This is a genomic window from Chromobacterium sp. CV08 (assembly GCF_051129845.1).
In the GTDB taxonomy this organism is placed as follows: domain Bacteria; phylum Pseudomonadota; class Gammaproteobacteria; order Burkholderiales; family Chromobacteriaceae; genus Chromobacterium.
Window position 1 is genome coordinate 505,217 of the sequence record NZ_CP150453.1, and the last position, 57,146, is coordinate 562,362.

Below are 57,146 nucleotides of genomic sequence, written 5' to 3' on the forward strand. Positions count from 1 at the left end.
CCAAGGACTGGATCGCGCCGCAGGACGTCATCCTGGAACGCGACGCCAAGGGTAAGATCGTCGCCGCCAAGCATCGCGTCGACGGCCTGCCGGTGGTGGTGGGCGGCATCGAGAAGATGTCCAAATCCAAGAACAACGGCGTCGATCCGCAGGAATTCATCGAGAAATACGGCGCCGACACCGCGCGCCTGTTCATGATGTTCGCCGCGCCGCCCGAGCAGAGCCTGGAGTGGTCCGACGCCGGCGTCGAGGGCGCCTTCCGCTTCCTGAAGCGCCTGTGGAAAACCGCGCGCGAGCACGTCGAGGCCGGCGTGGTGGCACCGTACGCCGCGGGCGAGCTGAACGCCAGCCAGAAGGAGCTGCGCTTCAAGCTGCACGGCACCATCCAGAAGGTCGCCGACGACTACGGCCGCCGCCAGCAGTTCAACACCGCCATCGCCGCGGTGATGGAGCTGCTGAACGCCTACGACAAGGCCGACACCTCCGGCGAGACCGGCCGCGCCGTGGCGCAGGAAGTGCTGGAGGCCGCGACCCTGCTGCTGTCGCCCATCGTGCCTCACGTCTGCGACGGCATCTGGAGCGAGCTGAAGCCGGGCACCGAGCTGCTGGCCCAGTCCTGGCCGAAGGTGGACGAGGCCGCGCTGGTGAAGAGCGAGATCGAGCTGATGGTACAGGTCTGCGGCAAGCTGCGCGGCAGCGTGACCGTGGCCGCCGACGCCGCCAAGGACGCGATCGAGGCCGCCGCGCTGGCGCACGAGAACGTGATCAAGTTCATGGAAGGCAAGCCGGCGAAGAAGATCATCGTCGTGCCGGGCCGCCTCGTGAACATCGTAGTCTGATCCTGACCACCATCGCGGCGCGGCGGGACGAGAGTCTTGCCGCGCCGTTTTGCCTGGCGGTCCGTCCGCCACGGGGGATGCAATGAAACACTCTCTGAGATTCGCGCTGCTGGCTGGTTTCGCCTTGTTGCTGACCGCCTGCGGCTTCCATCTGCGCGGCCTGGGCGGAGCGATCAAGCCGTTGCCGTTCTCCACCTTGTATCTGGAGGCCGGCAACAATGCCATCGCTCCCGATCTGAGCACCGTGCTGGCGCGTCAGCCCAAGTTGACGCTGACCGATTCGCCGAAGAGCGCGCAGGCGGTGCTCAGCGTGGTCAATGAAAACCAGGCCAAGGACATCCTGACCATCAATGTCGGCGGCAAGATCAACGAGTACCAGCTGACCTACACCGCCTTGGTGAGGGTGGTGATAGGCGGCGTGCCGATCGAGCCGGACATGACGGTGACCGTGCGCCGCACGATGAACTACTCCGACAACGCCATTCTCGGCAAGCAGCAGGAAGAGGATCTGCTGTGGGCCGACGCCCGCCGCGACGCCGCCGAGCAGATCGTGCGCCGTCTGGCCTATCTGCCGGTGCCGTCCGCGTCGCCGGCCGGACCGCAGAGCGTGAAGCCCGCCAATGCCGACCTCAAGCCCTGACGCGCTGGGCGCGGCGCTGGCCAGGGAGCTGGCGCCGCTCTATGTGGTGCACGGCGAGGAGGCGCTGCTGGCGCTGGAGGCGGCCGACGCCATCCGCGCGGCGGCCCGCGGCGCCGGTTACCTGGAGCGCGAAGTGCTGACGGTGGAGGCCGGCTTCGACTGGTCGCAGCTCAGCGATTCGATGAGCAGCGTGTCGCTGTTCGCCTCGCTGAAACTGCTGGAGATCCGCATTCCCGGCGGCAAGCCCGGCGCCGAAGGCGGCGAGGCGCTGCAGCGGCTGGCGGCCGCGCCGCCGCAGGACACGGTGACGCTGATCACGCTGCCCAAGCTGGACAGGACCCAGCAGCAGAGCAAGTGGTTCACCGCGCTGGACAAGGCGGCGACGGTGGTCGAGGCGCGCCCGGTCGGCAGGGCCGAGCTGCCGGCCTGGATCGCGCGCCGGCTGAAGGCGCAGGGCCAGCAGCTGGGGCAGGAGGCGCTGGTGTTCTTCGCCGAGCGGGTCGAGGGCAATCTGCTGGCCGCGCGCCAGGAGGTGGACAAGCTGGCCTTGCTGTATCCGAAGGGCGAGCTGAGCCTGGCCGATCTGCAGGCCGCCGTGGCCAATGTCGCCCGCTTCGACGTGTTCCAGCTGTCCGAGTCCTGGCTGGCCGGCGACACGCCGCGGCTGACGCGGATGCTGGACGGCCTGATGGCCGAGGGCGAGGCGCCGGTGCTGGTGCTGTGGTCGCTGGCCGAGGACGTGCGCATGCTGTTGAAGCTCAGGCAGGGCTTGAAGGATGGCCGCCAGCTGCGCGACATGGCGCGAGAGCTGAAGCTGTGGGGCGAGAAGCAGAAGCTGGCCGAGCCGGCGCTGCGCCGCATCGGTCCGCGCAAGCTGATGGCCGCGCTGTCCGAGTGCGCCCGCGTAGACCGTCAGATCAAGGGCGTGGAGCCGGGCGAGCCTTGGCAGACGATGCGGGCGCTGGCCGTGTCGCTTGCCGCCTGACAGACCTGACCGTTCCGACGGGCCGCGCAAGCGGCCCGTTTGCATTTCGCATGCTCCGCGGCGGCGGGTACACTCGTCGTTTTGACTTCCGGGGCGAGACATGGCGGATGGCTGTGGATATGTCCTGCACGATCTGGCCGGGCTGCCGGCCGAGATGTTGCCGCAGGCGGCGCGACTGTACGCCGGCCACGGTTGGGGCGAGGCGGACGCGTTCGATCTGTCGGCGATGGCCGCGGCTTTTCGCTCTGGCCTGGGCGTATGCGCGATGGCCGATGGCCAGTTGCTAGGGTGGGCGCGCGGTTTCAGCGACGGCTGGCAGTACGGCTGGCTGGCTGAAATCATCGTCCGCCGCGACTGCGAGGGCGCCGGCATCGGCGGCGCGCTGGCGCGCGAGTTCATCGCCCGTTGCGGCGCCGGCCATGTCTATTGCGAGGCGCTGGCCGGCCGCGAGCCGTTCTTTGAAAGGCTGGGATTCCAGCTCCGGCCGCGCTTGAGCGCGATGTCCTGGCGCCGGTAGCGGTGCGCTGTGGATAATTGTGGAAATCCATCCTTCCTGTGGATAAGCGGCGGCCGATGGAAACAGGCCGTAGATTGCCGTATTTCTTGCTAGGCTGAGAAAAGCGTTTCCGGCGAAGGCGAGGTGGAGCATGGACGGTTTGAGCGCGTGGGTCCGCGGCCGCGTCCATTACGGCTGGATCGTCGTCGCCGTCACTTTCCTGGTGATGCTGATCACCGCGGCGATCCGGTCGGCGCCCAGCGTGATGATGGTGCCGCTGGAGCGCGAGTTCGGCTGGAGCCGCTCCGTCATCTCGCTGGCCCTGGCCATCAATCTGGCCTTGTTCGGCCTGATGGGGCCGTTCGCCGCGGCGGCGATGCTGCGTTTCGGCCTGAGGCGCACGGTCATTTCGGCGCTGGCCTTGCTGGCCGGCGGCGTCGCCCTGTCCGGCCTGATGCGCAGCAACTGGCAGCTGCAGCTGTTGTGGGGATGGCTGGTCGGTTGCGCCACCGGCGCCACCGCGATGACGCTGGGCGCCTCGGTGGTCAACCGCTGGTTCGTCCGCCACCGAGGCCTGGCGATGGGCGTGCTGACCGCCAGCTCGGCCACCGGCCAGCTGGTGTTCCTGCCGCTGATGGCCTGGCTGACCGAGCATCACGGCTGGCGCGGCACGGTATGGCTGCTGGCCGGCTGCGCCGCCGTCATCGCGCCGCTGGTGTGGCTGCTGCTGCCGGAGCGGCCGGCCAGCATAGGCCTGAAGCCATTGGGCGAGCCCGACGACGCGCCGGCGGCCGTCCCGCCGCGTCATCATCCGGTGCGCATCGCCTGGGACGCGCTACAGCAGGCCTCGCGTTCGCGCGACTTCTGGCTGCTGTTCGCCAGCTTCTTCATCTGCGGGGCCAGCACCAACGGCTATATCGGCACCCACTTCATCGCCATGTGCGGCGACTACGGCCTGACACCGGTGCGCGGCGCCGGCCTGCTGGCGGTGATGGGCATGTTCGACCTGCTGGGAACCACGTTGTCGGGCTGGCTGTCCGACCGCTTTTCTGCGCAGGCCCTGCTTTTTTGCTATTACGGTTTGCGGGGCCTGGCCTTGCTTTACTTGCCGCAGGCTTTCGGTTTCGCCTATTTTTACGGTCTGCCGCTGTTCGCGCTGTTCTACGGCCTGGACTGGGTGGCGACGGTGCCGCCGACCTTGAAGTTGACGGCCGAAGCCTTCGGCAGCGAGCGGGCCGCGGTGGTGTTCGGCTGGATCGTGGCCGGGCACCAGCTGGGCGCGGCGTTCGCGGCGCTGGGGGCCGGCCTGCTGCGCAACAGCCTGGGCAGCTATGTCGCCGCGACGATGAGCGCCGGCGCCTTGTGTCTGCTGGCCTCGGTCCTGGTGCTGCGCATCCGGCGGCAGCGCGCCCAACTGGTTTGAAAACAAGATGGAGAGACGGGTTTTCCGGTAGCAAGTATCTGATGTGGGATCCGATCCGCCGGACGGCGCTCGGAGAAAGGCAGTCTGGCTTCACGTGGCAAGGGGGGCGTCGGCGCGCCGGCGCAGCGTGTGCTTGGATGTAAAAACATCGGGAGGGGCTATGGGTTCCTGGTATGTCAGGGCGTGGGCGTTCGCGGCCATCGCCGGCGGCATCGGACATTTGCTGGCGCCGCAGTGGATGGCGGCCGGCACGGTCTGGGCGCTGTCGGCGGGCTGGCAGGCTGAAATCGCGATTTTCGATCTGGTGCTGGCGACGTATCTATTGTGTCGTCTGCATGCCGAGCCTGCCTCGGAGCGCCAGTTGGTGGCCTTGTTGTGCGGCCTGTCCCTATTGTTGGGCCTCAACCATCTGCAAGGCGGCCTGCAGGGGGGCTGGGGCTTTCTGCATGTGGCCGGCGTGCTGGTCAACGGCGTATCGGTGCTGGCCGGCGCCAGCCTGCTGTGGCCGTTGCGCCGGGCCAATCTGGAACCGGAGCTGCGCAAGCGTCTGCAGTAGGCGGCCGCGGCGCGGGATGACGATCGCCCGGCGCGTTTGCGCCGGGCGATCGTTTTGGGATCGGGACTCGGACCTGCGGCCGAGGCCGGTTATTCGCGGTGGTAGGGGTGGTTGTTCAGTATCGAGTAGGCGCGGTAGATCTGTTCGGCCAGCATCACCCGCACCATGCCGTGCGGCAGCGTCATCGCCGACAGTTGCAGCAGCACGTCGGCGCGCTGTTTCAGCTCGGGCGCCAGGCCGTCGGCGCCGCCGATGACGAAGACAACGTCGTCGCCGCCGGCCATCCATTCCTTCAGGCCTTCGGCCAGCTTGACCGAGGTCCAGTTCTTGCCGCGCTCGTCCATCACCACCAGGCGCGCGCGCGGCGGGATGGCGGCGATCAGCCGCTCGTGCTCGGCGGCGATGCCTTTCTCGGCGGTGACGCCGCCGCCGCGCTTCTCCGGCTTGATCTCCTTGAGCTCGAGCGCGATGTCGCGGCCGAAGCGCTTGGCGTAGTCGGAATAGGCTTCGTCGACCCAGCGCGGCATCTTGGTGCCGACGGCGAGGATGGTGATCTTCATCGGGAGGGGCTCTGCAGAGGGGGAAAAACGAAAGGGCGGGAGAACCCGCCCTTTTTCGGTCAGCTTATACCGCCGACCACGGCTTGGCGGCGCCGAGCGCGAAGCTGGGCTTCTGGCCGCCCCACAGCGCCTCGATGTCGTAGTAGTCGCGGACGGCCGGCAGCATCACGTGCACCACCACGTCGCCGGCGTCCACCAGCACCCATTCGCCGCTTTCGTGGCCTTCGCTGCCGACGATGTCCACGCCGGCTTCCTTCAGTTTGACCTGCACGCTGTTGGCCAGCGCCTTAACCTGGCGGTTGGAGTCGCCGGTGGCGACGATCATGCGCTGGAACAGCGAGGTCAGATTGCTGGTGTCCAGCTCGATGATGTCCTTGCCCTTGACGTCTTCCAGGGCCTCGACAGCCAGTTTGCTGATTTCTTGAATTTCCATGGTTCCTTTTCCTGTGCCGGTACATAGCAGGCACAGGCGCCGGCAAGAGGTACCAAAAGAGCGGGTAGGGCGGTGCCCTACCGGTATAGCCGTTGCCGGCGGATATAGGCCAGCACGGCGGGGGCGATCAGGCCGTCCACCGGCTCGCCGGCGGCCAGCAGCGCCCTCAGGCGGGTGGCGGACAGGTCGAGCGGCGGCAGGGCCAGGGGGCGGATTGTACCGGAAGCCGTTCGATTTGAAAAATCAGAGACTTGGCGGGCGCGCCATTCCTGCCGCACCGCAGGCGGCAAGGCGGCGGGATCGAAGCCCGGGCGCAGCGCGACGGCGAGGTTGGCCAGCGCGAACAGCCGGCGCCAGTCCTTCCACGACGCCAGCCCGGCGAGCGCGTCTCCGCCGACCAGGAACCACAGCTCGGCGCTTGCGCCGAGCTCGGCGCGCAACTCGCCCAGCGTGTCCACGGTATAGGCCGGCCGGTCGCGCAGGACCTCGCGCGCGTCCACCGTCAGTGCGGCGTCGCCGGCGACGGCCAAGCGGGCCATCTCCAGCCTTTGGGCGGCGCTGGCGGCAGGCCCCTGGTCGCGGTGGTACGGCTGTCCGGCCGGTATCAGCCTCACCTCGTCCAGCGCCAGTTCGGCGGCGAAGGCGCGCGCCATTCTCAGATGGGCGTGGTGTATCGGGTCGAAGGTGCCGCCGAACACGCCGACGCGGACGCTCATGCGTTCTGGGCGTCGTCGCCGTAGCCGTTGACGATCACCTCCAGGCGACCGGTGGACGGATGGATGACCAGGCCGTGCACCGGAATGTCCTTCGGCATCAGCGGGTGGTTGCGTATGGTCTGCACCGAATGGCGCACGCTGTCGGCGACGTTGTCGAAGCCCTTCAGCCAGGTGTCCAGATCGATGCCGGCCGCGCGCAGCGTGGCGATGGTGTCTTCGCTGACGCCGCGCTCCTGGGCGTGGCTCAGCACCTTGTTCGGGTCGATCGCGCGCATGCCGCAATCGTGGTGGGCCACGACGCAGATTTCCTCGGCGCGCAATTCGTATACGGCGATGATCAGGCTGCGCATCACCGAGCCCCATGGATGGGTGATCAGCGCGCCGGCGTTCTTGATCAGCTTGGCGTCGCCGTTCTTCAGGCCCATGGCCTTCGGCAGCAGCTCCACCAGGCGCGCGTCCATGCAGGCGAGGATGGCCAGGCCCTTGCCGGGAAACTTGTCGGTCTTGAACTGCTCGTACTCGCGGTTTTCGACGAAGGCGCGGTTGTGGTCGAGCAGGGTATTCAGTCGGTCCATGTGGGCGGTTTCCTATGCGGATATCGGGACGGATTCACCTGTGCGTCCGGCGGGCGCACAGGTGAATTCGCTCTGGGGACCGGTTCAAGGTCTGTCGCGGCGCGGGGCGCTCGCAAAAGGATTCTGAACAGGATGTGGGGCTTTTGCTCTATTCCGGGCGGCATGCTACCACCAGTCGCTGGGCGAAGAACAGCCGCCGACAGCCGCATGGACGATGCAGTTTGGGGCGGAGCGGTATTTTTCAATCTTACCGCAGTCCGCTGCGGGCCGGGTGCATGGCCCTGTTCCGTTCAGTGGCGGCCGCGCCACATCACCGCCAGTTGCACCAGCACCGCCAGCAACAGCGCCGCCGCGAAGGCCGCGGCCGTCGGCAGCGTCGCCAGCGTCCAGGCCAGGCAAAGACAGAAGGCGACGAAGGAATAGAAGCCGCGCACCATGCCGCGCAGCAGCCGTATCGCGGCGGCGCTGCCGGAGCCGGTGTGGGTGAATACCGCCATCACGCTGCCCAGTACCGGAAACACCGCCAGCAAGCCGCTGAGCGCCGGGCCCAGACGCTGCGAGACGCTGGTGATGGCCAGCACCAGCAGGGCGCCGGCCAGCATTCTTGGCGCCAGGCCGGCCGGGCGCGGCGGCGCGGTTTCCGATTCAGGCGGCGGCCGCGGAAACAGGCGGCCGGCCACGCTCAGGAAGGCCAGGCCGAAGGCGGCGCCCAGCCATGGGGCCGGCGCCGCGGCATGGCCCAGCGCCACCGCGGCGGCATAGCCGGCCAGGCCGAAGGCCAGGCAGGCCGGCCAGCGCCAGCGCAGCGTCGCCCAGCCGTAGGCGATGCCGAAGGCGATATTGGCGCTGGTGCCCAGCGCCGACCCCAGCGCCGCCTGGCGCGTGAAGGCCGGTCCCTGCTCCAGCGCCAGGATCAGCAGGATGGACCCGGTGATGACCGGAAAGCCGGCCAGCGCGCCGGCTACGCCCGGCCCCCATTTTTTGGCGGCGGCGCTGATCAGCCAGATCAGCGCCGGCACCAGCAGCAACTTCAATAAGAACATCTTTCCATCCTACCAGCGCGACAAATGGTCCTCGGCGACGCCGGCCAGCGCCTCCACCCGGTGGCGCGCGCCGTCGGCCGGATCGGTCAGCGCGCCGTCGAAGCGGCCTATCGGCTGCACGTAGCGGCTGGCGGCGACGATCAGATTCTTGTCCTCGCGCCGGGCGCCCTCAGGCGTGAACACCAGGTCGACCAGGCCGTCGGCGCTGCGAATGCGCCACGGCTTCAGCGGGGCGCCGGCGTCGTAGTCGAAGACGACCGGACCGACGGCGAACAGCCGGCCGTCCAGCCAGACGGCATTCTCGGCGTCGCCCATATAGCCCTGTTGCAGATTGAAGCCCAGGCCGCGGCCATGGGCGCTGGCCCATAGCCAGCGGGTCTCGCGCGCCAGCAGGCCGTTGGAATGGTCGAGCGAGGCCACCGCGCCGGCGAGGTCGAAGCGGCCGGCCGCGCAGCGGGCCTCGCCGCGGACCGGCAGCCCGCCGCTCTTGTGGGTGCTGTGCGCCAGGTAGTTGGCCGGCGCGATCGCCGCCAGCACCGGCGGCATCGCCGCCAGGTCCATGGTCGCGTCCAGCTGCAGTTCGCGGCTGGTCAGCGTCAGCCGCAGCGCGTCGCCGCCGCGCGCGAAGCGCAGATCGACGCCGCCGAAGCGGAAGCGGGCGTCGCCGAAGGCCTGCTCGGCCACCGAGACGCCGAAGCCCGGCATGCCGTTGGCGCTGGCGGCGGCGGCCACCCGGCCGGCGCGGCGGTCGAACAGATAGGCGAAGGCGGTACCGTTCCAGCCGACGTCGACGGCGGCCGCGCCTATCAGGAAATCGGCGGCTGCGATGGCGACGTACTGCCAGCGCTTGTGGTGCAGCCGGCGGGTCAGCCGCTGCAGCGGCGTCAGCGCCAGCGCGCGCCAGTCTGCTTCGGGCACGATGCCCTGGTAGGCGCCGAAGGCGGCGGCGCCGGCGGCGGTGGTCAGGCGAAGCGGGGCGGGAGGCAGGCTGTGCATGGCGGCGTCGTGTTCCGTGTTCCGGGCATCGACGAGTCTAGCCGGAATCCCCTCGTCATGACAGCCGGCAACAAACGTTTAGCGATGGGGGCGGCGGCGCGCATGCAACTTTGCCGGGAAGGCGGCTATCATAAGCCCCATGATGAAACGCCGCCTGTTGTCCGTGCTGCTGGCCGCCATGCTGGCGCAGCCCTTGTCCGTCCGCGCCGATCTGCCCGACCTCGGCGAGATTTCCGACGCCTCGCTGTCTCCGTCCGACGAGGCCCGCATCGGCCGCGACGCGCTGCGCGCGATGCGCGAGGCCGGCGACGTGCTGGACGACGCCGAGATCAACGCCTACCTGAACAGCATCGGCGGCCGGCTGGCCGCCGCCGCCGCGGTGCCCGGCGTCCATTTCACCTATTTCTGCGTCGGCGACACCGGCATCAACGCCTTCGCGATGCCGGGCGGCTATGTCGGCGTCAACATCGGCCTGATCCTGGCCACCCAGAACGAGGGCGAGCTGGCCGCGGTGCTCGGCCACGAAACCGCCCACGTCGCCCAGCGCCACATCGCGCGGATGCAGGCCGCCAACAGCGCCACCAGTCCCTTGCTGCTGTTGGGCACCATCGTCGCCGCCGCGCTGGCGGCCAAGGCCGGCAGCGGCGAAGGCGCGATGGGCGCGGTGTCGGCCGGCATGGGCCTGTCGATCTCGCGCCAGCTGGCGTTCTCTCGCGATTTCGAGCGCGAGGCCGACCGCGTCGGCATGCAGTACATGGCCGCGGCCGGCTTCGACGTCCGCTACATGTCCTCCTTCTTCCAGCGGCTGGAGCAGGCCGGCCGCTACAGCGACACCATGGCCTATGCCTTCCTGCGCACGCACCCGGTGACGCTGGAGCGGATCAGCGAGGCGCAGAACCGCTCGCTGGACTATCCGGTGCGGATGCGCGCCGACAGCGTCGACTACCTGCTGGTGCGCGAGAAGCTGCGCGTCTTGACGATGACGCCGGAGGAGGCGGTCTCCTATTACGACAGCACGCTGGCGCGCGGCTTGTATCTGAACGAGGGCGCGCACTGGTACGGCCTGGCGCGCGCCAAGCTGGCGCGGCATGATCGCGTCGGCGCCGCAGAGGCGCTGGCCAAGGCCCGCGCCAAGCTGCCGGACGACGCGATGCTGTACGGCCTGGACGTGGAGATCGCCCGCGACGGACGCGACTGGGCCGCCGCCGCGCGCGCCGCCCGCGCCGGCCTGGCCGCCTTCCCGCGCAACGCGGCGCTGCAGCTGGCCCGGATAGACGTGGCGCTGGACAGCGACGACCGCAAGGAGGCGCAGGCGCTGCTGCGCCAACTGCTGAACGACAGGCAGGACGATCCGGCGCTGTACCGGCGCGAGGCCAGGTTGTACGCCGACGCCGACCCGCTGCGCTACCACGCGGCGCTGGGCAATGCGTTCTATTACGAACAGCGCTATTCGTCGGCATTGGAGCAGTACCAGCTGGCCGGCAAGGCCAAGGGCGACGATTTCTATCTGCGCTCGATGCTGGAGGCCAGATTGCGCGAGGTGGAACGGCTGGCCAAGGACGAACGCAAGGCTGCGCGGAATTGAAACAATTGTTTCAAGTTCGCACTTTTTATCGCAAAAAAACAACATGACGCGGCGCAGCATCCGTTTTTTTCGCGCCTTCCCGCTGTCTTAGGCCCAGACGGCTATTCCTTTGCGAATCCTTCCAGTCGTACACTGGCTGGGTCACATTGCGCTTATTCGAAAATGAACATTTTTATTTGCGAATCTGTTCGTTTATAATCGCAAATCAAATAATTGGCTCGCATTCGAGTCAATAGAGCATAAACGCGGGGCCGGCCAAGCAGATGCGGTCCCCGATGTCACCCGCTGTGAGGACCAGAGATGGCTGCAACTTTCCCTGACGATATCGATCCGTTGGAAACCCAGGAGTGGACTGAAGCGCTGGAATCGGTGCTGGACAACGAAGGCGCGGAGCGCGCGCACTTCCTGCTGGAAACCATGGTCGAGCGCACCCGTCGTCGCGGTGCCCACCTGCCGTTTGACGCCACCACCGCGTACCAGAACACCATCCCCGTCGGCAAGGAAGCCAAGTCGCCGGGCAACCACGAGATGGAACACCGCATCCGCTCGATCAACCGCTGGAACGCCGCCGCCATGGTGCTGCGCGCCGGCAAGAAGGATCTGGAACTGGGCGGCCACATCGCGTCCTTCCAGTCCTCCGCCACGCTGTACGACGTCGGTTTCAACCATTTCTGGCGCGCCCAGAACGAAAACCAGGACGGCGACCTGATCTACTTCCAGGGCCACATCGCCCCGGGCGTGTACGCCCGCGCCTTCATGGAAGGCCGCCTGACCGCCGAGCAGATGGACAACTTCCGCCAGGAAGTGGACGGCCAGGGCCTGTCCTCCTATCCGCACCCGTGGCTGATGAAGGATTTCTGGCAATTCCCGACCGTATCGATGGGCCTGGGCCCGCTGATGGCCATCTACCAGGCCCGCTTCCTGAAGTACCTGGAAAGCCGCGGCCTGGCCAAGACCATGGGCCGCAAGGTGTGGTGCTTCTGCGGCGACGGCGAGATGGACGAGCCGGAATCGCTGGGCGCGATCGCCATGGCCGCCCGCGAAGGCCTGGACAACCTGGTGTTCGTGATCAACTGCAATCTGCAGCGCCTGGACGGTCCGGTGCGCGGCAACGGCAAGATCATCCAGGAACTGGAAGGCGACTTCCGCGGTTCCGGCTGGAACGTGCTGAAAGTGATCTGGGGCTCCCGTTGGGACCCGCTGCTGGCCATGGACACCAAGGGCCTGCTGAAGAAGCGCATGGACGAGTGCGTGGACGGCGACTACCAGACCTTCAAGTCCAAGGACGGCGGCTATGTTCGCGAGCACTTCTTCGGCAAGTATCCGGAGCTGCGCGAGATGGTGGCCAATATGTCCGACGAAGAGATCTGGAATCTCAATCGCGGCGGCCATGACCCGCACAAGGTGTACGCGGCCTACCACGAAGCCACCCACAACGCCAACGGCCGTCCGACCGTGATCCTGGCCAAGACCATCAAGGGTTACGGCATGGGCGCGTCCGGCGAAGCCAAGAACATCGCGCACCAGGCCAAGAAGATGGACCTGGACAGCCTGCGCAACTTCCGCGACCGCTTCGGCATCCCGGTGTCCGACGAGGACCTGCCGAAGGTGCCGTACTACCTGCCGGCCGAAGACAGCCCGGAAATGAAGTACATGCGCGAACGCCGCGCGGCGCTGGGCGGCTACCTGCCGGCCCGCAAGCCGGTCAACCACCCGCTGGCGGTGCCGGAACTGTCCGCCTTCGACGCGCAGCTGCAATCGTCGGGCGACCGCGAGTTCTCCACCACGATGGCCTTCGTCCGTATGCTGGGCACCATCATGAAGGACAAGAACATCGGCAAGCGCGTGGTGCCCATCGTGCCGGACGAGTCCCGCACCTTCGGCATGGAAGGCATGTTCCGCCAATACGGCATCTGGTCCACCCAGGGTCAGAACTACGTGCCGCAGGACCATGACCAGCTGATGTTCTACAAGGAATCGAAGGACGGCCAGATCCTGCAGGAAGGCATCAACGAGCCGGGCGCGATGGCCGACTGGATCGCCGCGGCGACCAGCTACGCCAACAGCAGCCAGCCGATGATTCCGTTCTACATCTACTATTCGATGTTCGGCTTCCAGCGCATCGGCGACCTGGCCTGGGCTGCCGGCGACATGCGCGCCCGCGGCTTCCTGCTGGGCGGCACCGCCGGCCGCACCACGCTGAACGGCGAAGGCCTGCAGCACGAAGACGGCCACAGCCACATCCAGGCCGGCCTGATCCCGAACTGCATCAGCTACGATCCGACCTTCGCCTACGAGCTGGCCGTGATTGTCCAGGACGGCATGCGCCGCATGTACGCCGAGCAGGAAGACGTCTTCTACTACCTGACCCTGATGAACGAAAACTACGTTCACCCGGCGATGCCGGCGGGCGCGGAAGAGGGCATCCTGAAGGGCATGTATTTGCTGCAGGACGGCGGCGACGCCAAGCTCAAGGTGCAGCTGATGGGCTCCGGCACCATCCTGCGCGAAGTGATGGCCGCGGCCGATCTGCTGAAGAACGATTTCGGCATCGGCGCCGACATCTGGAGCGTGACCTCCTTCAACCAGCTGCGCCGCGACGGCATGGAAGCCGAGCGCCACAATCTGCTGAACCCGACCGCCGAGGCCCGCTCCTCCTACGTCGAGCAGCAGCTGGCCGGCCGCAACGGCCCGGTGATCGCCGCGACCGACTACATCCGCAACTACGCCGACCAGATCCGCGCCTACGTGCCGGGCCGCTACGTCGTGCTGGGCACCGACGGCTTCGGCCGCTCGGACAGCCGCGCCAATCTGCGCTCCTTCTTCGAGGTGGATCGCTACCACGTGGCGCTGGCGGCCCTGTCCGCCCTGGCCCGCGACGGCAAGATCGACGGCGCCAAGGTGGCCGAGGCCATTGCCAAGTACGGCATCAAGACCGACAAGCTGCCGAGCTGGAAGGTGTAATCGCAGGACGGAAGCCCCGGCCCAGGCCGGGGCCTTCCGTCTTTGCAAGGCAAGCGAATCTGTAGCGGATATCCGGCGGAAGGCCCCGACAGGGGATTCCGCCTTACGAATGGAAAGCTCATGAGCAATCTGATCGAACTGAAAGTGCCCGACATCGGCGGCCACAGCAATGTAGACATCATCGAAGTATTCATCGCCCCGGGCCAGACCGTGTCCGTGGACGACTCCCTGATCACGCTGGAAACCGACAAGGCCACGATGGAAGTGCCGGCCGAAGCCGCCGGCGTGGTCAAGGAAGTCAAAGCCGTCGTCGGCGGCAAGATTTCCGAAGGCGACGTGATCGCCATCATCGAAGTGGGCGCCGCCGCGTCCGCTCCGGCCCCGGCAGCCACGCCGGCGCCGGCGCCCGCAGCCGCTCCGGCCGCAGCCCCGGCTCCGGTGGCCGCCGCGCCCGCCGCCGCGCCTGCTGCCCCGGCCGCTTCCGGCCGCAGCGAAATCCGCGTGCCGGATATCGGCGGGCACAACGGCGTCGACGTGATCGAAGTGACGGTCAAAGTGGGCGACCAAATCGCCGTCGACGACAGCCTGATCACGCTGGAAACCGACAAGGCCACGATGGAAGTGCCGGCCACCGCCGCCGGCAAGGTGGTGGAAGTGAAGATCAAGGTGGGCGACAAGGTCAGCGAAGGCGACCTGATCGTCGTGGTGGAAGGCGCTGTCGCCGCTTCCGCTCCGGTTGCAGCCGCTGCGCCGGCTCCGGCAGCCACCCCTGCCGCTCCGGCCCCGGTCGCCGCCGCGCCTGCAGCCGCGCCCGCCGTGGCGCCGGTCGCCGCCGCCGTGTCCGCCGCCATCGACGAAATCGCCTTCTCCAAGGCCCACGCCGGTCCGTCCGTGCGCCGCCTGGCGCGCGAACTGGGCGTGGACCTGGGCAAGGTCAAGGGCAACGGCCGCAAGGGCCGTATCACCGAGGACGACGTCAAGGCCTTCGTCAAGGGCGTGATGCAGAACCCGGCCGTGCTGGCCCCGGCCGCCGCGTCGGCGGGCTCCGGCGTGGGTCTGGATCTCTTGCCGTGGCCGAAGGTGGACTTCGCCAAGTTCGGCCCGATCGAGACCAAGCCGCTGTCCCGCATCCAGAAGATTTCCGGCGCGAACCTGTCGCGCAACTGGGTGATGATTCCGCACGTCACGTTCAACGACGAGTGCGACATCACCGAACTGGAAGACTTCCGCAAGACCGTGGGCAAGGAATGGGAAAAGTCCGGCCTGAAGATCAGCCCGCTGGCCTTCATCATCAAGGCCGCCGCCGAGGCGCTGAAGGCCTTCCCGACCTTCAACAGCTCGCTGGACGGCGACAACCTGGTGCTGAAACAGTACTACCACATCGGCTTCGCCGCCGACACGCCTAACGGCCTGGTGGTGCCGGTGATCAAGGACGCGGACAAGAAGGGCCTGCGCCAGATCGCCCAGGAACTGACCGACCTGTCCAAGCTGGCCCGCGAAGGCAAGCTGAAGCCGACCGACATGCAGGGCGCGACCTTCACCATCTCGTCCCTGGGCGGCATCGGCGGCACCAGCTTCACGCCTATCGTGAACGCGCCGGAAGTGGCCATCCTCGGCGTCTGCAAGTCGCAGATCAAGCCGGTGTGGAACGGTTCGGAATTCCAGCCGCGCCTGATGTGCCCGCTCTCCCTGTCCTTCGATCACCGCGTGATCGACGGCGCGGCCGCTGCGCGCTTCACCGTGCACCTGGGCAAGCTGCTGACCGACGTGCGCCGTCTGATCCTGTAATCGGGCGTCCGTAGGGCGGGATCGCGGCGCCGGCGCCGCCTCCCGCCGTTCCATATTTCCGGTGGGTGGCCGCTAAGGCGGCGAACCCGCCCTACATGGATTGAATGGATCACCATGAGCAATCTGATCGAATTGAAAGTCCCGGACATCGGCGGCCACAGCAACGTGGACGTGATCGAAGTGTTCGTCAAACCGGGCGACGTGATTGAAAAAGAAGCCAGCCTGATCACGCTGGAAACCGACAAGGCCACGATGGAAGTGCCGGCCGAAGCCGCCGGCACCGTCAAGGAAGTGCGCGTCGCCGTGGGCGGCAAAGTCTCCGAAGGCGACGTGGTCGTCATCCTGGAAGCCGCCGGCGCAGCCGCGGCTCCGGCCGCCCCGAAGCCGGTGGAAACCGTCGGCGTCGCCTCCGCCACCACCCAGGCCGGCTTCGCGCCGCAGTCCGCTCCGGTCGCCGCCTCCCATAGCGGCGGCGCGGACATCGAATGCGATGTGATGGTGCTGGGCGGCGGCCCCGGCGGTTACTCCGCCGCCTTCCGCGCGGCCGACCTGGGCCTGAAGGTGGTCATCGTCGAGCGTTACGCCACCCTCGGCGGCGTGTGCCTGAACGTGGGCTGCATTCCGTCCAAGGCGCTGCTGCACAATGCCGCGGTGATAGACGAAGTCAGCCACCTGGCCGCCAACGGCATCAAGTTCGGCAAGCCGGAAGTGGACATCGACATGCTGCGCGGCTACAAGGAAAAGGTCATCGCCAAGCTGACCGGCGGCCTCGCCGGCATGGCCAAGGCGCGCAAGGTGGAGATCGTGCGCGGCAACGGCCACTTCATCGATCCGCACCACATCGAAGTCTCGCTGACCACCGGCCAGGGCCGCGAAGCGTCCGGCGAGAAGAAGATCGTCAAGTTCAAGAACGCCATCATCGCCGCCGGCTCCCGCGTGGTGAAGCTGCCCTTCATCCCGAACGACCCGCGCGTGGTGGACTCCACCGGCGCGCTGGAACTGAAGGGCGTGGCCAAGCGCATGCTGATCATCGGCGGCGGCATCATCGGCCTGGAAATGGGCACCGTCTACTCGACGCTGGGCGCGCGCCTGGACGTGGTGGAAATGATGGACGGCCTGATGCAGGGCGCCGACCGCGACCTGGTCAAGGTATGGCAGAAGTGGAACGCCCACCGCTTCGACAACATCATGCTGAACACCAAGACCGTGGCCGTGGAGCCGAAGGATGACGGCGTGTGGGTGACCTTCGAGGGCGAGCAGGCTCCGAAGGAGGCGCAACGCTACGACCTGGTGCTGTACGCGACCGGCCGCGCGCCGAATGGCAAGCTGATCGGCGCGGAAAACGCCGGCATCGCGGTGACTGACCGCGGCTTCATCCAGGTGGACAAGCAGCAGCGCACCAATGTGCCGCACATCTTCGCCATCGGCGACATCGTCGGCCAGCCTATGCTGGCGCACAAGGGCGTGCATGAAGGCCACGTGGCGGCGGAAAACTGCGCGGGCCAGAAGTCCTACTTCGACGCCCGCGTGATCCCGGGCGTGGCCTACACCGATCCGGAAGTGGCCTGGGTGGGCGTGACCGAGGACGAAGCCAAGAAGCAGGGCCTGAAGATCGAGAAAGGCGTGTTCCCGTGGGCCGCCTCCGGCCGCGCCATCGCCAACGGCCGCGACGAAGGCTTCACCAAGCTGATCTTCGACGCCGAGACCCACCAGATCATCGGCGGCGGCATCGTCGGCCCGCACGCCGGCGACATGATAGGCGAGGTCTGCCTGGCGATCGAGATGGGTTGCGACGCGACCGACATCGGCAAGACCATCCACCCGCACCCGACGATGGGCGAATCCATCGGCATGGCGGCGGAAGTGGCGCACGGCACCTGCACGGACCTGCCGCCGCAACGCAAGAAGTAAGTTTGATCGGCGGTTGATTGATCGCCATCTGATGGAAAAAGGGCAAGCCTTGGGCTTGTCCTTTTTGTTTTTGCTGGGTGATATGATGATTGGGTTTGGTGGAGGAGGGTCTCCAAGCGGGTGGTCCGACTCCAAGGGTAGAGTGTGACCCCGAAGGGGCGACGCACCGATTATGGTGTTGCGGTTTGGTGCCCGCTTTGCGGACGGATGATTTTGGTGCCGGTTTCCGCCCGGCGAACGGGCCAGGGGCTGTGCGGGTAGGGTGCGTCACCCCGTAGGGGCGACGCACCGATTATGGTATTGCGGTTTGGTGTCCGCTTCGCGGACGATGATTTTCATGGCGGGGCTGCCCGCCGGGCAGGTCAGGGAGCTGTCTCGCCAGCTCCCCGACACCCCTAGGCGACCCCAGCAGCGCGGCGAAACCCCGGCTCCAAAGCCATTTCCAAGGAGCCGCCGGAACTAGCGGGGCACTAACGTCGCCCCGCGTCGAACAGCCGGCGGCTTAAAACCTTGGAAATGGCTTCGGAGCCGGCTTGCGCTGATGGGGAGATGGGGCAGGTCGGTTCGGTTCCCGCTGTAAAGTGCGTCACCTCAAAGGGGAGGCGTACTTTACGCGCTACGATGAAACCAGCTTACCGGGTTGGTTACGTTATGGATCACAAAATGTGAATACGTGACGACGTGAGGAATGTTGTAAGTTTGCAAAGTGGTTGCCTGCGGAGCGATAGCTTGTGAGGAATCATTGACTCCGAAGTTTGCCTGACGGTATCATTCGGAATATGGAACATTCTTATGCAACTCTCATCGACCAAGAACGTGCGAAAATCGCGCTGCTCAAGACAAAAATTGTTGAGTGCGAACGACGCATCGCTGTTCTTCAATCGTTGGCAAATGCCGATGATCTTGACAATGTCTTGTCGAAAACTGTTGCGCATGAGGTAAGGCCGCAAGTAGTGCCGCAGCCAAGTGAGAATGTGGCTGTCCCGATTACTCCGCCGTCTGCGCAATACTCTTCACAGAATTCCAGCAATCAAAGCTTCGAAATGCCAAAGAAAAAGCTTTCTACTAGCGTTATTTCGTTGCTGAATTTTATTGGTGTTGAGGGCAAGAGCCTAGATGAGCTGGAGAATTTTTCTAATGAAGAACAATTGGGTGTAGACCGTGGGGCAATCCGATCGTTTGCAAGTGCATACAGACGGAAGTTTGGCTTTCTACATAGCCCCCGTCTAGGGTTTGTTCAGTTGACTCAGCGTGGCTTGGCCTATATGGAGACACACGGCCACTTGCTAAATGGAGAAACGCCCTCTGTTGGCGCAGAGAGCGTTTCTGGTACATCAATCCAAGCTGCTGTGACTGGTAGCAACGAATCAGACGATTTGATCTGATAAGGAGGGCTCGGATGTGGTTAGAACCTGCATGACCTTATTAGTCAGCTAGCGTTACCACGGCGCCGGTGGTGGAGGGTAACCCACGCCACCTACGGCGACCTCCTCCAGTATAGGAGGTTCAGTTGTCGTAGGCAAGAAGCGCCCTCCGCAGCCCAAGTGGAGGAATAACGTGAGTTATGCCTATTTGAGGCCTAAGGCTGTCCATGTGCGCCCTTACGTGCGTTTCCGATTTGGAAGATTTGAGCACGTATGTGAGCACTGGCGCTCTTACCCTGGTCAGCTTGAGTTGTTCTAAGATTCATTTTGAACACCGCACTAGAAGTAGTGCGGTGTTTGCTTTTGTGCAGCAAATTCCCACTACGGTTGACACGATTAAGTCAGGTTGTTGTGCCACTCTGCTTTTTGAGCAAGATTTCGCGTGCTGCAGGGGCGGTCTGAGGGCTGGTAGCGTCCCACTAGGTGTAACCGTAGTGTAGTAAGGCTGCATGTTTACGTCACGAGTAAACAGACGTGGAAATATCATACAAAGCATTGATTACGCACCAATACTTAGCGCATTGACACGAGGTTGTGGCAAGGCTAGTTTGATGGTTCTCTCAAAGCTCCAGCTGCATCCGCCCAGTTCTGGCGGTATCATTACGCCTTCTTTCTAGGCGTGCGTTCGCACGTCGCAAGAGATCAAGGGGGGTGTCGGGTATCCGTAAGGACCCGGACGGCCTGGAGCCGTTGAGAGCGCCCCCACCCCGATACGGTGGAACCCTCTCTCAAACTCTCCAGGAGGCTATCATGGCCATGATCAATCGTATTGCTGAGGCGCTTCTTGTCCTCGGTCGCTTCCCGTTTCATACCGCTAGTTCCCAAGCATCCAGCCAGCTTGAGGAGGCCTAGCCATGAACCACCACATACCCCTCGACGTAAACGCTCCCCTGCGCCTCGACTACGCCAAAGGCTTCCCCCTGCGCGTCATCCGCCGTGAGGAGGGTTTCTGGTTTGTCGCCGCCGAAATCGCCGCCGCGATGAAGCAGGAGGTGGACGCCCTGCTGCCGCTGCTGGAGCAGCCCGCCGGCCGCCTGCTGCTATTGGCCGGTGAGGATGAGCCGGTGTTGTGCCTGTCCGAAGGCGAGCTCGATGAAGTTGTCCGGCGGGTGAAGAAGCCCGGCGCAAGACGGCTGCGGCGCTGGTGGCAGGAGGAGACGCGGCCGGCTTTGCTGCATGAGGGCGGGGTGGCTTCCACGGTGGAGAGCCTGCTCTGGCGCTGGCCCTTGCCGCCGAGGCGGCGCAGCAGGTGAGCCGCGCGGTGATGGAGGCGGTGCTGCGCGGCCCGGGGCCTTGGCAGCATTCGCGCTGGGTGGTGGCGCTGGATTACGAACGCCACAACAAACAGCGCTGGCCGCACGGCAAGCTGATCGGCCTCACTAGCTCCGTCGCCACGCTGGAGGGCTTGGCCGAGCTGATCGCCGAGCCGGGCCGGATGCCGGTCAACAATACCGACCTGGTCAAACTGGCTGCCGCCTGCCATTTGCGCCTGGCGGAACGGATGGGGCGGATTGCCGGCTGAGGGCAAAGCGGGTTTGATGGTGAGGAGCGGTCCGATGGCTGCCCCTTCTTCTTGGGCGTGCGGTGATTTCCGGGTAGCGGAAAGAAAGGTTGGGCATGGATGAGTCGTGGTGGCAGTTCGAGGCATGGCTGGCTCAGCACAGGCCGGAAGGGGCGGAGAGTCTGAATCCGCCGGCCAGCGACGAGCGGATCGTCAAGCTGGAGCGGAACTTGGGCGTGAAGCTGCCGGCCGATTTCGTGGCCGGCCTGCTGTATGGCCGCTACACGTATTCGGCGGAATATGGCGGATTGGTCGATGTGGCATGACGCTGCCGAGAGCGGTTTTCTTCGATCTGGACAATACCCTGGTGCACCGGAACGACAGCATCGATCTCTACGCCCTCCAGTTCTGGCATGACTTTGGCCATGCCATCGGCTCCGGCGGAGCCGGTCAGGCCGCAGAGATGGTCAAGCGTTGCGACAACGGCGGCTATCTGCCCGCCGGCTCGCCGCATGGTTCGATCAAGCAAGCGGTGTCCCATGGTTTGAAGACGGCGATAGCCTGGCGGCAGCCGGTTACGCAGGAGGCGTTGCTGGCGCATTGGGAACGCTACAACGCCGTCTGTACCGCGGCGATGCCCGGCGCGGCGGAGGCGATTGCCTATTTGCGTGGCAATCGTGTCCGCATCGGTGTGATCTCCAACGGCAGCCATCGCACCCGGCTGGAGAAAGTGGCGCGGCTGCCGTTCGCATCGGCCATTGAACTGACCATCAGCTCCGAGTCGGCTGGGGTGAAAAAGCCGGATGCGGCGATTTTCCGCGCGGCGGCGGAGGCGTTGGGCGTGGCGCCAGGGGAATGCTGCTATGTCGGCGACCATCCGGTCAATGATGTGCAGGGCGGGGAACGCGCCGGGATGACCCCGGTGTGGTTGAGTGGCTTTCATCCCTGGCCGGAGGCGATGGCACGGCCGTCTCTCCCGATATCTTCGTTGTTCCAATTGGCTGAGGTCTTGGTTCGGCCGCTTGTCTAGCGCCCTTCCGTTCCGCGAGCGGGCCGCTCCATGCTCGCCCCCGGTCCCGTTTGCCGTTCTTGGCCAGATACAGCGCCCTGTCCGCTGGCATGCGCACTTGTTCGGAGTGGAAATATCAATGGCATAATGCGGCTTTTGCCCGAGGATCGCCATGCCGTCCTCGGCCTTGCTGAAAAGGCTTGTCGCATGCAGATTCGACAGATTCAAGCCGGCGACTTCGCCGCGCTTTCCGCGCAGATGGACGATTGGTGGGGCGGTCGTCCGGTGCGCCACCTGCTGCACCGCATCTATTTCGAACATTTCTCCGCCACCTGCTTCGCGGCGGTCGAGGGGGCTGTGGTGGTTGGCTTCCTGATCGGCTTCCGCTCCCAATCCCAGCCCGAGCAGGCTTACATCCATCTGGTCGGCGTGTCGCCGCTGGCGCGAGGCCGCGAAGTGGGGCGCAGTCTGTATCGCCGTTTCTTCGAGACGGTCGGCGCCTTCGGTTGTACCGAGGTGCGCGCGATCACCTCGCCAGGCAACGTCGGCTCCATCGCCTTCCATCAGCGGATGGGTTTCGAGTTGTTGCCCGGAGAGGGCGTGGTGGACGGCGTGCCGGTGGAGTACGACTACAGTGGTCCCGGCCAGCACCGGGTGCGGTTCCGCCTGTGGCTGGCGCGGGCGGCTGGCTGAGTTGCGGGGGACAGAACTTCAGGCGATTGCGTTTCGCCTTGCCGCTTGTGCCGGCGACAGCGTCGACACGTTTCTGTCCCATGACGGCCATGCGCTGGCGCTGGAACATCATCCCTGGCGCCGGGCGCTTGTCAGCGCCGAGCCGTGATTTCAATGGCATAATCCCGCTTTTGCCGAGAGCGCCCGATGTCCCGATTCGAGCTGGTGATTTTCGATTGCGACGGCGTGCTGGTGGACAGCGAGCGCATCACCAACGCCGTCTTCGCGCGCATGCTGAACGAGCTGGGCCTGCCGGTGACGCTGGACGACATGTTCGAGCGTTTCGTCGGCCTGGCCATGGCGCAGTGCCTGGCTCTGATCGCAGAAATGCTGGGCAAGGCGCCGCCGCCGGCCTTCGAGGCCGATTACCGCCGGCGCTGCCAGGCGGCGCTGGCGTCTGAGTTGAAGGCGGTGCCGGGCGTGCCGGCGATGTTGGACGCGCTGCCGCTGCCCTACTGCGTCGCCTCCAACGGCGGCCACGACAAGATGCGCGCCACGCTGAGGCTGACCGGCCTGTTGCCGCGCTGCGGGGGCCGGCTGTTCAGCGCGGCGGACGTGGCCGCGCCTAAGCCGGCGCCGGATGTGTTTCTGCACGCGGCGCGCAGCCTGGACGCCGATCCCGCCCGCTGCCTGGTGATAGAGGATACGCCGACCGGTGTGCGCGCCGGCGTCGCCGCCGGCATGACGGTGTGGGGCTATGCCGCGCTGACACCGTCGACCCGCCTGCTGGAGGCCGGGGCGGAGCGGGTGTTCGCCGACATGGCCGATCTGCCGGCGCGGCTGCGCGGGGCGCCTTGCCGATGATCTGTTCGCCGACGGCGAACTATCGCCATGCCGGCCTTGTCACAAGTCCCTTGTGCCACACGCGTTTGCCGTCGCCAGCCCGGGCGACTTCCGTTACCATGCAGCATTCCCCAACGAATCGGATCATGCCAAGCGTTTCCTTCATGCCGCCGCGTCCGTCCGCGCCTTGCCGCCGCTCCGCCCGGAGCCTGCGGCTGCTGGCGCTGGCCGGCTGCCTGCTGGCGGCGCAGGCGCGCGCCGGGCTGGACTACACGGTGGAGATAGACGCGCCGTCCAGGCTGGCGCAGTTGCTGCGCGACAATCTGGAGCTGGTCAGCGAGCAGAACGACCCCGACATCGACCAGGGCTGGCTGGACAGCATGATCAAGAGCGCGCCCGACGACGCGCGCAAGCTGCTGGAGACCGAGGGTTATTTCAAGGCCAAGGTGGAGGCGGCCGAGGATGCCGGCCACCGCGTGCGCATCGTGGTCAAACCCGGCGAGCCGGTGCTGATCGACGATGTCGTGATCCGGCTGAACGGCGACATCCGCCAAGAGAGCGATTACCAGCAAAGGCTGGCCCAGGTGCTGGAGGCGTGGTCGCTGCCTATCGGTGCGCCGTACCGGCAGGAAGATTGGGACGTCAGCAAGCGCGTGATCCTGCGCAAGGTGCAGGCCGACCGCTTTCCCAGGGCGCGCATCGCGAACAGCGAGGCGCGCATCGATCCGGCCAGCGGCCGCGCGACGCTGGAGGTCACGGTGGACAGCGGTCCGCTGATCCGTTTCGGCAAGGTCACCGTCAACGGCCTGAAGCGCTATCCGGAAAAGCTGGCGCTGGGCATGGCCGACTTCAACCCCGGCTCGCCGTACCAGCAGGACAAGCTCTTGGCCTACCAGTCGGCGCTGGACCAGTCGCCGCAATTCTCGTCGGTCATCGTCAGCGCCGATTTCGACCATATCGCCGACAACCGCGTGCCGGTGACGGTGGACGTGGTGGAGCTGCCGAAGAAGAAGCTGGAACTCGGCCTGATCTACGACTCCGAGGTCGGACCCGGCGTGCGCGTCGGCTACGACCACTACAATCTGTTCCGGCAGGGCTGGACCGGCTCGGCGCTGGTGGACTGGAAGCGCGAGCAGCAGACGGTCAGCTTCGGCCTGGGCTTCCCGCGCGGCACCGACGGCTATTCCCACTCGATCACCAGCTCGTTCAAATCGGAAACGGTGCAGGGCCTGAAGACCAATACCGTGGACGCCGGCGTCTGGCGCATCCGCAGCCGCGGCAATATCGAGGCGCGGATGGGGGTGGGGTTCCTGAAGGAAAGCGAGGAGGCCGGCGGCGTCATCTCACGCGACACCCACGTCACCCAGCTGGTCTACGGCTGGACCCAGCGCGCCGTCGACGACGCGATGCGGCCGCGCAACGGCTATCTGCTGGACGGCCAGCTGTCCGGCTCGATGGGCGCGCTGGCCTCGTCGACCTCGATGGTCCGCGCCTACGGCCGCGCGGTCGGCTATTGGTCGCCGTATCCGAAGTACGGCACCTTTGTCGCCCGGCTGGAGCTGGGCCAGGTCTGGGCGCGCGACGGCGCCGAGGTGCCGACCGCGCTGCTGTTCCGCGCCGGCGGCGCCAACAGCGTGCGCGGCTACGACTACCAGAGCCTGGGCTTGCCCGGTCCCAACGGTTCGGTGCTGGGCGGCCGCGTCGTGGCCACAGGCAGCGTCGAGTACCAGATCCCGATCAAGCCGGACTGGTATTTCGCGCTGTTCAGCGACATGGGCAACGCCGCCGACAGCTGGAAGGGTTTCCAGGCCATGCACGGCAACGGCGTCGGCGTGCGCTGGATGAGCCCGGTGGCGCCGTTGTCATTCGATATCGCCAAGGCCGACAGCGACGGCAAGATCCGCTGGAATCTCAGCCTGGGCCTGGCTTTCTAGACCGCTGCCTATCATGAGCGAAGACCTGAAACCGATTCCCGACCACCCGGCGCCAGAACAGGCTCCGCCGCCGCCGCGCCGCCGGGGGCGGCGCGTCCTCGCCGCGCTGGCCCTCGCCTTGGCGCTGCTGCTGGCGGCGCTGGGCTGGCTCGGCGCCAGCTCGGCCGGCTTCGCCTGGGCGCTGCGGACGGCGGCCGAACTGAGCGGCGGCCGGCTGGCCGTCGGCGCGACCGAGGGCTCGCTGTGGCGCGGCTTCGCGCTGCGCGACATCCGCGTCCGCGGCGGCGCCGACGATGTGGACATCGAATCGCTGCGGCTGGCCTGGCGACCGGCGGCGCTGTGGCGCGGCGAACTGGCGATAGACCGCCTGGCCATCGGCCATGTGCGGGTGTTGAGCCGGCCGCAGCCGGAGTCGCCGAGCGCGCCGCCGCAGGCGCCGGCCTCGCTGGCCCTGCCGCTGAAGGTCAGCGTGGCCGAGTTGTCGCTGGCCAGCCTGACGCTGGAGCCGGCCCATATCAGCCTGTACCGGCTCAGCGCCGGCTACCGCTACGACGGCGCCAGCCACCGCGTCGAGCTGCGCCGGCTGGACACGCCGTGGGGCGGCGCGCGCGCCGGCCTGAACCTGGCCGCGGCATCGCCGTTCGCCCTGTCCGGCCAGCTGATGGCCAGCGGCGAGCTGGAGCAGGTGGCGGTGAAGGCGCGGCTGGACCTGAGCGGCAATCTGCTGAAACCGGCCTTCTCCGGCCAGATGGACGGCCAGGGCCTCAGCGTCGACGTGACCGGCGCGCTCAGGCCGTTCGAGGCCAGCGCCTTCAACCGGCTGGCGCGGCTGGACGCCCGCGTCGGCAACATCAATCCGCAGGCCATCCTGCCCGGCTGGCCCAAGGGGCGGCTGAGCTTCGCGGTGTTCGCCGAGCCGGACGCCGGCCAGCGCATCAAGGGCGGTCTGACCCTGGTCAATACCGAGCCGGGACCGTTGTCGGCGCAGAAGCTGCCGTTGTCGCTGCTGGTCGGCCAGTTCCGCAGCGACGGCCAGGCGCTGGAGTTGTACGATAGCCGCGCCGAGCTGGCCGGCGGCCACATCGGCCTTGCCGGCGAGCTGAAGCCGGACCGCGTCAAGCTGGCGCTGGATCTGAGCCAGCTGGCGTTGCGCCAGTTGCACGCCGAGGCGCCGGACGACGTCATCGGCGGCCGCATCGGCATCGACGGATCGCTGGCCGAGCCGCATTTTTCCGCCCAGCTGAAGGGCAAGCTGCTGCAGGCCGACGCGCAGGCCGAGCTGGTCGGCGGCAAGCAGCCGGCGCTGCAGCTGAGGAAGCTGGAGCTGTCGGCCGGCGGCGGCGCGGTCAGCGTCAACGGCAAGCTGGGCCTGTCGGGCCGCCAGTTGTTCGAATTGAACGGCAAGCTCAGCCGCGCCGACCCGTCGCGGCTGCGCGACAGTCTGCCGAAGGGCGATCTGAACGCGACGCTGAAAATGGCCGGCCAGCTGGCCGAGCCCATCGAGGTCGGCGCCAAGCTGCAGTTCGCGCCCAGCCGCCTGTCCGGCGCGCCGCTGTCCGGCAACGCCAATGTGCTGCTGGACGCCAGGCGGCTGAAGCAGCTGATGCTGGACCTGAAGCTGGCCGACAACCGCCTGCAGGCCAGCGGCAGCTACGGCGTCGCCGGCGACAAGCTGAAGCTGGCGATCAGCGCGCCCAATCTTTCCTTGCTGGGACCGGGTTTCGCCGGCGCCGTGCGCGGCCAGGGCGAGCTGGCCGGCGTGCCGGCGGCGCCGTTGCTGGACGCCAGGCTGCAAGCCGACCGCTTGCGGCTGCCGGGCGGCGTGGCCCTGCAGTCCTTGCAATTCGCCGGCAATATCAAGGCCGACCAGGCCAGCCCGTTCCGGCTGAGCCTGGACGTGGCGGCGCTGCAGGCCGGCGGTCTGCGCGCCGAGCAGCTGCACGCCAGCGCCGGCGGGACCCGCGCCCGCCACGATCTGCAGTTGGACGGCCGCTTCCACCTGAACGATCAGGCCTATCGGCTGCAACTGGCCGCCGGCGGCGGCCTGACGCCGAGCAAGGGCTGGCAGGGCAGCGTGCGGCAGCTGGAACTGTCCGGCAAGCCGGCGCTGAGCCTGCTGGCGCCGGCGGCGCTGGCGATAGGCGCCGACGGCCAGCTGAAGCTGGGCGCGACCCGGCTGGCGCTGCTGGGCGGCAATCTGAATCTGGACGATCTGACGCGGCAGACCGGCGGCGCGCTCAGCGGCCGCGGCAACGCCCGCGGCCTGAAGCTGGCCGAGCTGGGCCCGTGGCTGAAGCTGCCGGTCGAGCAGAACCTGCAGTTCGACGCCGACTGGAGCCTGAGCCCGGCCGGCAGCGGGCAGCTGGCGGTGTGGCGCAGCGGCGGCGACGTGCAGCTGCCGTTGGAGAACGGACGCCGCGCGATGCTGGGCCTGAAGACGGCCAGGGTCGAGTTGCGCCTCGACGGCCGGCAACTGGCTTTCGACGTCAATCTGGACAGCCGCTTCGCCCAGGCCCAGGGTCAGGGCAGCCTGCCGTGGAACGGCGGCCATATCGACGGCCGCACGCCGCTGGCCGGCAGCCTGCGCGCCAGCCTGCCGGCGCTGTCCACCTTCGCCGAGCTGGCCGGACCGGGCCTGGAGCTGGGCGGCCAGCTGTCGGCCAGCCTGGAGCTCAGCGGTCCGTTGGCGGCGCCGCAGGCGCTGGGCCAGATACGCGGCGGGCAGCTGAAGCTGGCCGACCGCCGCACCGGCATCACGCTGGCCGACGGCAGCCTGGCGGCGCGGGTAGACGGCCGCCGGCTGACCTTGCAGCAACTGCGTTTCGTCAGCGGCCAGGGCGACGTCAATGCCAGCGGCTCGCTGGATCTCAGCGGCATCCAGCCCGATGCGCGCGTCACGGTGGCCTTGCAGCGCTTCAGCGTGTTCGACAAGCCCAACCGCCGGCTGGTGGTGTCAGGCCAGAGCGAACTCGCCTTCGTCGGCGGCAAGCTGTCGCTGAGCGGACGGATACGCGCGGACCAGGGCCGCGTCGGCCTGCCTAAGCAGGGGGCGCCGGATCTGGGTCCCGACGTCGTCGTCGTCGGCCGCCCGGCGACCGAGCCGTCGGCCTTCGCCAGCATGCCGCTGACGGTGGCGCTGGATCTCGACCTGGGCGAGCGCTTCCGCTTCTCGGGCCAGGGCCTGAACGTCGAGCTGTCCGGCCTGGTCCATGTCAGCGCCAATCCGGGCGAGGCGCCGGCGGCCAAGGGCCAGGTCAAGGTGGATCGCGGCCGCTACAAGGCCTACGGCCAGGACCTGGACATCACTTTCGGCGCCATCACCTTCAACGGCCCGCTCGACAATCCCTTGCTGAACGTGCAGGCCAAGCGGCGGCTGTCCCCGGTCGGCGCCGGCGTCGAGGTCAGCGGCTCGGTGGCCGCGCCCAAGGTCAGGCTGATCACCGACGAGCCGATGTCGGACAAGGACAAGCTGGCCTGGCTGGTGCTGGGCCGGCCGGCCAGCGGCGACCGGGACAACAGCGACCTGGCGGCCTCGGCCGGCATGATGCTGGCCGGCTCGCTGAACGACCACCTCGGCCTGTTCGACGATCTGGGCGTGTCCAGCCGCAAGGAGAGGACGCTGGCCAACGGCACCGTCAGCCCGGCGGAGCAGGTGGTGACGGTGGGGCGCCAGCTGACGCGCGAGCTCTACCTCGGTTACGAATACGGCATCACCAGCGCCGACCAGGCGGTCAAGCTCGCCTACCAGCTGTCCAAGGGCTGGTCGGTGATTCTGCGCGCCGGCACCGCGATGTCGGCCGAGTCGCGCTACACCCTGCGTTTCGATTAAGCGCCGCCGTCCCGGGCGGGACGGCGGCATGACCGGCGCCGCCGCGCCATATTGCTATGTTTATATAGCTATGTAAGAATAGCAAAATGAACGAGACGATTTCCACCGCCGAAGCCACCCGGCTGCGGCAACAGCTGATGACCATGGTGCGCCGGCTGCGCCGCCAGGCCAGCCAGGACACGCTGCCGTTCGGCCTGTTGGCGGTGCTGGGCGCGATAGACCGCGCCGGCGGCGACATCACGCCGACCGAGCTGGCGCGCAAGGAGAATATGCGCTCCTCCAACCTGGCCAGCGCATTGCGCGAGCTGGCCGCCGCCGAGCTGATACGACGCCATTCCGATCCGCGCGACGGCCGCCGCGTCCGCGTCGGCCTGACCGAGGCCGGCCAGGCCGTGTTGCGCCGCAACCGCCAGCTGCGCGACGGCTGGCTGCAACGAGGCCTGCAGCAGCTGAGCGCCGACGAGCGCGCCGCGCTGCTGCTGGCCGGCGACGTGCTGGAGCGGCTGGCCGCGATGGAATGAGTTCCGCCCCCTATCCGCCCGTAAAGGAACAAGCATGAAAACCGCACTGCTGACGCTGGACTACATCAACGACATCGTCGCGCCGCAAGGGCGCATCGCCCGCTGCGCCGGTCACGTCGCCGAGCGCGGCGCGCTGGCCGCCGCCAACCGCGGCATCGCGCTGGCGCGCGAGCGGCAGTGGCTGGTGATACACGTCAAGGTGGGCTTTTCACCGTCCTATGTCGAAATGCCGCAAGGCTCGCCGATATTCAGCCGCGCCGGCCAGTTCCAGGCGCTGAACCTGCAGGGGGACGGCACCGCCTTCCATCCGGAGCTGGACGTGCGCGCCGAGGACGCCGTCGTGGTCAAGCACCGCGTCAGCCCGTTCTACGCCACCGCGCTGGAGGCGGTGCTGCGCGCGCACGGCATAGAACGGCTGGTGGTCGCCGGCGTCAGCAGCACCTGGGCGGTACAGGCGGCGGCGCGCGACGCGCATGACCGCGATTACCGCGTCGTGGTGCTGGAGCCGGCCTGCGCGGCCGCCGACGAGGACGAGCACCGCGCGTCGATGCGGCAGCTGGCGGCGATCGCCGACATCGTGTCGCAGGAGCAGCTGGAAGCGCTGTGATGGCCGCGCTGCGCCGGTTGTGGGCCGAACACTGCGACGCCTATCTGGCCGCGCGGGTGTCGGCGCTGATCCTGCCGGCGCTGCTGGCGGCGCTGGCCGGCGGCGGCGAGGCGGCATTGCAGGGCGGCATGCTGGCGGTGTGCTGCCTGATGGCGATGGAGCGCGGCCGGCTGGGCCGACGAGGCGCCGCGGTCCAGGCCGGCCTGGCGCTGTCGGGCTGTCTGGTCCTGGCCGGGCTGTGGCGCTGGCCGGCCGCCTTCGCGCTGGCCTGCGGCGCGGCCGCCGAGGTCGGGGGCCGGATGGGGGCGCGGCAGGCGCGCTGGCGCTCCGCCGCCAATTTCACTTTCATTCCGGCGCTCTATCTCGGTTGCGAGGCGGCGCGGCCGGGCGGACCCGGCGTCGGCGAATGGCTGTCGGCGATGCCGTGGCTGGCGGCCGGCGCGCTGGCCGCCTGGCTGCTGCACGCGCGGGCCGGGCGCTGCGACGCGCCGCCGGACAAGCCGGGCGCCGCGCCGCGGACCGGCGTCGCCTTCGTCTGCGTCGGCCTGCTGGCCTGGCTGGCCGCGCATTTCCAGCTGTCCTGCGGCCAATGGCTGGTCTGGTCCGGCGCCAGCGTCTGCGTCGGCGGCCTGTCCGCGATACGCGACAAGTGCTGGCAGCGTTGCAGCGGCGCCCTGATCGGCGTGCCGGCCGGCATGCTGCTGGCGCTTGCGCTGAGCCCGTCTCCCGAATGGTTGATGTCGCTGGGCGCGGCGGCGATGCTGACGCTGGCCTTGTTCCGCGCCTATCGGCCCGGTTTCGCCGCGCGCAGCGCGCTGGCGGCCGCCCATCTGAGCCTGATAGGCGGAGCCGCGGCGCTGCGCCTGTTCGATGTCGGCCTGGCGGCGGCGCTGGTGCTGGCGGTGCTGGCCGTCGGCCAGTGGCTGGCGGCGCGTTAGCGGACGTTCAGGCCGGCTCCGCCTGCTGTTCCTCCAGCCGCCGCGTCATCATGTCCTCGGCCAGCGGCGATCCCAACAGATAGCCCTGCATCGCCTCGCAGCCCAGGCCCTTCAGGAAGCGCTGCTGGCCCTCGCTCTCGACGCCCTCGGCCAGCGTCTCCATGCCCAGCGCGCCGGCCAGGTGGACGATGGCGCTGACGATGGCGGCGTTCTCCTCGTCGCCGGGCAGATCGCTGATGAAGGAGCGGTCTATCTTCACCGTGTCCGGCGCGAAGCGCTTCAGATAGGCCAGGCTGGAATAGCCGGTGCCGAAGTCGTCGACCGACAGCCTGACGCCCATCGCCTTGATCACCGCCAGCTGGCGCGAGGCGAGGTCGGCGTCCGACATCAGCGTGCTCTCGGTCACCTCCAGCTCCAGGCAGTGGCCCGGCAGCGCGTGCTTCTGCAAGGCGTCGCGGACGTCGTCGATGAAGTCGTGGCGCATCAGCTGGTGGGCGGAGACATTGACGGCGACGCGTATCGGCCCGAGGCCGGCCCGCAGCCAGCGGCTGGCCTGCTCGCAGGCCTGGTTCAGCACCCAGCGGCCCAGCGGCACGATCAGGCCGGTGTCCTCGGCCACCGGGATGAAGCGGCTCGGCATGATCAGTCCCTCGTCCGGGTCGCGCCAGCGCAGCAGCGCCTCGCAGCCCAGCAGCCGCTGTCCGGCCATGTCGTATTGCGGCTGGTAGACCAGGTACAGCTGCTCCTGCTCCATCGCCCGCCGCAGCCGGTTTTCCATCAGCAGCCGCTCGGCCACCTGGGCGTTCATCTCGCGGGCGTAGAAGCGGAAAGTGTTGCGGCCGTGCGCCTTGGCGTGATACATCGCCAGGTCTGCGTTCATCAGCAGCGTCTGGATGTCGCTGCCGTCGTCCGGCATCAGGCTGATGCCTATGCTGCAGCCGACCACCAGCGCATGCTCGCCGATCTGGAACGGCTGCTGCATCGTGCGCAGGATGCGTTCGGCGATCTGCGCCGCCTCGCCGGGCTGGTTGATCGCCGGCAGGATCAGCACGAACTCGTCGCCGCCGGTGCGGCCGACGGTGTCCAGGCCGCGCACCGAGCCGGCCAGCCGCCGCGCCACTTCCTTCAACAGTTCGTCGCCGGCGCTGTGGCCCAGCGTGTCGTTGATGTTCTTGAAATGATCCAGATCGACGAAGAGCACCGCCAGCTGGTTGTGCTGCAGCTCGGCCTGGCGTATCGCCTGGTGCAGCCTGTCGTTGACCAGCACGCGGTTCGGCAGGTCGGTCAGCGCGTCGTATTCGGCCATGTGCTGCACCCGCGCCTCCTGCTCCTTGCGCTCGGAGATGTCGGTGAACAGCGCGACGAAGTGGCTGACGGCGCCCTGGGCGTCCTGCAGCACGCTGATATTGACCCAGCAGGGGAAGTGCTCGCCGTTCTTGCGCTGGTTCCAGATTTCGCCGGCCCACTGGCCGCGCTGGCCCAGCGCCAGCCACATCTGCTGGAAGAAGGCCGGATCGTGGCGGCCGGAATACAGCAGCGACGGCTTGCGGCCCAGCACCTCGTCTTCGGCGTAGCCGGTGATGTGGCAGAAGGCGCGGTTGACGGTCAGGATGCGGTTGTCCGGGTCCGAGATCAGTATCGCCTCGTTGCTGGATTCGAAGACCTGGGCCGCCAGCCTCAGCTGGCGCTCGGTCTGGCGGCGGCCGCTGATGTCGCGCGCGGTCGCGCACAGATAGCGCTCGCCCTCGTATTGCAGCTGGTTGACGGTGACCTCGAGGTAGCGTTCGGCCTCGGCCTCGCCGTGGCGGATCTCGAAAGTCAGCGGGAAGGCGCCGGGCGGGTGCAGAAACAGCTTCGGCGCCAGTCCGGGCAATTGCCTCAGCGCCAGATTGCAGTACACCATCTCGCCGCGGCGGTTCTGCAGCGCCACCAGGTCGGTGGCGTTGTCGATCATGAAGTGGCTGAGCCTCAGCTCGCGCGCCTGTTCCTTCAGCGACAGATGGCTCTGCGCCAGATCGCGCTGATAGCGCCGCACCAGCGCGCCGACCCATCGCACGAAATACCAGCAGAACAAGCCGGCGCACAGCATCGCCACCAGCGTCATGCCCAGCGTGGTGACGATGCGCTCGGCCAGCCGGCCGCGCAGCCGCTGCGCGGCGCGCAGGCCGTCGTCCTGTATCGCCTGCACCCGCAGGCTGGTGACCAGCGTCCAGTCCCAGCCAGGCAGCTGCCTGGCGTAGGCGAGGTAGGATTCGGCGGGCAGGCCGGCCTCGTCCTGGCGGCTGTATTCGACGAAGCCGCCGCGCCGGCCCTGCTGGATCAGCTGCAGCATGCGCGCGCGCTCGGCAGCCGGCAGCGTGCGGTAGGAGCGGCCCACCAGAGACGGCCGCCCCGGCGACAGCCGGATGATGCCCTGGCGGTCTATGATGGTCATCTCGCCGCCGCCCGGCGACAGCCGCATCCGCGCCAGCGTGTCCAGGCCCTGCTGCTGCAATGCGGCCTCGACGTTGCTGATGTATTCGCCGCTTCCTATCAGCCAGCGGTAATGGGGGAAGCGGCGGGCATAGGTGATCTTGTCGTCCATCTGCGCGCTGCCGGGCAGGTACCAGCGGTAGGAGGAGAAGCCGCGGCCGTCGGCGCCGGCCACCGAGTCGAGCAGGTTCTGCATGATGCGCCGGCCGCGGTCGTCGCGATTGTCCAGCAGCGACCGTCCCTCGCGCTCCGGCGCCGTCGGCAGCAGCACGCAGCGGCCGTCGAGCGTGTCGATGAAGAAATAGCCGCGGCCGTCGAAATAGCGCAGCGGGCGCAGGGCCTCGACGATCAGCCGCCGCGTCCTCTCCGGCCCCAGCCTGGCATGCTCGCGGCGCCAGATGGCTTCGGCCAGGCTCCAGGCCTGGTCCACCTGTTCGCGCAGCTGGTGGCGCATGGTGTCGTTGGTCCGCTCGCGCAGTGCCGCCAGCAGCAGCGCGGCGTGGTCGGTGTAGCCTTGCAGGCTGTCGCGCGCGCGGGCGGCGGCCTCTTGCTCGATGTTTTGTCGTCCCGACTGGAAGTCGTGCCAGCTCATCATCAGAAAATAGCTGGCCAGCGTGAGGGCCAGCGCAAACACGATGGCCAGGGTGCCGAACAGCTGCAAGCGCGACAGCCTGGCTTGGTTCAACTCCATCACGGTCTCGGGACTTCGAAAAGGGATGATCAGTATACGGGATTATCCTGAATGTCATGAAAAATTGTCGGGCAGGGCCATCGGATTTCCGTTAAAATCGCGCCCGGAAGTCAGTCAGACAATCGCCGCGCCCGCGAGGGCGGGGAGGAAAGTCCGGGCTCCGCAGAGCAGGATGCCGGCTAACGGCCGGGCGCCGAGAGGCGACGGAAAGTGGAACAGAGAGCGGAACCGCCGATGGCCGGACCGGCCGACCGCAAGGTCGATCGGTCTTCATCCGGTCTGGGCAACCAGGCCGGACGGCACAGGCAAGGGTGAAAAGGTGTACCGGGAGGCGAGAGCCGGCCCGGACGGGCGGGGCAACCCGCTCGCGGTAAGAGCGCACCGCGGACGTGGCGACACGGACGGCAGGCTAAACCCCATCCGGAGCAAGACCAAATAGGGGGGCGCTAACGTGGCTCGCGTTGTCCCCGGGTAGGTTGCTTGAGCCTGTCGGCAACGGCAGGCCTAGAGGAATGATTGTCCAACGACAGAACCCGGCTTATCGACTGACTTCCACTTCTTCCCGCCGATTATTCCCGGCTATCGGCGCTGCCTAAAAAATAAGCAAAAAATTTTCCCTGCCGCAGCGAATCGCTATACAATACCGACCCTTCCCAGCCATTACCCGTAATTTATTTGTCATGCAGATAGGACCGTACCAACTGAAAAACCGGCTGATCGTCGCACCGATGGCCGGGGTGACGGACAGGCCGTTCCGCATGCTGTGCAAACGGCTGGGGGCCGGAATGGCGGTGTCGGAGATGATCACCGCCAACAAGGCGCTGTGGACCACGACGAAGACGCTGCGACGGGCCGACCACGAGGGCGAGGTCGAACCCATCGTCGTGCAGATCGCCGGCGGCGAACCGGGGATGCTGGCCGAGGCGGCCCGGCTCAATGTCGAGCACGGCGCGCAGATCATAGACATCAATATGGGGTGTCCGGCGAAGAAGGTGTGCAATGTGGCGGCGGGCTCGGCGCTGCTGCGCGACCTGGACAACGTCGGCCGCATCCTGGAGGCGGTGGTGAAGGCGGTGGACGTGCCGGTGACGCTGAAGACCCGCACCGGCTGGAGCCGCGAGCTGAAGACGGCGTTGACGGTGGCGAAGATGGCCGAAGAGGCCGGCATCGCCGCGCTGGCGCTGCACGGCCGCACCCGCGAGGACATGTACCGCGGCGAGGCCGAGTACGACACGATACGCGCCGTCAAGCAGGCGGTGTCGATCCCGGTGGTGGCCAACGGCGACATCGATTCACCGGCCAAGGCGCGCAGCGTCCTGGAGTACACCGGAGCCGACGCCATCATGATAGGCCGCGCGGCGCAGGGCCGGCCGTGGATCTTCCGCGAGATCCAGCACTACCTGGAGACCGGCGAGATGCTGCCGCCGCCGACCGTCGGCGAGATCCGCGAGCTGATGCTGGGCCATCTGGACGAGCTGTACCGTTTCTACGGCGAGTATTCGGGCTGCCGCATCGCCCGCAAGCACATCGCCTGGTATACGAAGGGGCTGGCCGGCGGCAACGCCTTCCGCCAGCAGATGTACAAGCTGGAAAGCACCGACGAGCAGCGGCGGGCGGTCGGCGAGTATTTCGGCCTGCTGGGCGGAGTGGATGATCGTCTAAGCTACGTAGTCGAGGATGAGGACAGGATGGACGGCGGCGGCGAAGCCGGCGCCGAGGGAGAGGCAGGCTGCGCCTGACGCGCGCCGGCTTTCCGGGGACCGAAGATATCTGGACACCAAATAACAATATGCAAAACAACGATCACATCTCGCAGTCGGTGAGGCTGGCGATGGAGCAGTATTTCCGCGACCTGGACGGCGAGGCGCCGTCGGCGATCTACGACATGGTGCTCGCCTGTGTCGAGAAGCCGTTGCTGGAGGTGGTGCTGATACACACGCAGGGCAACCAGACCAGGGCGGCGGAGTTGCTGGGATTGAACCGCAACACGCTGCGCAAGAAGATGAAGTCGTATGATTTGATTTGAAGATAACCGGCCACACCGTAACAGGGTGGCCGGTTTTTTTTGTGTTTATCCATAGCCAAAGCGGTAGAGAAACATGACCAAGATCGAACGAGCGCTGATCAGCGTGTCCGACAAGAACGGTGTGCTGGAATTCGCCAGGGAGCTGTCCGCCCTGGGCGTGCACATCCTGTCCACCGGCGGTACCGCCAAGCTGCTGCTGGAAGCCGGCCTGCCGGTGACCGAGGTGTCCGATTACACCGGCTTCCCGGAAATGCTGGACGGCCGCGTCAAGACGCTGCATCCTAAGGTGCATGGCGGCATCCTGGGCCGCCGCGACCTGCCCGAGCACGTCGCCACCATGGCCGAACACGGCATCGGCAACATCGATCTGGTCTGCGTCAACCTCTACCCGTTCGAAGCCACCATCGCCAATCCGGACTGTTTGCTGGAGGATGCGATCGAGAACATCGACATCGGCGGCCCGACCATGGTGCGCTCCGCCGCCAAGAACTGGGCCCACGTCGCCATCGTCACCGACAGCGCCGATTACCCGGCGCTGGCGGCCGAGCTGAAAGCCAACGGCGGCAAGCTGGCCAAAGTCACCCGCTTCGAGCTGGCCAAGAAGGCCTTCACCCACACCGCCGCCTACGACGGCGCGATCTCCAACTATCTGACCAGCCTGGCCGACGGCGTCGTGGCCGGCAAGCCGGAACGCGTCGCCTTCCCGAACCGTCTGAACGCCCAGTTCGTCAAGGTGCAGGACATGCGCTACGGCGAGAACCCGCATCAGGCCGCCGCCTTCTACCGCGACCTCGATCCGGCCGCCGGCAGCATCGCCCACTACCGGCAGCTGCAGGGCAAGGAACTGTCGTACAACAACATCGCCGACGCCGACGCCGCCTGGGAGGCGGTGAAGACCTTCGAGCAGACCGCCTGCGTCATCGTCAAGCACGCCAATCCGTGCGGCGTCGCCGTCGGTCCGGACACGCTCGCCGCCTACAAGCTGGCCTTCGCCACCGACACCACCAGCGCCTTCGGCGGCATCATCGCCTTCAACCGTCCGGTGGACGCGGCGACGGTCGAGGCCGTGACCGGCCAGTTCCTGGAAGTGCTGATCGCCCCGGCCTTCAGCGACGAGGCCAGGGCGCTGATCGCGGCGAAGAAGAACGTCCGCGTGCTGGAGATCCCGCTGGAAGCCGGCGCCAACCGCTTCGAGCTGAAGCGCGTCGGCGGCGGCGTGCTGGTGCAGACGCCGGACATCCGCAATGTGGGCCTGGACGAGCTGCGCGTGGTCAGCAAGCGCCAGCCGACGCCGCAGGAGATGTCGGACCTGCTGTTCGCCTGGCGCGTGGCCAAGTTCGTCAAGTCCAACGCCATCGTGTTCTGCAAGGATGGCCAGACCGCCGGCATCGGCGCCGGCCAGATGAGCCGCGTCGACTCCACCCGCATCGCCGCGCGAAAGGCACAGGACGCCGGGCTCAGCCTCGCCGGCGCGGTGGCGGCGTCGGACGCCTTCTTCCCGTTCCGCGACGGCATAGACGTGATCGCCGAGCAGGGCATCAAGGCCATCATCCAGCCGGGCGGCTCGATGCGCGACGAGGAGGTCTTCGCCGCCGCCGACGAGCACGGCATCGCGCTGGTATTGACCGGCGTGCGCCATTTCCGCCACTGAGCGGGCCTCGATTCGCCGCCGCGCCGCCGGCGCGGCGGTAATGAAACCGACTTGGCGCTATGCTATTCAAGTAGGCGCCAACCGACGGCGGCGGCCCAGCGGCCCCGTCCGTCCAGAATAGGATAAGAACCCGATGAAAGTTCTCGTGATCGGCTCCGGCGGCCGCGAGCACGCGCTGGCCTGGCGCATCGCCAAATCGAAGCGCGTGTCCAAGGTGTTTGTCGCGCCGGGCAACGCCGGAACCGCGCTGGATGCGAATCTGAGCAATATCCCCGCCAACGGCGTGGCCGAGTGGCTGGCCTTCGCCAGGGAGGAGAAGATAGACCTGACCGTCGTCGGCCCCGAGGCGCCGCTGGCCGCCGGCGTCGTCGACGCCTTCCGCAACGAGGGCCTGAAGGTGTTCGGTCCGACGCAGTACTGCGCGCAGCTGGAAAGCTCCAAGGACTTCGCCAAGGCCTTCATGCAGCGCCACGGCATCCCGACCGCCGGCTACCAGACCTTCACCGACGCCGCCGCCGCGCACGCCTACGTCGACGGCAAGGGCGCGCCCATCGTGATCAAGGCCGACGGCCTGGCCGCCGGCAAGGGCGTGGTGGTGGCGATGACGCTGGGCGAGGCGCATGCCGCCATCGACGACATGCTGCTGGGCAACAAGATGGGCGAGGCCGGCAGCCGCGTCGTGATCGAGGATTTCCTCGTCGGCGAGGAGGCCAGCTTCATCGTGATGGTGGACGGCGAGCATGTGCTGCCGATGGCCACCAGCCAGGACCACAAGCGGCTGCTGGACAACGACCAGGGGCCGAACACCGGTGGCATGGGCGCCTACAGCCCGGCGCCGGTGGTGACGCCGGCGGTGCACAACCGCGTAATGCGCGAAATCATCCAGCCGGTGGTGCAGGGCATGAAGAAGGACGGCCATCCGTACACCGGCTTCCTGTACGCCGGCCTGATGATAGACGACGACGGCCATCCCAGGGTGATCGAGTTCAACTGCCGCTTCGGCGATCCGGAAACCCAGCCCATCATGGCGCGGCTGAAGACCGACTTCACCGTGCTGCTGGAGGCCGGCGTCAACGCCAGGCTCGACAAGGTGGAGGCCGAGTGGGACCGCCGCGTCGCGCTGGGCGTGGTGCTGGCCGCCGCCGGCTATCCCGACGCGCCGAGAAAGGGCGACGTCGTGCACGGCATTCCGGCGGAGAGCGACGACGGCATCGTCTTCCATGCCGGCACGGTCCTGGACGAGCAGCAGCAGTTGCGAAGCAGCGGCGGCCGCGTCCTGTGCGCGGTGGGACTGGGCGACAGCGTCAGGATGGCGCAGGGCAAGGCCTACCAGCTGGCCGACGCCATCGAGTTCGCCGGCAAGCAGTATCGCCGCGACATCGGCGCGCGCGCGATAGGCCGCAAGCACTGAGGCGGGACCCGCTTGAGGGCAAAACGGCGCCATCGGCGCCGTTTTGCTTTGGACAGGCTTTTCCCGCCGCCCCTACAATGTGGGCCATCAAGCGACGACAAACGGGAAAGCACGATGATTCTGGTAACGGGCGGCGCCGGCTACATCGGCAGCCATACTTGCGTGAAATTGCTGGAAGCCGGCCATGAGCTGGTGGTGCTGGACAATCTGTGCAACAGCAAGGAAGAGGCGCTGCGCCGGGTGCAGAAACTGGCCGGCAGGACGCTGACTTTCATCAACGGCGACATCCGCGACGAGGCGGCGCTGAACGAGGCCTTCGGCCATCCCGTCCAGACTGTCATCCATTTCGCCGGTCTGAAGGCGGTCGGCGAGTCGGTGGCCAAGCCGCTGGAGTATTACGAGAACAATGTCGGCGGCACGCTGGCGCTGCTGCGCGCGATGAAGCGCCATGGCGTGAACCGGCTGGTGTTCAGCTCCTCCGCCACCGTCTACGGCAATCCGGCCAGCACGCCGATCACCGAGGATTTCCCGCTGTCGGCCACCAATCCCTACGGCCGCAGCAAGCTGATCGTCGAGGACATGCTGCGCGATTTCGCCAAGGCGGAGCCGGACTGGCGCATCGCGCTGCTGCGCTATTTCAACCCGATAGGCGCGCACGAAAGCGGCGACATCGGCGAAGACCCGAACGGCATGCCCAATAATCTGATGCCCTTCATCACCCAGGTGGCCAGCGGCCAGCGGCCCCGGCTGCAGGTGTTCGGCGACGACTACCCGACGCATGACGGCACCGGCGTGCGCGACTACATCCACGTCGAGGACCTGGCCGCCGGGCATCTGAAGGCGGTGGAGGCGCTGGCGCGGCAGGCCGGCCTGTTGACGGCGAACCTGGGCACCGGCAAGGGCTATTCGGTGCTGGACATGGTGAAGACCTTCGAGCGGGTCAACCAGGTGGCGGTGCCGCACGAGATCGTCGCGCGCCGTCCCGGCGACGTCGCCGAATGCTGGGCCGATCCGGCCGCCGCCGAGCGGCTGCTGGGCTGGACGGCCCAGAAGGGGCTGGAGGAGATGTGCCGCGACAGCTGGCGCTGGCAGAGCCGGAATCCGGCCGGTTATCCGTGAGCGCGGGCCGGGCGCCGGTTTTTATGGAAAATTGACGCGGACGGGCGCTTTTTCAGCGGGGTCTTGATGCCGGCGGCGCTACAGTGCGGGGTGTGGAGCGATTCCGTAACCCGATCCGGAGCGATGAAGCCATGTCCGCATTGATGACCGATCAGGGCCTGCCGGCCGACCCGGAGCCTGGAAGCCGCAGCCGGCTGCTGCGCTTCCTGAGCCATGAGAAACGTTGCTGGTGCCGCCTGGCCTATTGGCTGAGACAGTTCGGCGCCGATGCCGGCGCGCCGCCGCGTTGCTATGCCTGGCGCCCGGCGCCGGAAGACCCGCCGGAAGACCACGAAGACCTGTTGTTGCATTGATCGTCGTTCGACGCCGGAGTCGGATGACCTTCCGACCCCGATTCCGGCGCCCGCATTTCCCGCCCCGCGCCGTTGCCGCTACAATGGCCGCTTCCGTTTATTCTCAAGAGTTGGCCGATTCATCATGAAGTCCGGTTCCGGTCCGTTGCCGCGCCTGCCCGGCAGCCGTCTGCAGCAGCGTGCCCGCAAACAGCTGCGCGTCGGCGGCGTCGTCGCCTACGCCACCGAATCCTGCTATGGCCTGGGCTGCCGTCCGCTGGACAGCCGCGCGATACGGCGGGTGCTGGCGATCAAGGCGCGGCCCAATCACAAGGGACTGATCGTCATCGCCGCCGATTTCTCGCAGATCCGCCACCTGGTCAAGCCGCTGCCGGCGGCGCAGCGCGCGGAACTGGCGCGCTACTGGCCGGGTCCATATACCTTTTTGCTGCCGGCGTCGCGGCGGGTGCCCCCGGCCCTGCGCGGCCGGCACAGCAAGATCGCGGTGCGGGTGACGGCGCACGGCGAGGCGGCGGCCCTGTGCCGGGCGCTCGGCACGGCGCTGGTGTCCACCTCGGCCAACCGCGCCGGGCAGAAGTCGCTGAAGACCGCGCGGGCCTGTCGCCAGGCTTTCGACAACAAGGTGTTGACCTTGCCCGGCCGCATCGGCAAACGGCGCAAGCCGTCGACCATCATCGATCTGGAAAGCGGCCGCGTTTTGCGCTAGGCCGCATGTGAACCTGAGGAAAAAGACGTGCAACAGATTTCTTTCATCAGCTTGATCCTGAACGCCAGCCTGATGGTGCAGCTGGTGATGGCCGGACTGGCGCTGACCTCGCTGCTGTCGTGGGCGCTGATCTTCAACAAGGTGGCGGTGCTGCGTTCGGCCAAGCGCCACAGCGAGGAGTTCGAGCGCAATTTCTGGGGCGGCGCCGATCTGAACCGGCTGTACGAGGACGTCTGCCGCCGCAGCGACACCGCCGGCATGGAGCGCATCTTCCAGTCCGGCTTCGCCGAATTCCTGAAGCTGCGCGGCCGTAACGGCGCCGAGCTGTCCGACATCATGGACGGCTCGCGCCGGGCGATGCGGGCGGCGGCGCAGCGAGAGCTGGACGCGCTGGACAGCCATACCTCCTTCCTGGCCACGGTCGGCTCGGTCAGCCCCTATATCGGCCTGTTCGGCACGGTATGGGGCATCATGCACGCCTTCATCGGTCTGGGGAACGCCGGCCAGGCCACGCTGAGCACGGTGGCGCCCGGCATCGCCGAGGCGCTGGTGGCCACCGCCATCGGCCTGTTCGCGGCGATTCCGGCCGTCGTCGCCTACAACCGCTTCGCGACCGACGTCGATCGTCTGGCCACGCGCTTCGACACCTATATGGAAGAGTTCTCCAACATCCTGCAGCGCTTGGTGACCCGTTAAGAGACTTGCCGTTTCGGCTTGCATACGGCATGGTTCCGGTTCGTAATCCACGGACTGAGCCATGCCTTTTTCACGCCTCGCGCCGCTTACGCTGGCCGCTTTCCTCGCCCTCTATTTCGTCTGGGGGTCCACCTATCTGGTCATACGCATAGGCGTCGAGTCCTGGCCGCCGCTGTTGATGGCCGGCATGCGTTTTCTGCTGGCCGGCAGCCTGGTGCTGGTCTATCTCGCGTGGCGGCGGACGCCGTGGCCGAACGCGCGCCAGCTGGGCGGCGCGGCGCTGCTGGGCGTGCTGATGCCGGCGATAGGCAATGGCCTGGTGACGATGGCCGAGCGCGAGGTGTCGTCCGGCGTGGCGGCGCTGGTGATCGCGACGGTGCCGCTGTTCACCTTGCTGTTCGCCCGCCTGTTCGGCCACAAGTCGCGACCGCTGGAATGGGCCGGCATGGCGCTGGGCGTGGTCGGCATCGTGCTGCTGAACCTGGGTTCCAGCCTGCGCGCCAGTCCGGAGGGCGCGCTGCTGCTGCTGCTGGCCTCGGCCGGCTGGGCGCTGGGCTCGGCCTGGAGCAAGAGGCTGCCGCAGCCGTCCGGCGCGATGGGCAGCGCCTGGACGATGATCTTCGGCGGCCTGGCGCTGATCGCCTCCAGCTGGGTCGTCGGCGAGCGGCTGGCGGCGTGGCCCGGCGCCGAGGGCTGGGCCGCGCTGCTGTATCTGACGGTGTTCGGCTCGATGATAGGCTACAGCGCCTATCTGTATCTGCTGAAGACGGTGTCGGCGGCGGCGGCGACCAGCTACGCCTACGTCAATCCGGTGATCGCCGTGCTGCTGGGCGCGGTGTTCCTGGGCGAGCAGGTCGGCGTGCACGAAATGCTGGCCATGGTGGTCATCGTCACGGCGGTGGTGTTGATCAGCTGGCGGCGCTGAGACGAGAAAAACGCCGCGGGGCGGCGTTTTTCTGACGACGGGACGGTGATCAGACCGGCTGCCACAGCGAAGGCTGGCTGGACGGCGTCCAGCCGGCGCCGGCCCAGGCGGTGTGCGGTTGCAGGCAGCGGTACTGCCGGCCCTGGTAGCTGACCACCTGGCCCTGGCTGTACTTCGCGCCTTCCTTCCAGGTGTCGCCGGCGGGCGGCGTCGTGCCGCCGTCGCCCTTCTTCAGGTCCACCGTGTAGTGGTAGCCCTTGTAGCTGTCGTTCAGATAGACGCGGTTGGCGGTGGCGTCGCGGACCGGCGCGATGGTGACGGCGCGTTGCTGCTGGCTCATCACGCCGATGCGGATGGACTTGGACGCGGCGTTGACCTTGAGCGCCAGTTCGTACGGCCAGTTGGCGGCCTGGCCGGCGACGGCGTTCAGCGCGACGCTGTGCTTCTCGGCGTCGCGGCCCTGGCCGTCGAACACGCGCAGCGTGGCGCTGCTGCCGGCCGGCAGGTTTTCGCGCGCGGCGACATTGCCTATCTCCTTCCACGGATTGGCCATCGGCGGCGGTTCCGACGGGGTGCTGCCGTTGCCGAAGCGGACGTCGGAGCATGAATAGAACGCCTCCTCGCTGTCGGCGCGCTTCCAGACATTGAAGATGATGTGCTGGCCGGTCTTGCCGGTCGGCAGCTTCATCGTCATGTGGTAGCGCTTGTTGGCGTCCATCTGCGGATTGCCGTTGACGGTGCCGAACAGCTCCAGATCGGACCATTTCAGCGGCATCGCCGGATTCCAGCCGTTCCGGGTGACGTAGAACTTGAAGTACTTGGTGGCGTGCGGCGCGGTGGCGTTGTAGATGAATTCGAAATTGCCGTTGGCGTCCGGCACGATGCTGGTCGTGCGCCAGTCGCTGCGGGCCAGGTTGAAGCCTTTGAACTCGGCCTTGCCGCCGCCGCACAGCGTGCCGTCCGGCACCACCGCCTGGTGGTTGTCGCCGGAGGGATTCTGGTTGATGCCGTTCCAGTCGTACATCGCCTGGGTGCCGCCGACGCGTTTGGCTTCCTGGCAGGCGGCCGTCTTCGGCGCCTCCGGCCCCTCCTGGAAGCAACTGTAGACGCGGTTGATCGGTACCTCCATCGTGCCGTGGGCCCATAGCGGGGCGCTCAGGCAGCTCAGAGTCAGGGTGATGGGAAGATGCCAATGCCGTTTCATGTGGACTCCTCTTTGCTAGTGGTATGCAAGCGCATCATCAACCGAATTGGGCAATGATTTAAAATCCGATTTAATATTTAAATTTAAGTTTACGAATCGGCATTAATACCAATTCAGCTGCAAGGGGTATTGTGGCAAAAACCGCTTGTCGTTTGACCTGTCCGCTCGGGCCTTGCGGCTTTCTGCCTGTCCGGCGGCGGCATAAGTGGTATTGATGTGGGATCGGAGGCGGGGACCCGATGGGACGGCCCGGACCGTCGGGCGGCGTTAAAGCCGGAGCCGCCGGCGGCGGCTCCGGGCGTGCGATCTATCTGGCGCCGCCGCTGTTCACGTCCAGCGCATAGCTGTAGCCCTTGTAGCCGTCGTTCAGGTAGACGCGGTTGGCGGTGACGCTGCGCACCGGCGTGATGTGCACGATGCGTTGCCGCTGGCTGATCATGCCGATGCGTACGGCCTTGGAGGCGGCGTTGACTTTCTGCGCCAGCTTGTACGGCCAATTGCTCGCGAGGCCGGCGACGGCGTCCAGCTCGACGCGGTGCCGCTCGGCATCGTGGCCCCGGTTGTCGAATACGCGCAGCGTGACGCTGCTGCCGGCCGGCAGGTTCTCGTGCGCGATGATGTCGCCGATTTCCCGCCACGGATTGCTCAGCGGCAGTCCGGTATCGTTGCTGAAACGGACGTCGGAACAGGAGTAGAACGCCTCTTCGCTGTCGGAGCGCTTCCAGACGACGAAGATGATGTGCTGGCCGGTCTTGCCGGTCGGCAGCTTCATCGTCATGTGGTAACGCCTGCCGGCGTCCTGCGGCGGGTTGCCGTTATAGCTGCCGAACAGCTGCAGGTCCGACCACCTCAGCGGCATCGTCGGGTTCCATCCGTTCCGGGTGACGTAGAACCGGAAGTACTTGGTGGCGTGCGGGGAGGTGGCCTTGTAGACGAACTCGTACTCGCCGGCGGCGTCCGGCACGATGGGCGTGCTGCGCCAGTCGCTGCGGGCCAGATTGAAACCCTTGAACTCGGACTTGCCGCCGCCGCACAGCGTGCCGTCCGGCACCGCCGCCTGATGGTTGTCGCCGTAAGGGGTCTGGTTGATGGCGTTCCAGTCGTACATCGCCTGGGCGCCGCCGATGCGCCTGGCTTCCTGGCAGGCGGCCGACTTCGGCGCTTCCGGGCCTTCCAGGTAGCAGCTGTAGACGCGGTTGACCGGAATTTCCATCGTGCCGTGGGCCCACAGCGGAGCGTTCAGGCAACTCAGGGCCATGGTGAGGGGAAGATGCCAATGCCGTTTCATGATCACTCCTTTGTCTATCGATGCCAATGCACCGCCATCAGTCGGAATCGACGGCTTGTTGTCGCGCCGATGATGTAAAGGCCTCCTTCCGTCCTTCCTTTATGTCGTAAAGCCGTTTCTTGCGTACCCGCTCGAAATCTGGATCCGTTTCGGCCGCCCGGCTCGCTATCGCGCAATTTTCCGAATATTCCTAGCCCGGCGGCCCTGGCGGAATGTCCCGATCGGATTTGTCGCTTTGTTGCCATGCGCCATGGGCGAACGGCCGCCTGGGCGATAATTGGTATTGACGTGGTATTAATGTGGTATTACCGTTCGGCTGGTAGCGAGACTATTACGACGCAGGCTGTCCTGCCGCCGGATGCCGGCGATGCCGGACTCGGCTTACACTGCGGTTTTCAGACCACTTGCAGACGATCATGGAAAACCGCTGGCAAGCATTGAAACCCGATGAAAACCTGAGCACGCCGCTCTATCTGCAGCTGTCGCGCAAGCTGGCCGACGCGATCAACGCCGGCTGGTGGCAGGCGGACGAGGCGCTGCCGTCGGAGCGAACGTTCTCGGAAGAACTGGGCATTTCGCGTGTGACCGCGCGCAAGGCGATGGATGTGCTGCTGGAGCAGGGCATGATCCGCCGGCGCCAGGGATCGGGCACCTTCATCACGCCCAGGCTGGAGCAGCCGCTGTCGCGGCTGACCGGCTTCACCGAGCAGCTGAGGCTGCGCGGCTTCGTGCCGTCGTCGGTGTGGCTGGAGCGCGGGGTGTTCCCGCCGAGCAACGAGGAAGTGATCAAGCTGGGGCTGTCGCCGACCTCGATGGTGGCGCGGCTGAAGCGCCAGCGCCTCGCCGACGGCGTGGTGATGGCGATAGAGATGAGCACGCTGCCGGTCGCCTACCTGCCCGACCCGCAGACGGTGGGCACATCGCTGTACGCCCATCTGGACGCGGCGGGACATTCGGTGGTTCGGGCCTTGCAGCACATCCGGGCGGTGAACGCCTCGGGCGACGTCGCCACGCTTGCCGGCATCCGGCCGGGCGAGGCGATGCTGCTGATCACCCGCATAGGCTTCAACGCCGACAACGCGGCGATCGAACTGACCGATACGTATTGCCGCAACGACTATTACGATTTTGTAGCCGAACTGAAACGATGACCCAGACCCAGACCTTGCAGGGCCGCATCCTGACCGCCTCCGGCTGGATGGATGGCGCCGTGCGCCTGGCGGCCGACGGCCGCATCGCAGCGATAGACGCCCGGCTGGCGTCGGGCCGGCAGCCCGAGCGCTATATCGTGCCCGGCTTCATCGACCTGCACGTGCACGGCGGCGGCGGCGTGGACATCATGGAGGGCGGCGATGCCGTCTCCCATGTCGCCCGCCTGCACGCGCGCTTCGGCACCACCTCCTTGCTGGCCACCACGATGACCGCGCCGCCGGATGAAATCTCCCGCGTGCTGGCGGACATCGGCCGTTGCAGCAAGGCGCGCGCGCCGGCCGGCGCCCGCGTGCTCGGCGTGCACCTGGAAGGTCCGTACATCAATCCGGGCAAGTTGGGCGCCCAGCCCGACGACGCCTGCCGGGCGGCGATGGCGCAGATAGACGGCTACCGCGCGCTGGCGCCGATCTCGCTGATTACCTTGGCGCCGGAAATACCGGGCCACCTCGACATCATCCGCGAACTCAGCGGACAGGGCGTCCGGATGCAGATGGGCCATACCCTCGGCAGCTATGAGGAGGCGGTGGCCGCGCTGGAGCAGGGCGCCTCCGGCTTCACCCACCTTTTCAACGCGATGACCGGTCTGCATCACCGTCAGCCGGGCGTCGTCGGCGCGGCGCTGGCGCACGCAGAGTACGCCGAGCTGATACCCGATCTGCTCCATGTCCATCCGGGCGCGATCCGCACCGCGTTGCGCGCGATCCCGCGCCTCTATTGCGTCACCGATTCCACCGCCGCCGCCGGCATGCCGGACGGCGAATACAAGCTGGGCTCGCATTCGGTGACCAAATGCATGGGCGGCGTCAGGCTGGCCGACGGCACGCTGGCCGGCAGCACGCTGACGATGGACCAGGCGCTGCGCAATCTGGTGAAGATAGGCCTGCCGCTGGCCGACGCCTCGCACCGGCTGTCGCTGTATCCGGCCGACTACCTCGGTCTCGCCGACCGCGGCCGGCTGGCCGAGGGCGCCTGGGCCGACATTGTGGTGTTGGACGCCGAACTGAATCTGCAGCAAGTCTACGTTGAGGGAGAAGAGATTGGCCTCGTTGATGCTTGAGGAAGCGCTGTATTCCGCCGAGGCGGTGTCGGCGCAGCATATATACGCCGATGACGGCCTGGCCGCGCTGGGGCGCGAGCTCGGCCGCATCCGCCCGCGGCTGGCGCTGACCGTCGCCCGCGGCAGCTCCGACCACGCCGCCAGCTATTTCGCCTATCTGGTGATGCAGCGGCTGGGGATCCCGGTCGTGTCGCTGCCGATGTCGCTGCTGACGCTGCACCGCTCGCCGCTGGCGGTCGACGGTCAGCTGGCCGTCGCGCTGTCGCAGTCCGGCCAGAGTCCGGACCTGGTCGACACGATGAAGGCCTTGTCCGCCGCCGGCGCCCACACGGTGGCGCTGGTCAACAAGCAGCAGTCGCCGCTGGCCGAGGCCTGCGACTGGGCGGTGCCCCTGTGCGCCGGCGAGGAAAAGAGCGTCGCCGCCACCAAAAGCTATATCACCGCGCTGTCGGCCGTCGCCCGCCTGGTCGCCCACTGGCAGGCCGACGACAAGCTGCTTTCCGCGCTGGCCAGTCTGCCGCAGCGTCTGCAGGACGCCGCCGCGCAGGACTGGTCGGCCGCGATAGACGTGCTGAAGCCGGCCGAGCGCATCATGGTGGTCGGCCGCGGCCTGGGCTTCGCGGTGGCGCTGGAGGCGGCGCTGAAGTTCAAGGAAACCTGCGCGATCCAGGCGGAGGCCTTCTCCGGCGCCGAGATCAAGCACGGTCCGATGGCCTTGATCGACGACGGCTATCCGCTGCTGATCTTCGCGCCGCGCGGCCCGGAGCAGCAGGGCCTGATCGCCCTGGCGGACGAAATGCGCGGTCGCGGCGCGCGCGTGCTCCTGGCCGCGCCGGACAATGTGGGCAGCCGCGATCTGACGTTGTCGGTGGCCGACGACGAGGCGCTGGATCCGCTGCTGGCGATACAGAGCTTCTATCTGATGGCGGCCCGCCTGTCCGAGGCGCGCGGCCTGAATCCCGACCTGCCGCGCCATCTGTCCAAGGTGACCCGGACCCGCTAGGCGCGGTCGCCGGAAAACAACAAGAAAGCAAGGACGCTCGATGACCACAACGCTAGAGCTGCTGGCGCCGTTCTCCGGCCCGGCCATTCCGCTGGAGCGCGTGCCCGATCCGGTGTTCGCCGGCCTGATGATGGGGGACGGCCTGGCCGTCGAACCGATGTCGTCGACGCTGCTGGCGCCCTGTCAGGGCACGGTCGGCCAACTGGCCCGCACCGGCCACGCGCTGACGCTGATCGCCGACGGCGGCGTCGAGGTGCTGATCCATATCGGCATCGACACCGTCAAGCTGGCCGGGCAGGGTTTCCGCCCGCTGGTCGCCGTCGGCGACCGGGTGGAGGCCGGCCAGCCGCTGGTCGAGGTGGATCTGGACGCGGTGGCGCGCCGCGCGCCGTCGCTGCAGACCATGGTCGTCGTCGCCGACGCCGAGCGATTCCGTTTTTCCGCCCGCGCGCAAGGCCTGCTCGAGGCGGGCCGCTCGGTCTTGCTGACGCTGACGGCCAGCGAGGCCGCGTCCGCCGAAGAGTCCGCCGGCGGACCGGAGCGCCTGGGCGAGGCGGTGGTGCGTCACGAGGGCGGCCTGCACGCGCGGCCGGCGGCTCGGGTGCAGCAGGCGGCCAAGGCCTACGCGTCGGAGATCGTCGTCGAATTCGACGGCAAGCAGGCGAACGCGCGCAGCGTGATGGCGCTGATGGGCCTGGGCGTGTCCGAACGCGACACGGTGGCGGTCCGCGCCCGCGGTGCCGACGCCGAGGCGGCGTTTGCCGCCGTCGTCGCCGCGTTGGAAACCCATAGCGCGGCCGGCCATGCGCCGGCCGCCGCCATCGCCGCGCCGGCCGTGGCGGGCCGCCTCGCCGGCGTCGCCGCGGCCCCGGGCCTGGCCATAGGCCGGGTGGTCAGGCTGGACGTCTTCGAGATGGCGCTGCCGGAGGCCGGCGCCGGCGCCGAGGCCGAGCGGGAACGGCTGGGCGAGGCGCTGTGCGCGGTGCGCGAGCGGGTCCAGCACGGCATAGACGCCGCGCTGAGGCGCGGCGCCACCGCGGAAAGCGATATCTTCGCCGCCCATCTGGCGCTGCTGGACGATCCCGAGCTGCTGGCGGCCTCCGAGCGGGGCATAGACAGCGGCGCCAGCGCCGGCCTGGCCTGCCGCCTGGCCATCCGCGCGCAGTGCGCGGTGCTGGCCGGCCTCGGCAATCAGCTGCTGGCCGAGCGGGTGGCCGATCTGAAGGACATCGAGCGCCAGCTGCTGGTGGCGATGTACGGCGAGCCGGAGCGGGAACCGGCCTTGTTCGACGCCTCCATCCTGGTGGCCGAGGACCTGGCCCCGTCGGAACTGACCCGGCTGCCGCGAGCCAAGGTGGCCGGCATCGTCACCGCCGCCGGCGGCGCCAGCGGCCATGTCGCGATACTGGCGCGCGCGCTGGGCATCCCGGCTCTGGTGGCCTGCGGCGTGGACGCGCTGTCGCTGGCGCCGGGCCAGGCCTTGATCCTCGACGCCCGCGCCGGGCTGGTCAATCCGCAGCCTAGCGCCGCCGAACTGGACGCCGCCGCCGCCGAGATCGAGCGGCTGGCCGCGCGCGAGCGCGCGCTGCAGGCCTCGGCCAAGGCGCCGGCGATCACGCTGGACGGCGCGGCGATCGAGGTGGCGGTGAATATCGCCAATGCCGACGACGCCCGGGAAGGCGTCGCCCACGGCGCCGACGCCGTCGGCCTGTTGCGCACCGAATTCCTGTTCATAGACCGCCGCGAGGCGCCGACCGAGGACGAGCAGGCCGAAGCCTACCAGGCGGTGCTGGACGCGTTGGACGGCCGCCACGCCATCATCCGCACGCTGGATGTCGGCGGCGACAAGGACGTGCCCTATCTGCAACTGCCGCCGGAGCCGAATCCGGCGCTGGGCCTCAGGGGCATACGCACCGGCTTCGCCTATCCGGACATGCTGGATGCCCAGCTGCGCGCGCTGCTGCGGGTCAGGCCGCTGTCGCGGCTGCGCATCCTGGTGCCGATGATTGCCGACGTCGGCGAACTGATACGGCTGCGCGAGCGCATCGCGGCGCTGGCCGACGAAATGGGACTAGCCGAGCGGCCGCAGCTGGGCGTGATGATAGAAGTGCCGTCGGCGGCGCTGCTGGCCGACCAGCTGGCCAGACATGCCGACTTCCTGTCGATAGGCAGCAACGATCTGACCCAGTACACGCTGGCGATGGACCGCTGCAACGCCGCGCTGGCCGCCCGGATAGACGCCTTGCATCCGGGCCTGCTGCGGCTGATCGCCATCGCCGTCGACGGCGCGAGCAAGCACGGCAAGTGGGTCGGCGTCTGCGGCGCGATGGCGTCGGACCCCCAGGCGGTGCCGGTGCTGATCGGCCTCGGCGTCGCCGAGCTGTCGGTCAGCCCGCGGCTGGTGCCGGAAGTGAAGAATCTGGTGCGCGGCCTGTCGCTGCAGCAATGCCGCGGCGAGGCCGAGCGCCTGCTGGCGCTGAATTCGGCGCAGGCGGTGCGCGCGCGGATAGCGGAGTTGTGGCCTGCTGCCTGAGGCCGGCTTGAGGAAGCGTTGCGATGTGCGGGAGCCGCCGGGGGACACGGCGGCCCCATCTAACCTGGGAGAGACGTGTGAGTACACTGAACAAATTCGCCGGCATACAGCAGCTGGGGCGCGCCCTGATGCTGCCTATCGCCGTATTGCCGGTGGCCGGCCTGCTGCTGCGGCTGGGCCAGCCCGACCTGCTGGGCATCAAGATCATGGCCCAGGCCGGCGACGCCATCTTCGGCAATCTGGCGCTGATCTTCGCCATCGGTGTCGCGGTCGGCTTCGCCAAGGACAATAACGGCACTTCCGGCCTCGCCGGCGCCATCGGCTACCTGGTGCTGACCGCGGTGCTGAAGGTGCTGGACGACAAGATCAATATGGGCGTGCTGTCCGGCATCCTGTCCGGCCTGGTCGCGGGATATCTGTACAATCGCTACAAGGACATCAAGCTGCCCAGCTACCTGGCCTTCTTCGGCGGCAAGCGCTTCGTGCCCATCGTCACGGGCTTTGGCATGCTGGTGCTGGGGGCGGTTCTCGGCTACGTCTGGCCGCCGGTGCAGCATGGCATTGACTCTGTGGGCAAATGGCTGATCGCTACCGGCGAGGTGGGCGTGTTCTTCTACGGCGTGCTCAACCGCATCCTGATCGTCACCGGCCTGCACCATATCCTGAACAACATCGTGTGGTTCCAGGTCGGCGACTTCACCACCGCCGCCGGCAAGCTGGTCCATGGCGACCTGACCCGTTTCTTCGCCGGCGACAAGACTGCCGGCATGTTCATGGCCGGCATGTTCCCGGTGATGATGTTCGGCCTGCCGGCCGCCTGCCTGGCGATGTACCGCACCGCCAAGCCGGAAAACCGCGCGGCCGTCGGCGGCCTGCTGTTCTCGATGGCGCTGACCGCGATGCTGACCGGCGTCACCGAGCCGGTCGAGTTCGCCTTCATGTTCCTGGCTCCGGTGCTCTACGGCATCCACGCCGTACTGACGGGCCTCTCGATGGCCGTCATGCAGATGCTGGGCGTGAAACTGGGCTTCGGCTTCTCTGCCGGCTTGTTTGACTATGTCATCAACTATGGCATTGCCACCAAGCCTTTGCTGCTGCTGCCCGTGGGCGCGGTCTACTTTGCCGTCTACTATGCCTTGTTCGTGTTCTTCATCCGCAAGTTCGATCTGAAGACGCCGGGCCGCGAGGATGTTGCGGTGGCGGTGGCCGCCGTCGGCGCCGGCACCGGCCGCGCGCGCGCCTTCATCGCCGCGCTCGGCGGCGCAGGCAATCTGAAGTCGGTCGATGCCTGCACCACCCGTCTGCGCCTGCAGGTCGCCAGCAACGACAAGGTCGACGAGGCCGCGCTGAAGGCGCTGGGCTCGCGCGGCCTGATCAGGCCGGCCGCCGGCAGCGTGCAGGTGGTGCTGGGACCGGAGGCCGACCTGATCGCCGACGAGATCCGCGGCGCGCTCGGCGCCGCGGCAGGCGAAGCGGCGCCCGTCGCGGCCGCGGTCGCCGCAGCCGCTCCTGCTGCGATAGACAAGGCCAGCTGGCTGGCGGCCCTCGGCGGCGCCGACAATGTGCGCAAGGTAGAGGCGGTCGCCGGCAGCCGGCTGCGCGTCGAGGTGGCCGACGCCGCCCGCGTCGACCAGGACGCGCTGCAGCGGCTGGGCGCCAGCGGCGTCGCCGCCTTGTCGGCCAATCTGCTGCATGTGGCGCTGCAGGTCGACGCCGGCCCCTATGCCGCCGTTTTGCAGGGCTGAGGCGGTCAAAGCGCAAACTATTGATGTAACGAGTTGATTACATCGGCAAATGGGTGGAAAGTGACAGCGCAAGGCCGAAAACGTCCTTGCGCTGTTTTGTTTCGGCGCGCGCCCCATCGCTTAGGCGCCGCCGGACGGCAGCCGCCAAATTCGCTTTTTCGATGGCGCGGGCCCGGCCGTCGAATCGTTCATCGAGCAGTCACAAGCTGACAAGGAGACTTCAATCATGGCTATCAAAGTCGGTATCAACGGTTTCGGCCGTATCGGTCGCATGGCACTGCGCGCGATCGCCAAGGATTTTCCCGAGATCGAAGTGGTTGGCATCAACGATCTGCTCGATCCGGAATACCTGGCCTACATGCTGAAGTACGATTCGGTGCACGGCCGCTTCCCCGGCGAGGTCAAGGTCGACGGCAGCACGCTGCTGGTCAACGGCAAGCGCATCCGCCTGAGCGCCGAGAAGGACCCGGCCCAGCTGAAGTGGAACGAAGTCGGCGCCGACATCGTCATCGAATGCACCGGCCTGTTCCTGACCGAGGAAAGCTGCCGCAAGCACATCGAAGCCGGCGCGAAGAAAGTGGTGCAGTCCGCGCCGTCCAAGGACGACACGCCGATGTTCGTCTACGGCGTCAACCATCACAAATACGCCGGCGAAGCCGTCGTCTCCGCCGCCTCCTGCACCACCAACTGTCTGGCGCCGGTGGTCAAGGTGCTGAACGACAACTGGGGCATCAAGCGCGGCCTGATGAGCACCGTGCACGCCGCCACCGCCACGCAGAAGACCGTGGACGGCCCGTCGTCGAAGGACTGGCGCGGCGGCCGCGGCATCCTGGAGAACATCATCCCGTCGTCGACCGGCGCCGCCAAGGCCGTCGGCAAGGTGATCCCGGAACTGAACAAGAAGCTGACCGGCATGGCCTTCCGTGTGCCGACTTCCGACGTGTCCGTGGTCGACTTGACCGTGGAGCTGGAGAAGGAAGCCGACTACGCCGACATCTGCAAGGCGATGAAGGCCGCCGCCGACGGCGAACTGAAGGGCGTGCTGGGCTACACCGACGAGAAAGTGGTGTCGACCGACTTCGTCGGCAACACCGCGCTGTCCACCTTCGATGCCGACGCCGGCATCGCGCTGGACAAGACCTTCATCAAGGTCGTCGCCTGGTACGACAACGAATATGGCTACACCTGCAATATGCTGCGCTTCGTCAAGCACGTGGCGGGGTGAGCCAAGCGCATCAAGGGAGAGTTGTTCTCTGTTCCGGCCGGCGTCCGCAAGGACCCCGGCCGTTTTTTTATCAGTCGACGTCGGCCAGCGCCGGCATGCGCGGCGGCACCGGCGTGTCGATGATGATGGAGGTCTTGGTGTCGCCGAATTGCATCAGTCGCGCGATCAGCGCCTGCAGCGACGTCATCGTGTCGACCGCCACCTTGATCATCAGACCGCTGGTGCCGGTGATGGACGCGCATTCGATCACTTCCGGTGTGTTGCGGATCTCGTCTATCACCAAGTAGTACTCGAGGTGCTTGACTGTCAATTCGATCAGGCAGGATATCGGCAGGCCGACGCGGCTGGGATCGATGCGGGCGTGGTAGCCGGCGATGACGCCGGACTGTTCCAGCTTGGCTACGCGGTCGGCCACCGCCGGCGCCGACAGGTTCACCCGGCGGGCCAGTTCGGCGAAGCTGATCCTGGCATTTTCGTGCAGTGCGACAAGGATTTTGCGATCGAATCTATCCATATTTCGAATCGAAGGTGTAATCGATAAATAAAGATCGATAGTAAGGCAAAATTGGGAAAAATCCTATCGTTTGTCTGCCTGCGTAGCGGTGTTGCTACGTAGAATGCAGCCCGTATCTGGAACAAGCGGCATGTCCCGCCGTTTGCTCCGCTCCAAGATTGGTTGCGGATGAGTCGTGTCATTCGACCCCCCTCATTTGAGACTGTCCTGGTGATCTCTTTGTCCCTGGTCTCTTGTCAGATCAATGTTTTTGACGACGACCATTCCGGGTCTGCCTATACGGCGGGCCCGTTTTTTTTGTCTGGATTCCATCGCGTCGGTGTTGCACAATCGCGCGTCCGCGCTTCCAAGACATGTCATATTAGTGTCATCTAGCGTTTGTATCCTTGCCACAAAATCAAACCGAGGATAGCCGCATGGCCGCCAACATCTTGCTTGTCGAAGACGAACCTGCGATTCAGGAGCTGATCGCCTTCAACCTGGCCCAGGCCGGCCACCACGTGCTGCGCGCCGGTACCGCCGAGGCGGCGCTGACGCTGGTGAGGAACGCGCTGCCCGACCTGGTGCTGCTGGACTGGATGCTGCCCGGCGCCAGCGGCGTCGACGTCGCCAAGCGCCTGCGCGCCGACGAGCGCACCCGCCACATCCCCATCATCATGCTGACCGCGCGCTCGGACGAGCAGGACAAGATCGTCGGCCTGGAAACCGGCGCCGACGACTACATCACCAAGCCGTTCTCGCCGCGCGAACTGTTGGCCCGCATCAAGGCCGTGCTGCGCCGCCGCGCGCCGCAGATGACCGACGACGCCGTCGATGTGCAGGGCCTCAGGCTGGACCCGGTGACCCACCGCGTCACCGGCCACGGCAATGTCATCGATCTCGGCCCGACCGAGTTCCGCCTGCTGCATTTCTTCATGACCCACCCGGAGCGCGTCCATTCCCGCGCCCAGCTGCTGGACCAGGTGTGGGGCGACCACGTCTTCGTCGAGGAGCGCACCGTCGATGTGCACATCCGCCGGCTGCGCAGCGCGCTGGAGGGCACCCAGCACGACGGCCTGATCCAGACCGTGCGGGGCACCGGCTACCGCTTCTCCGTGCAGCAGTAATGCGCGAACTATTGCAAAGGACCGCGTTGTGGCTGGCGGCCATCGTCGTCGTCTCCGGCGGCTTCTGGGCGCTGGGGTCGGCGACCGACGCGCTGCTGGCGCTGGCGATCGCGCTGGGCGGCTGGCTGGCCTTCAATCTGTATCACCTGGCCCTGCTGCTGCGCTGGCTGCGTCATCCGGTGGCGGAACGGGTGCCGGACGGCTTCGGCGTCTGGCACAACGTCTTCATGACGCTGTACCGGACCATGCGCAACCAGAGCCAGAGCAAGAAGAAGCTGACCCACGCGCTGGAGCGCTTCATCAACGCCGGCGAGGCGATGCCGGACGGCGTGGTGGTGCTGGACGAGTTCGACCGCATCGAGTGGGTGAATCCGATGGCGGTCGAACACCTGGGGCTGGACCGCAAGCGCGATGTCGGCAACCAGATCCTGAACCTGATCCGCCAGCCGTCCTTCCACGGCTACATGAAGAACGCCAGCTTCAGCCAGCCGCTGACGCTGAGCTTCAGCCAGCCGCGCGAGCTGGTGATCTCGCTGCAGCTGGTGCCGTTCGACTCCACCCGCAAGCTGTTGCTGACGCGCGACATCACGCAGATGGAGCGGGTGCAGACCGTGCACCGCGACTTCGTCGCCAACGTCTCGCACGAGCTGCGCACGCCGCTGACGGTGGTCGGCGGCTTCCTGGAGACGCTGGGCGACATGGAGGAGGTCGATGAACGCACCTTCCGCCAGTTCCTGCCGATGATGATGGAGCAGTCGCGCCGGATGCAGAGCCTGGTCGAGGATCTGCTGACGCTGTCGCGGCTGGAGAACAGCCCGAAGGCGGTCAACGCCGAAAAAGTCGACATGTGCGACATGTTGGACACGCTGATGGTGGAGGCCGAAGGCCTGTCGCACGGCCGTCACCAGGTCAAGCTGCTGCGCAACTGCGATTGCGGCCTGTGGGGCAGCGGGCAGGAACTGCATTCCGCCTTCGGCAACTTGGTGTCGAACGCGGTGCGCTATACGCCGGAAGGCGGCAGCATCACGCTGTCCTGGCAGGACGAGGGCGAGCAGTTGCGCTTCTCGGTCACCGACACCGGCATCGGCATCCCGCGCGAGCATATCCCGCGGCTCACCGAGCGCTTCTACCGCGTCGACCGGGGACGCTCGCGCGGCAGCGGCGGCACCGGCCTCGGCCTGGCCATCGTCAAGCACGTGCTGGCGCGCCATCACGCGCGGCTGGAGATACGCAGCGAGCCGGACAAGGGCAGCACCTTCAGCGCGGTGTTCCCGCGCGAGCGGCGCAACGACAGCCAGGCCGCCTGATCCGGCGCAAGCCGCCGCGACAATTCCCTTGGCGCGGCGGGCCTGCCGCGCTACGATGTCTGTCTTTATCTCAAGCAATTCCCTGGACGCATCACCATGAATCGACTGCAAGCC

The 57,146-nt window shown here is 67.1% G+C and carries 50 protein-coding genes and 1 other RNA gene (2 of these 51 running past the window's edge); 41 read left to right on the forward strand and 10 right to left on the reverse strand.

The genetic code is table 11. The features are described from left to right. From leuS to WNM05_RS02470, 6 genes are all read left to right on the forward strand, one after another. Nucleotides 1-839 carry the final stretch of a leucine--tRNA ligase gene (gene leuS, locus WNM05_RS02445; protein ID WP_434632201.1) on the forward strand. 1,780 nt of this gene lie to the left of the window's left edge, so 839 of the gene's 2,619 nt are visible here — the last part of the coding sequence; its start codon lies beyond the left edge, outside the window; it ends in the stop codon at nt 837-839. Nucleotides 840-921: 82 nt separating this feature from the next. Beyond that, complete coding sequence (gene lptE, locus WNM05_RS02450) at nt 922-1,479, forward strand: LPS assembly lipoprotein LptE (RefSeq protein ID WP_434632203.1); 558 nt, start codon at nt 922-924, stop codon at nt 1,477-1,479. Continuing rightward, entirely contained in the window at nt 1,460-2,464 is a 1,005-nt protein-coding gene (holA, locus tag WNM05_RS02455; RefSeq protein ID WP_434632205.1) for a DNA polymerase III subunit delta, read from the forward strand. The genes lptE and holA overlap by 20 nt, the downstream gene beginning before the upstream one ends. A gap of 100 nt (nt 2,465-2,564) precedes the next feature. Beyond that, nucleotides 2,565-2,981 carry a GNAT family N-acetyltransferase gene (locus WNM05_RS02460; RefSeq protein ID WP_434632207.1) on the forward strand — a complete coding sequence of 139 codons (417 nt, stop codon included), beginning with the start codon at nt 2,565-2,567 and terminating at the stop codon, nt 2,979-2,981. 130 nt (nt 2,982-3,111) lie between these two features. After that, entirely contained in the window at nt 3,112-4,383 is a 1,272-nt protein-coding gene (locus WNM05_RS02465) for an MFS transporter (RefSeq protein WP_434632208.1), read from the forward strand. Nucleotides 4,384-4,543: 160 nt separating this feature from the next. Beyond that, nucleotides 4,544-4,939 carry a hypothetical protein gene (locus tag WNM05_RS02470; protein ID WP_434632210.1) on the forward strand — a complete coding sequence of 132 codons (396 nt, stop codon included), beginning with the start codon at nt 4,544-4,546 and terminating at the stop codon, nt 4,937-4,939. An 89-nt stretch (nt 4,940-5,028) separates the two neighbouring features. Here WNM05_RS02470 and rlmH read toward each other — a convergent pair whose 3' ends face one another. The 6 genes from rlmH to WNM05_RS02500 all read right to left on the reverse strand — a co-directional run bounded on the left by rlmH (nt 5,029) and on the right by WNM05_RS02500 (nt 9,262). Beyond that, on the reverse strand, nt 5,029-5,499 hold the full coding sequence (rlmH, locus tag WNM05_RS02475; protein ID WP_434632212.1) for a 23S rRNA (pseudouridine(1915)-N(3))-methyltransferase RlmH: 471 nt from the start codon (nt 5,497-5,499) through the stop codon (nt 5,029-5,031). 64 nt (nt 5,500-5,563) lie between these two features. Continuing rightward, nucleotides 5,564-5,932 (reverse strand): ribosome silencing factor, encoded by a 369-nt coding sequence (rsfS, locus tag WNM05_RS02480; protein ID WP_101710404.1) that lies wholly within the window; start codon nt 5,930-5,932, stop codon nt 5,564-5,566. 77 nt (nt 5,933-6,009) lie between these two features. Beyond that, complete coding sequence (gene nadD, locus WNM05_RS02485) at nt 6,010-6,648, reverse strand: nicotinate-nucleotide adenylyltransferase (protein ID WP_434632213.1); 639 nt, start codon at nt 6,646-6,648, stop codon at nt 6,010-6,012. After that, a complete protein-coding gene (locus tag WNM05_RS02490) occupies nt 6,645-7,223 on the reverse strand; it encodes a beta-class carbonic anhydrase (protein WP_434632215.1) in 579 nt (192 codons plus the stop codon). Before WNM05_RS02490 ends, nadD begins: the two co-directional genes overlap by 4 nt. A 290-nt stretch (nt 7,224-7,513) precedes the next feature. Continuing rightward, nucleotides 7,514-8,266, reverse strand: coding sequence for a hypothetical protein (locus tag WNM05_RS02495; protein WP_434632216.1), 753 nt, complete (start codon nt 8,264-8,266; stop codon nt 7,514-7,516). 9 nt (nt 8,267-8,275) lie between these two features. After that, nucleotides 8,276-9,262, reverse strand: a complete 987-nt coding sequence (locus tag WNM05_RS02500; protein ID WP_434632218.1) for a DUF2804 domain-containing protein — start codon at nt 9,260-9,262, stop codon at nt 8,276-8,278. Nucleotides 9,263-9,401: 139 nt separating this feature from the next. Here WNM05_RS02500 and WNM05_RS02505 point away from each other — a divergent pair, with 139 nt between their 5' ends. The 16 genes from WNM05_RS02505 (at nt 9,402) to WNM05_RS02580 (ending at nt 30,788) form a co-directional block, all read left to right on the forward strand. After that, on the forward strand, nt 9,402-10,847 hold the full coding sequence (locus tag WNM05_RS02505) for a M48 family metalloprotease (protein WP_434632219.1): 1,446 nt from the start codon (nt 9,402-9,404) through the stop codon (nt 10,845-10,847). A 300-nt stretch (nt 10,848-11,147) separates the two neighbouring features. Further along, nucleotides 11,148-13,811 carry a pyruvate dehydrogenase (acetyl-transferring), homodimeric type gene (gene aceE, locus WNM05_RS02510; RefSeq protein ID WP_434632220.1) on the forward strand — a complete coding sequence of 888 codons (2,664 nt, stop codon included), beginning with the start codon at nt 11,148-11,150 and terminating at the stop codon, nt 13,809-13,811. Nucleotides 13,812-13,931: 120 nt separating this feature from the next. Beyond that, on the forward strand, nt 13,932-15,599 hold the full coding sequence (gene aceF, locus WNM05_RS02515; protein ID WP_434632222.1) for a dihydrolipoyllysine-residue acetyltransferase: 1,668 nt from the start codon (nt 13,932-13,934) through the stop codon (nt 15,597-15,599). Between the two features lie 114 nt (nt 15,600-15,713). Then, nucleotides 15,714-17,510, forward strand: a complete 1,797-nt coding sequence (gene lpdA / locus WNM05_RS02520; RefSeq protein ID WP_434632223.1) for a dihydrolipoyl dehydrogenase — start codon at nt 15,714-15,716, stop codon at nt 17,508-17,510. A gap of 779 nt (nt 17,511-18,289) precedes the next feature. Beyond that, entirely contained in the window at nt 18,290-18,895 is a 606-nt protein-coding gene (locus tag WNM05_RS02525) for a hypothetical protein (RefSeq protein WP_434632225.1), read from the forward strand. Nucleotides 18,896-19,788: 893 nt separating this feature from the next. Then, nucleotides 19,789-20,187, forward strand: a complete 399-nt coding sequence (locus tag WNM05_RS02530; protein ID WP_434632227.1) for a hypothetical protein — start codon at nt 19,789-19,791, stop codon at nt 20,185-20,187. Then, complete coding sequence (locus WNM05_RS02535) at nt 20,184-20,456, forward strand: hypothetical protein (protein ID WP_434632228.1); 273 nt, start codon at nt 20,184-20,186, stop codon at nt 20,454-20,456. The genes WNM05_RS02530 and WNM05_RS02535 overlap by 4 nt, the downstream gene beginning before the upstream one ends. Nucleotides 20,457-20,551: 95 nt before the next feature. Beyond that, nucleotides 20,552-20,761, forward strand: a complete 210-nt coding sequence (locus WNM05_RS02540) for a hypothetical protein (RefSeq protein ID WP_434632230.1) — start codon at nt 20,552-20,554, stop codon at nt 20,759-20,761. Beyond that, complete coding sequence (locus WNM05_RS02545; RefSeq protein ID WP_434632231.1) at nt 20,758-21,465, forward strand: HAD family hydrolase; 708 nt, start codon at nt 20,758-20,760, stop codon at nt 21,463-21,465. The genes WNM05_RS02540 and WNM05_RS02545 overlap by 4 nt, the downstream gene beginning before the upstream one ends. 186 nt (nt 21,466-21,651) lie before the next feature. Beyond that, nucleotides 21,652-22,137, forward strand: a complete 486-nt coding sequence (locus WNM05_RS02550) for a GNAT family N-acetyltransferase (protein ID WP_434632233.1) — start codon at nt 21,652-21,654, stop codon at nt 22,135-22,137. Between the two features lie 186 nt (nt 22,138-22,323). Then, entirely contained in the window at nt 22,324-22,980 is a 657-nt protein-coding gene (locus WNM05_RS02555) for an HAD family hydrolase (protein ID WP_434632235.1), read from the forward strand. 125 nt (nt 22,981-23,105) lie between these two features. Next, entirely contained in the window at nt 23,106-24,893 is a 1,788-nt protein-coding gene (locus WNM05_RS02560; protein WP_434632237.1) for an autotransporter assembly complex protein TamA, read from the forward strand. Between the two features lie 13 nt (nt 24,894-24,906). After that, nucleotides 24,907-28,722 carry a translocation/assembly module TamB domain-containing protein gene (locus tag WNM05_RS02565; protein WP_434632239.1) on the forward strand — a complete coding sequence of 1,272 codons (3,816 nt, stop codon included), beginning with the start codon at nt 24,907-24,909 and terminating at the stop codon, nt 28,720-28,722. 86 nt (nt 28,723-28,808) lie between these two features. After that, nucleotides 28,809-29,243 (forward strand): MarR family winged helix-turn-helix transcriptional regulator, encoded by a 435-nt coding sequence (locus WNM05_RS02570; protein WP_434632240.1) that lies wholly within the window; start codon nt 28,809-28,811, stop codon nt 29,241-29,243. A gap of 34 nt (nt 29,244-29,277) precedes the next feature. Then, entirely contained in the window at nt 29,278-29,850 is a 573-nt protein-coding gene (locus tag WNM05_RS02575; RefSeq protein ID WP_434632242.1) for a cysteine hydrolase family protein, read from the forward strand. After that, on the forward strand, nt 29,850-30,788 hold the full coding sequence (locus WNM05_RS02580; protein WP_434632243.1) for an FUSC family protein: 939 nt from the start codon (nt 29,850-29,852) through the stop codon (nt 30,786-30,788). The genes WNM05_RS02575 and WNM05_RS02580 overlap by 1 nt, the downstream gene beginning before the upstream one ends. A gap of 7 nt (nt 30,789-30,795) precedes the next feature. On the opposite strand, the gene WNM05_RS02585 is transcribed toward WNM05_RS02580, so the two are convergent. Continuing rightward, complete coding sequence (locus WNM05_RS02585; RefSeq protein WP_434632245.1) at nt 30,796-33,951, reverse strand: bifunctional diguanylate cyclase/phosphodiesterase; 3,156 nt, start codon at nt 33,949-33,951, stop codon at nt 30,796-30,798. A 106-nt stretch (nt 33,952-34,057) separates the two neighbouring features. Between WNM05_RS02585 and rnpB the strand changes: the two genes are divergently transcribed. The 10 genes from rnpB (at nt 34,058) to yedA (ending at nt 42,838) form a co-directional block, all read left to right on the forward strand. Continuing rightward, an RNA gene (gene rnpB, locus WNM05_RS02590) (RNase P RNA component class A) lies at nt 34,058-34,508 on the forward strand. Nucleotides 34,509-34,631: 123 nt separating this feature from the next. Beyond that, the gene (gene dusB, locus WNM05_RS02595; protein ID WP_434632246.1) at nt 34,632-35,690 is read left to right on the forward strand and encodes a tRNA dihydrouridine synthase DusB; all 1,059 of its coding nucleotides are present in this window, start codon (nt 34,632-34,634) and stop codon (nt 35,688-35,690) included. 50 nt (nt 35,691-35,740) lie between these two features. Further along, a complete protein-coding gene (locus WNM05_RS02600; RefSeq protein WP_011134100.1) occupies nt 35,741-35,977 on the forward strand; it encodes a helix-turn-helix domain-containing protein in 237 nt (78 codons plus the stop codon). A 73-nt stretch (nt 35,978-36,050) separates the two neighbouring features. Next, nucleotides 36,051-37,628 (forward strand): bifunctional phosphoribosylaminoimidazolecarboxamide formyltransferase/IMP cyclohydrolase, encoded by a 1,578-nt coding sequence (gene purH, locus WNM05_RS02605; protein ID WP_434632248.1) that lies wholly within the window; start codon nt 36,051-36,053, stop codon nt 37,626-37,628. Between the two features lie 133 nt (nt 37,629-37,761). Then, the gene (purD, locus tag WNM05_RS02610) at nt 37,762-39,039 is read left to right on the forward strand and encodes a phosphoribosylamine--glycine ligase (protein ID WP_434632250.1); all 1,278 of its coding nucleotides are present in this window, start codon (nt 37,762-37,764) and stop codon (nt 39,037-39,039) included. Between the two features lie 114 nt (nt 39,040-39,153). Continuing rightward, entirely contained in the window at nt 39,154-40,158 is a 1,005-nt protein-coding gene (galE, locus tag WNM05_RS02615; RefSeq protein ID WP_434632251.1) for a UDP-glucose 4-epimerase GalE, read from the forward strand. Between the two features lie 131 nt (nt 40,159-40,289). Beyond that, nucleotides 40,290-40,511, forward strand: coding sequence for a hypothetical protein (locus WNM05_RS02620; protein WP_434632253.1), 222 nt, complete (start codon nt 40,290-40,292; stop codon nt 40,509-40,511). Between the two features lie 124 nt (nt 40,512-40,635). Then, complete coding sequence (locus WNM05_RS02625) at nt 40,636-41,217, forward strand: L-threonylcarbamoyladenylate synthase (RefSeq protein ID WP_434632254.1); 582 nt, start codon at nt 40,636-40,638, stop codon at nt 41,215-41,217. Nucleotides 41,218-41,244: 27 nt separating this feature from the next. Next, on the forward strand, nt 41,245-41,913 hold the full coding sequence (tolQ, locus tag WNM05_RS02630; RefSeq protein WP_101710426.1) for a protein TolQ: 669 nt from the start codon (nt 41,245-41,247) through the stop codon (nt 41,911-41,913). Between the two features lie 61 nt (nt 41,914-41,974). Next, nucleotides 41,975-42,838: a drug/metabolite exporter YedA gene (gene yedA, locus WNM05_RS02635; protein WP_434632256.1), complete on the forward strand. Its 864-nt coding sequence runs from the start codon at nt 41,975-41,977 to the stop codon at nt 42,836-42,838. A 49-nt stretch (nt 42,839-42,887) separates the two neighbouring features. Here the strand turns inward: yedA and WNM05_RS02640 are convergent, their stop codons facing one another. Beyond that, complete coding sequence (locus WNM05_RS02640; protein WP_434632258.1) at nt 42,888-44,042, reverse strand: lytic polysaccharide monooxygenase; 1,155 nt, start codon at nt 44,040-44,042, stop codon at nt 42,888-42,890. A 307-nt stretch (nt 44,043-44,349) separates the two neighbouring features. Further along, on the reverse strand, nt 44,350-45,330 hold the full coding sequence (locus WNM05_RS02645) for a lytic polysaccharide monooxygenase (RefSeq protein WP_434632260.1): 981 nt from the start codon (nt 45,328-45,330) through the stop codon (nt 44,350-44,352). Between the two features lie 416 nt (nt 45,331-45,746). Between WNM05_RS02645 and WNM05_RS02650 the strand changes: the two genes are divergently transcribed. The 6 genes from WNM05_RS02650 to gap all read left to right on the forward strand — a co-directional run bounded on the left by WNM05_RS02650 (nt 45,747) and on the right by gap (nt 54,105). Next, the gene (locus WNM05_RS02650) at nt 45,747-46,481 is read left to right on the forward strand and encodes a GntR family transcriptional regulator (RefSeq protein ID WP_101710828.1); all 735 of its coding nucleotides are present in this window, start codon (nt 45,747-45,749) and stop codon (nt 46,479-46,481) included. Beyond that, the gene (gene nagA, locus WNM05_RS02655) at nt 46,478-47,599 is read left to right on the forward strand and encodes an N-acetylglucosamine-6-phosphate deacetylase (RefSeq protein ID WP_434632263.1); all 1,122 of its coding nucleotides are present in this window, start codon (nt 46,478-46,480) and stop codon (nt 47,597-47,599) included. The genes WNM05_RS02650 and nagA overlap by 4 nt, the downstream gene beginning before the upstream one ends. Next, nucleotides 47,580-48,602, forward strand: a complete 1,023-nt coding sequence (locus WNM05_RS02660) for an SIS domain-containing protein (RefSeq protein ID WP_434632265.1) — start codon at nt 47,580-47,582, stop codon at nt 48,600-48,602. Before nagA ends, WNM05_RS02660 begins: the two co-directional genes overlap by 20 nt. A gap of 40 nt (nt 48,603-48,642) precedes the next feature. Next, nucleotides 48,643-51,135: a phosphoenolpyruvate--protein phosphotransferase gene (gene ptsP, locus WNM05_RS02665; RefSeq protein WP_434632267.1), complete on the forward strand. Its 2,493-nt coding sequence runs from the start codon at nt 48,643-48,645 to the stop codon at nt 51,133-51,135. A 77-nt stretch (nt 51,136-51,212) separates the two neighbouring features. After that, a complete protein-coding gene (gene nagE / locus WNM05_RS02670) occupies nt 51,213-52,880 on the forward strand; it encodes an N-acetylglucosamine-specific PTS transporter subunit IIBC (RefSeq protein ID WP_434632269.1) in 1,668 nt (555 codons plus the stop codon). A 226-nt stretch (nt 52,881-53,106) separates the two neighbouring features. Beyond that, the gene (gap, locus tag WNM05_RS02675; protein WP_434632271.1) at nt 53,107-54,105 is read left to right on the forward strand and encodes a type I glyceraldehyde-3-phosphate dehydrogenase; all 999 of its coding nucleotides are present in this window, start codon (nt 53,107-53,109) and stop codon (nt 54,103-54,105) included. 70 nt (nt 54,106-54,175) lie between these two features. On the opposite strand, the gene WNM05_RS02680 is transcribed toward gap, so the two are convergent. Beyond that, nucleotides 54,176-54,619, reverse strand: coding sequence for an Lrp/AsnC family transcriptional regulator (locus WNM05_RS02680; protein WP_434632272.1), 444 nt, complete (start codon nt 54,617-54,619; stop codon nt 54,176-54,178). A gap of 416 nt (nt 54,620-55,035) precedes the next feature. Here WNM05_RS02680 and phoB point away from each other — a divergent pair, with 416 nt between their 5' ends. The 3 genes from phoB to tal all read left to right on the forward strand — a co-directional run. Beyond that, nucleotides 55,036-55,725, forward strand: coding sequence for a phosphate regulon transcriptional regulator PhoB (gene phoB / locus WNM05_RS02685; RefSeq protein ID WP_101710436.1), 690 nt, complete (start codon nt 55,036-55,038; stop codon nt 55,723-55,725). Beyond that, nucleotides 55,725-57,032 (forward strand): phosphate regulon sensor histidine kinase PhoR, encoded by a 1,308-nt coding sequence (gene phoR, locus WNM05_RS02690; protein ID WP_434632275.1) that lies wholly within the window; start codon nt 55,725-55,727, stop codon nt 57,030-57,032. The genes phoB and phoR overlap by 1 nt, the downstream gene beginning before the upstream one ends. A gap of 96 nt (nt 57,033-57,128) precedes the next feature. Then, on the forward strand, nt 57,129-57,146 hold the start of the coding sequence (tal, locus tag WNM05_RS02695; RefSeq protein ID WP_434632277.1) for a transaldolase. It continues 1,044 nt past the right edge of the window; the window shows 18 of its 1,062 coding nt (coding positions 1-18); it begins with the start codon at nt 57,129-57,131; its stop codon lies off the right edge, out of view.

Bases quoted from the DNA above. Each gene is read 5' to 3' on its own strand.
- lptE (WP_434632203.1), top strand. From the start codon at position 922: ATGAAACACTCTCTGAGATTCGCGCTGCTGGCTGGTTTCGCCTTGTTG.
- holA (WP_434632205.1), top strand. From the start codon at position 1,460: ATGCCGACCTCAAGCCCTGACGCGCTGGGCGCGGCGCTGGCCAGGGAG.
- WNM05_RS02460 (WP_434632207.1), top strand. From the start codon at position 2,565: ATGGCGGATGGCTGTGGATATGTCCTGCACGATCTGGCCGGGCTGCCG.
- WNM05_RS02465 (WP_434632208.1), top strand. From the start codon at position 3,112: ATGGACGGTTTGAGCGCGTGGGTCCGCGGCCGCGTCCATTACGGCTGG.
- WNM05_RS02470 (WP_434632210.1), top strand. From the start codon at position 4,544: ATGGGTTCCTGGTATGTCAGGGCGTGGGCGTTCGCGGCCATCGCCGGC.
- rlmH (WP_434632212.1), bottom strand. From the start codon at position 5,499: ATGAAGATCACCATCCTCGCCGTCGGCACCAAGATGCCGCGCTGGGTC.
- rsfS (WP_101710404.1), bottom strand. From the start codon at position 5,932: ATGGAAATTCAAGAAATCAGCAAACTGGCTGTCGAGGCCCTGGAAGAC.
- nadD (WP_434632213.1), bottom strand. From the start codon at position 6,648: ATGAGCGTCCGCGTCGGCGTGTTCGGCGGCACCTTCGACCCGATACAC.
- WNM05_RS02490 (WP_434632215.1), bottom strand. From the start codon at position 7,223: ATGGACCGACTGAATACCCTGCTCGACCACAACCGCGCCTTCGTCGAA.
- WNM05_RS02495 (WP_434632216.1), bottom strand. From the start codon at position 8,266: ATGTTCTTATTGAAGTTGCTGCTGGTGCCGGCGCTGATCTGGCTGATC.
- WNM05_RS02500 (WP_434632218.1), bottom strand. From the start codon at position 9,262: ATGCACAGCCTGCCTCCCGCCCCGCTTCGCCTGACCACCGCCGCCGGC.
- WNM05_RS02505 (WP_434632219.1), top strand. From the start codon at position 9,402: ATGATGAAACGCCGCCTGTTGTCCGTGCTGCTGGCCGCCATGCTGGCG.
- aceE (WP_434632220.1), top strand. From the start codon at position 11,148: ATGGCTGCAACTTTCCCTGACGATATCGATCCGTTGGAAACCCAGGAG.
- aceF (WP_434632222.1), top strand. From the start codon at position 13,932: ATGAGCAATCTGATCGAACTGAAAGTGCCCGACATCGGCGGCCACAGC.
- lpdA (WP_434632223.1), top strand. From the start codon at position 15,714: ATGAGCAATCTGATCGAATTGAAAGTCCCGGACATCGGCGGCCACAGC.
- WNM05_RS02525 (WP_434632225.1), top strand. From the start codon at position 18,290: ATGGAACATTCTTATGCAACTCTCATCGACCAAGAACGTGCGAAAATC.
- WNM05_RS02530 (WP_434632227.1), top strand. From the start codon at position 19,789: ATGAACCACCACATACCCCTCGACGTAAACGCTCCCCTGCGCCTCGAC.
- WNM05_RS02540 (WP_434632230.1), top strand. From the start codon at position 20,552: ATGGATGAGTCGTGGTGGCAGTTCGAGGCATGGCTGGCTCAGCACAGG.
- WNM05_RS02545 (WP_434632231.1), top strand. From the start codon at position 20,758: ATGACGCTGCCGAGAGCGGTTTTCTTCGATCTGGACAATACCCTGGTG.
- WNM05_RS02550 (WP_434632233.1), top strand. From the start codon at position 21,652: ATGCAGATTCGACAGATTCAAGCCGGCGACTTCGCCGCGCTTTCCGCG.
- WNM05_RS02555 (WP_434632235.1), top strand. From the start codon at position 22,324: ATGTCCCGATTCGAGCTGGTGATTTTCGATTGCGACGGCGTGCTGGTG.
- WNM05_RS02560 (WP_434632237.1), top strand. From the start codon at position 23,106: ATGCCAAGCGTTTCCTTCATGCCGCCGCGTCCGTCCGCGCCTTGCCGC.
- WNM05_RS02565 (WP_434632239.1), top strand. From the start codon at position 24,907: ATGAGCGAAGACCTGAAACCGATTCCCGACCACCCGGCGCCAGAACAG.
- WNM05_RS02570 (WP_434632240.1), top strand. From the start codon at position 28,809: ATGAACGAGACGATTTCCACCGCCGAAGCCACCCGGCTGCGGCAACAG.
- WNM05_RS02575 (WP_434632242.1), top strand. From the start codon at position 29,278: ATGAAAACCGCACTGCTGACGCTGGACTACATCAACGACATCGTCGCG.
- WNM05_RS02580 (WP_434632243.1), top strand. From the start codon at position 29,850: ATGGCCGCGCTGCGCCGGTTGTGGGCCGAACACTGCGACGCCTATCTG.
- WNM05_RS02585 (WP_434632245.1), bottom strand. From the start codon at position 33,951: ATGGAGTTGAACCAAGCCAGGCTGTCGCGCTTGCAGCTGTTCGGCACC.
- dusB (WP_434632246.1), top strand. From the start codon at position 34,632: ATGCAGATAGGACCGTACCAACTGAAAAACCGGCTGATCGTCGCACCG.
- WNM05_RS02600 (WP_011134100.1), top strand. From the start codon at position 35,741: ATGCAAAACAACGATCACATCTCGCAGTCGGTGAGGCTGGCGATGGAG.
- purH (WP_434632248.1), top strand. From the start codon at position 36,051: ATGACCAAGATCGAACGAGCGCTGATCAGCGTGTCCGACAAGAACGGT.
- purD (WP_434632250.1), top strand. From the start codon at position 37,762: ATGAAAGTTCTCGTGATCGGCTCCGGCGGCCGCGAGCACGCGCTGGCC.
- galE (WP_434632251.1), top strand. From the start codon at position 39,154: ATGATTCTGGTAACGGGCGGCGCCGGCTACATCGGCAGCCATACTTGC.
- WNM05_RS02620 (WP_434632253.1), top strand. From the start codon at position 40,290: ATGTCCGCATTGATGACCGATCAGGGCCTGCCGGCCGACCCGGAGCCT.
- WNM05_RS02625 (WP_434632254.1), top strand. From the start codon at position 40,636: ATGAAGTCCGGTTCCGGTCCGTTGCCGCGCCTGCCCGGCAGCCGTCTG.
- yedA (WP_434632256.1), top strand. From the start codon at position 41,975: ATGCCTTTTTCACGCCTCGCGCCGCTTACGCTGGCCGCTTTCCTCGCC.
- WNM05_RS02640 (WP_434632258.1), bottom strand. From the start codon at position 44,042: ATGAAACGGCATTGGCATCTTCCCATCACCCTGACTCTGAGCTGCCTG.
- WNM05_RS02645 (WP_434632260.1), bottom strand. From the start codon at position 45,330: ATGAAACGGCATTGGCATCTTCCCCTCACCATGGCCCTGAGTTGCCTG.
- WNM05_RS02650 (WP_101710828.1), top strand. From the start codon at position 45,747: ATGGAAAACCGCTGGCAAGCATTGAAACCCGATGAAAACCTGAGCACG.
- nagA (WP_434632263.1), top strand. From the start codon at position 46,478: ATGACCCAGACCCAGACCTTGCAGGGCCGCATCCTGACCGCCTCCGGC.
- ptsP (WP_434632267.1), top strand. From the start codon at position 48,643: ATGACCACAACGCTAGAGCTGCTGGCGCCGTTCTCCGGCCCGGCCATT.
- gap (WP_434632271.1), top strand. From the start codon at position 53,107: ATGGCTATCAAAGTCGGTATCAACGGTTTCGGCCGTATCGGTCGCATG.
- WNM05_RS02680 (WP_434632272.1), bottom strand. From the start codon at position 54,619: ATGGATAGATTCGATCGCAAAATCCTTGTCGCACTGCACGAAAATGCC.
- phoB (WP_101710436.1), top strand. From the start codon at position 55,036: ATGGCCGCCAACATCTTGCTTGTCGAAGACGAACCTGCGATTCAGGAG.
- phoR (WP_434632275.1), top strand. From the start codon at position 55,725: ATGCGCGAACTATTGCAAAGGACCGCGTTGTGGCTGGCGGCCATCGTC.